Here is a 50,519-nt window from a genome sequence, read left to right as displayed (position 1 = left end):
CTGCCGAAAGCGCAGTGGCTGCTAGGCGATCGCGGCTATGACGCCGACTGGTTCAGGGATGCTTTAAACGCCAAGGGCATTGAACCCTGCATCCCGGGTCGAAGGTCCCGCAACGAGCCGGTCAGATACGACAAGCGCCGCTATCGACGCCGCAGCCGCATCGAGATCATGTTCGGCCGCCTGAAAGACTGGCGCCGCGTCGCCACCCGCTACGATCGGTGCCCAACCGCCTTCTTCTCCGCCGTCGCCCTCGCTGCCACCATCATCTTCTGGCTTTGATCAACGAGTCCTGACCCTAGCTCAAGTTTGCGCCGATCATAAAATAAAAATTTCCAAGAAACATCCGGGAATAGGCGACCTTAATGAGGCACTTAAAGCAGCTAGCACGATCGACGTCCCGCAATGGCGTCATATATCCATGCTAGCTGACATCCGCAATATTTGCGACCACAACAAGCAGAAAGAGCCAACTGAATTGCAGGTGTCCGATCTGATTGATGGAACGGATAAGGTTATGAAGACCATTGCATAGCTTCATACATAGCGGTTCAGGATCAATACTTTTACCGGCTATGGTAAAAGTCGTACACCTGCTGCGCGACCGCCTGGCTGACCCCCGGCGCCTTGCGCAAGTCCTCCAGACTCGCGTTGCGCACCGCCCGGCCGGTGCCGAAGTGCATCAGCAACGCCTTCTTCCGCGCCGGGCCGATGCCGGGCACTTCGTCCAGCGGGCTCGCCCCCATGGCCTTGGCGCGTTTGTCGCGGTGCGCGCCGATCACGAAGCGGTGGACCTCGTCGCGTAACCGCTGGAGGTAGAAGAGCAGCGGCGCGTTGACCGGCAGCATCCGTTCGCTGCCGTCCATCATGTGAAAGACCTCGCGCCCCTCGCGGCCATGATGCGGCCCCTTGGCGACGCCAACCAGGCAGACATCCTCGATCCCCAGATCCTCCAGCACCGCCTTGGCCGCGTTCAACTGGCCGCGCCCGCCGTCGATCAGGACCAGGTCGGGCCAGGTCGCGTCGTCGCGATCCGGGTTCTCCTCCAGTTGGCGGGCGAAGCGGCGGCGGAAGACTTCGCGCATCATGCCGAAATCGTCGTTGGTCGCCGCCTCGTTCCCCTTGATGTTGAACTTGCGATACTGACCCTTCTGGAAACCCTCCGGCCCCGCCACGACCATCGCGCCCAGCGCATTGGTGCCCTGGATATGACTGTTGTCGTAGACCTCGATCCGCTGCGGCGGTTCGGACAGGTCGAAAAAGTCGGCGACCTCACGCAGCAGCTTGGCCTGGGTGGTCGACTCGGCCAGCCGCCGGTCGAGCGCCTCGACCGCGTTGCGCTTGGCCTGGTCGAGCAGGCGGCGGCGGTCGCCGCGCTGCGGCACGCTCAGCTGGACCTTGTACCCGGCCCGCTCGCCCAACGCCTCGGTCAGCAATTCACCTTCGGGCAGGTCGCGGTCGAGCAGGATCGTCTTGGCGGGCGGCACTTCCTCGTAAAATTGGGTGAGGAAGCTGGTCAGCACCTCCTCTTCGGGCACATCGGCGGTGTGCGCGGGGAAGAAGCTGCGATGCCCCCAATTCTGGCCGCCGCGGATGAAGAAGGCCTGGATGCCCATCACGCCCTCACGACACGCCAGCGCGAAGATGTCGGCGTCGCCCACACCCTCGGCGTTGATCGCCTGCGTGCCCTGGATGAAGGTCAACGCCTTCAGCCGGTCGCGCAGAATCGCGGCCAGCTCGAAGTCCATCGCTTCGGCCGCCGCCTGCATCTGCGCACCGAGCTTGGCCTGGACCTGGGTCGATTTGCCGCCGAGGAAGTTCTTGGCGTCGGCGACCAGCTCGGCATAGGCGGCCTCGTCGATCCGGCCGACGCAGGGCGCCGAGCAACGCTTGATCTGGTAGAGCAGGCACGGTCGGTCGCGCCCCTTGAAGAAGCTGTCGGTGCAGGAGCGGAGCAGGAACAGCTTTTGCAGCGCGTTCAGCGTGTTGTTGACGCTGCCCGCGCTGGCGAAGGGGCCGTAATAATTGCCGACCGCACGCCGCGCGCCGCGATGCTTCTGGATGCGCGGAAAGTCATGGTCGTTGCGCAACAGGATGAAGGGGAAACTCTTGTCGTCGCGCAGCAGGACGTTGAAGGCGGGGCGATAGCGCTTGATGAGTTGCGCCTCGAGCAGCAGCGCCTCGGCCTCGTTATTGGTCGTGACGATGGTCATCGACCGGGTCTGCGACACCATGCGTTGGAGGCGCTTCGGGAGGCGATCGACCTGGGTATAATTGGCGACGCGGTTCTTCAGCGCGCGCGCCTTGCCGATGTAGAGCACATCACCGCGCGCATCCTGCATCCGGTACACGCCGGGGCGCAGCGGCAAAGTCGCCAGCACGTTGCGGATCGCCGCCACCCCTGCCTTGAGATCGGGCGCATCGGCCCCTCGCAGCGTGAAGGTGGATTTCTCTTCGTTGAAGCGATCGACGGGAGGCTCGGACATCGCCGCCGATTTAGGAGCGCGGGGAGCGGATCGCTACCCTTTGAGCCTGTCTGGTTCACGCGAAGACGCGAAGGCGCGAAGGTTTTTGTTCGCGCAGAGGCGCGGAGGACGCAGAGGCGTTCCAAACGTGGCGATCGGGAGACCTTCTTCCTCTGCGCTCTCTGCGCCTCTGCGCCTCTGCGCGAACTACCTTCTTCGCGGCTTCGCGGCTTCGCGCGATCCTGATTTCAGCCCTGCGCGAAGAGTTTGGTCCCCATCACGCCGATAACGGTCAGGACCATGAAGCCCGCCTGGATCGGCGCGATCTTGTCGCCGAACACGATGGCCCCGCCAATCACGACGCCGACCGCGCCCAGTCCGGTCCACACCGCATAGGCCGTACCCGCCGGAAGCCCGCGCATGGCGAGCGCGAGCAGGCCCATATTCACGAAGCTGAGGATGATCGGCACGCTCGACGCCTGCCAGGTGGCGACGGTCGCCGCCCATTTCAGGCTGAGCGCCCAGCAAATCTCGGTAATCACGGCAATGCCCAGAATGACCCATGCCATCGGAGCGTCTCCTTGGTCACGGGCTCGGAGATATGGGCATCGTCGCCGGAAACCCGAAAGAGACGGCGATGCGGCCCCGCTCGGCCGAGCGGGGCTATGGATATGGCGGCCAGCGCGATGTGCCCCTTCATCACCGGGGCTGGCCCGGCGCTCTCCCTATGGAATGGGATGAAGGTATGCGGTGGCGGCGGAAGGCGTCCCGTACCCCCCTGAGGGTCTGGAGCCCGATAGGGCACGAGGGTCGCTTCCGCGCGAGTGAACGGCCTGAACTGTCGTGGCGAACTACCGATCTCGTACGACATGCACAAGAGCCATACCCAGGCCACAAGCGTCATCATGCCCCTATCGTCGTCGGGGCGGCCGGCGGGGGCAGCGCGGGCGGGCCGCCCCCTTGCACTCCCCTGCATGGCCCTTTCCGCGAAAACCCCGGCCTTTGCCGAGGCGGACAGAATCTATCGGCTCTCCAGCCAGTCGCGTCCCCCCACGCCGAAGTGCATGTCCACCACCCGTTGCGCCGCCACCGCAAACCTGCTTCCTTCGGCACCATGAGATATCCGACCCTGCTGGCAGCCGTCGCGCTGCTCGCCCCTGCCCCGCTTCTTGCCCAGGCCCTGACCCCGGCGGAAAATCAGAAGATCGATGCGCTGGTCACGAAGACGCTGGCCGATACCGGCGTCCCCTCTGCCTCGATCGCCGTCGTGCGTGGGGGCAAGATCGTCCTCGCCAAGGCTTATGGCAAACAGTTCGAAGGTCAGAAGGCGCCCGCCGACCCGAAGCTCCCCTACCAGATCGCGTCGGTCTCGAAGCAATTCACGGCCGCTGCCATTCAGCTGCTGGCCGATCAGGGCAAGCTTTCGCTCGACGACACTGTGTCCAAATACGTCCCCGGCATCACCGATGGCGACCAGATCACCCTTCGCCAGTTGCTGAGCCATACCTCGGGCCTGCGCGACTATTGGCCGCAGGATTACAGCTTCAAGGCCATGGCGACTCCGACCACCCCGCAGGGCATCGTCGACCGCTGGGCCAAGGCGCCGCTCGATTTCAAACCCGGCACGCAATGGCAATATTCCAACACCGGCTATGTCGTGGCGGGCATGATCGTCGAGAAGGTATCGGGTCAGCCGCTGCTCCAATTCCTCCAGACCCATGTCTTCCGCCCCTTGGGCATGCGCGCGCTGAATCAAGACAAGGCGGTCGGCCCCGGCTTCCCGCAGGGCTATTTGCGCCATGCGCTCGGCCCCGTTCGGGTCGAGACGCCGGCCGCCCCCGGCTGGCTCTATGCGGCTGGCGAGCTTTCCATGTCGCCGGAAGACCTTGCAAAATGGGACGTGGCGCGAATGAACCGCACGCTGCTGCCCCCCAAGGACTGGGACGAGCAGGAAACGCCGGTCAAGCTGACCGATGGCTCGAACACCAATTACGGGCTGGGCGTCGGCGTCGGCACCGCCGATGGCCGCCGCGTCGTCGAACATAGCGGCGAGGCGGTCGGCTTTCTGACCGAGAATATCGTCTATCCGGACGACAAGGCCGCCGTGGTCGTTGCGGTCAATGCCTGGTTCGCCGACGCGCAGAGCCGCATCGCCAAGGGAATTTCCGACATCGTCCTGCCCGCGCCCGAGGCCAGTGCCGAGGACGCCGCCGCGCTAGACCGGACCAAGCGAGTTTATGCGCAGCTTCAGACGGGCAATCTCGATCGGTCGTTGCTGACCGAAGATGCGGCCTATTATTTCACCCCGACGACGCTGGCCGATTACCGCACCAGCCTGTCGCCGCTGGGCGCACCGACCAAGATCGAGCAATCGGGCCGCACGCGTCTGCGCGGCGGGTTCGTCAACCGCTCCTACCGCGTGACCTATCCCGGCCGCATGCTGCGGATCAGCACCTATGCCGAGCCCGGCCCGAACGGCAGAATCGAACAATTTCTAGTGAGCCCCGCCGAATGATGGACTTTGCCCCCCTGCTCCAGCCCGATCGCGGCCAGCCCGCACGGTCAATCACCCTGCTGACGCCTGAGGGTTTCGGCGACTGGCTCGCGCGCCAGCCCGCCTCCACGCGCGCGCTGGCGACGGCGCAGCGTTTCGTGGCCAAGCCCGACACCCATCTGGTCCTGCCGCAGGACGACGAGGTCACAGTCGTCGCGGGCGTCGCGAACGCGGCCAAGCCCTGGGCGCTGGCCAAGCTGGCCGAGGCCCTGCCCGAAGGTCAGTATCGGCTCGACGGCGCGGAGGTGGGCGCCAACGCGCTGGGGTGGCTGCTCGGCCAGTATCGCTTCACCCGCTATCGCAAGGGGGACGACAATGGCCCCCGCGTGCTGCTGACCCGCGACGTCGCGCACCGGGACGAGGTGATCCGCATCGCCGCCGCAACCGCGCAGGTCCGTGACCTCGTCAATACCGGCGCGAGCGATCTCGGTCCGGCCGAGCTGGAGACCGAAGCGGCAGCGCTGGCCCGGGCCTATCATGCCCAGATTTCGGTGACGAGCGGCGAGACGCTGGCGCGCGACTATCCGATGATCCATGCGGTCGGCCAGGCCGCGACGCGCGAGCGCGCGCCCCGACTGATCGAGCTGCACTGGGGCGATCCCGCCCATCCTCGTATCGCGATCGTCGGCAAGGGCGTTTGCTTCGACACCGGCGGGCTGGACATCAAGCCCTCGGCCGGAATGCGCCTGATGAAGAAGGACATGGGCGGCGCGGCCCATGCGCTGGCGCTGGCTGGCCTCGTCATGGCGGCCCAGCTGCCGGTGCGGCTTCACCTGCTGATCCCCGCGGTCGAGAATGCGGTGTCGGCCGCGTCCTTCCGCCCCGGCGACATATTGCGGACCCGCAAGGGCCTGACGGTCGAGAATACCAACACCGATGCCGAAGGTCGCCTGATCCTGGGTGACGCGCTGACCCGCGCGGGGGAGGAGAAACCCGAACTGATCCTCGACTTCGCGACGCTGACCGGCGCGGCGCGGGTGGCGCTCGGCCCCGACCTGCCACCGCTGTTCACCGATGACGAGGCGCTGGCAGCGGACCTGATCGCGGCGGCGGGCGCGGAAGACGACCCGGTGTGGCGGATGCCGCTCTGGGACGGGTATGACGATATGCTCAAGTCCGACATCGCCGACATGGTCAATGCGCCGGACGGCGGCCTTGCGGGGGCGATCACGGCGGCGCTGTTCCTGCGGCGCTTCGTGCCAAAGGATACGGCCTGGGCGCATCTGGACGTGTTCGCGTGGCGCCCTTCGGGGAAAGCTGGGCGGCCCAAGGGGGGTGATGCCTATGCCCTGCGCGCGGCCTATGCGATGTTGAAGGGGCGGTATTCGGGGGCTTGAGGTTTCGGCGTGGCCTTCGACTACGCTCAGGCTAAACGGGGGGGTGAAATGATACCCAATACCCGTTCACGCTGAGCGACGTCGAAGCGCACGCCCCGAACCGCCGTTACAATCCCGACGCCGCCTCGATAATCGGCACGAACTTCGCCGCGGTCAGGCTCGCGCCGCCGACGAGCGCGCCGTCGACATTCTCGACCGCCAGCAGCGTGGCGGCATTCTCACCCGTCACCGAACCGCCATAGAGGATACGCACCCCGTCGGCGGCATCGCCGATCAGCATCCGCAACTTGGCGCGCGCGATGGCATGGATGCTGGCGATCTCGTCCACCGTCGGCGTCCGCCCGGTCCCGATCGCCCAGCGCGGCTCGTAAGCCAGCGTGAACCAGCTGCCATCCGCATTGTCGGGCACCGACTTCTCGATCTGCGCCTGCACGACACGCTCGGCGCGACCCGCATTGCGCTCCGCCTCGGTCTCGCCGCAGCACAGGATGACGTTCAGCCCCTGGCGATGCGCCGCCGCGGCCTTGGCCCAGGCGTCCTGGCTGGTTTCGCCCTGGTCAGCGCGCCGCTCCGAATGGCCGACGATGGTGAAGCTGGCCCCCGCTTCCTTCACCATGCCCGCCGAGACACAGCCGGTATGCGCCCCCGAGTCGCGTTCGTGGACATCCTCGGCCCCGATGGCGAGCGCAGGCGCGCGGTCGGCGGCGGGCGCGATCAGGGTGAACGGCACCGCGACCGCGACGTCGACGCCCGGTGCCGCCGCTGCGGCCTGCGCGATGGCGTCCAGCTCGGCAAGCGCCGCGCGCGAGCCGTTCATCTTCCAGTTGCCCGCCACCAATTTGCGCCGTGCCATATGAAGCTCCCCAACTGAGTCGCGTGTTATACGTGTTCAACACCGATAGCGTATCGTGGGCTTCGCACAAGCTTGATGCCGAGCCGCCTCGCCCCTAAAGCGGGCAGGTTTTTATTTCTTGCCGATCGGTCGTCCATGCTCAGCTTCTTCCGCCGGATCATCAATTCCAAGGCCGGCGTCGTCGTGACCTTCATCGTGCTTGGCGTGATCGCGATCGCGTTCGCCGCCGGTGACGTGTCCAATATCGCGGGGATGGCGGGCGGCCTGACCGGCTCCGAAGTCGCCAAGGTCGGCAGCGCGAAGGTGACCGCCAACGACCTGCGCACCGCCGCGCAGAACGAGGTTGCGGCCTATCGCCAGGAACAGCCGACGCTCGACATGGCGCAGTTCGTCGCGGCGGGCGGGTTCGAGGGCGTGCTCCAGCGCGAGGTCACGGGCCTGGCGCTCGAACAGTTCGGCAAGCAGCAGGGCATGGTCGTGTCGCGCCGCCTGGTCGATGGCCAGATCGCATCGATCCCGGCATTTCGCGGCCCCAATGGTCAGTTCGATCCGGCGCTCTACCAGCAGCTTCTGGCCCAGCGGAAGATGACCGACGCACAGGTCCGCACCGATATCGAGCGGTCTACCTTCGCGCAGCAACTGACCATCCCGACCATCGGTGCGACGCAGTTCGCGACGCAGATGGCACTGCCCTATGCCTCGCTGCTGCTCGAAAAGCGGCAGGGCGAGGTCGGCTATATCCCGACCCGTCTGGTGCCCGCAGGTCCGGCACCGAGCGATGCCGACATCCAGACCTTCTACACCCGCAACGTCCAGCGCTACACGCTGCCCGAGCGCCGTGTGGTCCGCTATGCCGTCGTCAATCCCGCCGCTGTCGCCGCCCAGTCGGTGCCGAGCGATGCGGAGATCGCACGTTATTATCAGAGCAATCAGTCGCGCTATGCCGCCACCCAGAAGCGCGACGTGACCCAGGTCATCGTCGCCGATCAGGCGGGTGCCAATGCGCTGGCCGCCAAGGCCAAGGGCGGCACCTCGCTGGCCGACGCCGCGCGCGCCGCCGGACTGGAGGCGTCGGTGCAGAAGGGCGTCGAAAAGGCCGCCTATGCCACGTCGAACTCGGCCGCCGTTGCCGACGCCGTGTTCGGCGCAGCCCCGGGCGCGGTTGTCGGTCCGGTTCGCGGGACGCTCGGCTTCGTCGTCGCCAAGGTCGATGCGATCACCCAGGTTCCCGGCAAGACGCTGGCCCAGGCCCGCCCGGAAATCGTCACCCAGCTGACCAAGCAGAAGCAGGCCGCGGCGTTGGGCGAGATGCGCAACGCGATCGAGGACGCCCTGTCGGGCAATGCCACGTTCGACGAGGTGGTCGCCGACCGCAAGCTCCAGGCACAGACCAGCCCGGCCGTGACCGCGCAAGGTGCGGCGCCCGAGGCCCCCACCTTCCAGCCGACGCCCGAACAGCGCGCGATGATCACCGCAGCCTTCACCGCCGAGGAAGGCGATGCCCCGCAGATCGTGCCGATCGGCCAGGATGGCGGCTTCGCAGTCGTTGGTGTCGGCCAGATCCAGCGCTCCGCTCCGCGTCCGCTGGCGCAGGTCCGTCAGCAGGTGATCGCCGACCTGACCGCCGATCGCGAACGCGCCGCCGCGCGCAAGCTGGCCAATGCCGTGCTCGCCAAGGTGAACAAGGGTATGCCGATGGCGCAGGCGCTGAAGGAAACCGGGCTGGCGGTGCCGCCGGTTCGCCCGATCGCCGCCTCGCGCCGCGATCTGGCCGCTGCGCAAAACTCGCCCGCCGCCGCGCCGCTCGCGCTGCTGTTCTCGATGCCGCAGAACAAGGCCCGGACGCTGGCCGCGCCGCAGAACGAGGGCTGGTACATCATCCGCGTGACCAAGATCGAACCGGGCAACGCGACCGGCAACGACGCCGCGATCCGCGCCGCGCGTGGTGATATCGGCCGCCTGATCGGCCGCGAATATGTCTCGCAGTTCGCGCGTGCGGTTCGCGACACGGTCGTCGTCAAGACCGATCCCAAGGCGATCGCCAAGGTCCGCTCTGAGCTGCTGAACAATGGGAGCAACTGAGCGCAGCGTCGCTGAGCGGCTGGCGGACGGCCAGCCGCAGCTGATCTGGCGTCGGCAGATCGCCGATACCGAAACGCCGGTCGCCGCCGCTTTGAAGCTGATCGAGCCGGGTCGCGGCGACTTCCTGCTCGAATCGGTCGAGGGCGGCGCGACGCGCGGGCGCTACAGCCTGATCGGCCTCGCCCCCGACCTCGTCTTCCGCGCCGAGGGTCATGCCGCCGCGATCAATCGCCACTGGGCGACCGACCGCGAGGCGTTCGAGCCGTGCGACGCGCCGACGCTGGCGGCTTTGCGCGCCCTGGTCGCCGAATGCCGCGCGGACGTGCCCGAAGGCCTGCCTTCGGCGCTCGCCTGTCTGGTCGGCTATTTCGGTTACGAGACGGTGGGACTGGTCGAGACGTTGCCCCAGCCCGAAGTCGATCCGCTTGGCCTGCCCGACATGATCTTCGTGCGGCCGACGGTCATTCTGGTCTTCGACCGGTTGGCCGATGCGCTCTACCTCGTCGCGCCGGTCTGGCCGGATGCGTCGCGCGATGCCACCCGGATGATCGCCGAGGCGGAAGAGCGGTTGCACGGCACCGCCGCGCGCCTCGCCACCTCGACCCTGCCCGCACCCGTGCGCGCGGAACTGCCCGAACCCGCTTACGAGCCCGCGCTCGCGCCGGGTCGCTATGCGGAAATGGTGGCGCGCGCGAAGGACTATATCCTCGCGGGCGATATCTTTCAGGTGGTGCTGGCGCAGCGCTTCTCTGCGCCCTTCACCCTGCCCCCGTTCGAGCTGTACCGCAGCCTGCGGCGGATCAACCCCTCGCCCTTCCTCTATCATCTCGACCTGCCGGGCTTTTCACTGATCGGATCGAGCCCTGAAATCCTGGTCCGTGTCCGCAATGACGAGGTGACGATCCGCCCGATCGCGGGCACCCGTCCTCGCGGCAAGACGCGGGCCGAGGATGCCGCCAACCGCGACAGCCTGCTCGCCGATCCCAAGGAACGCGCCGAGCATCTGATGCTGCTGGACCTAGGCCGCAACGATGTCGGCCGCGCCTCCACCGCAGGCAGCGTGCGCGTGACCGATAGCTATACGGTCGAATTCTACAGCCACGTCATGCACATCGTCTCCAACGTCGTCGGGCGGCTGGACGAAGACAAGGACGCGCTCGACGCGCTGTTCGCAGGGTTCCCGGCGGGCACGGTCAGCGGCGCGCCCAAGGTCCGCGCCTGCCAGATCATCGCCGAACTGGAGCCCGAGCGGCGCGGTCCTTACGCGGGCGGTGTGGGCTATTTTTCACCCGACGGCTCGATGGATTCGTGCATCGTGCTGCGGACCGCGGTGGTCAAGGACGGCACCATCCATGTTCAGGCGGGCGCGGGGATCGTCGCCGACAGCGACCCGGCCTATGAGCAGCGCGAATGCGAGGCCAAGGCCGGCGCGATGCTCGCAGCCGCCCGCGATGCGGTCGCGCGTGCGGGCGAAGGACGTTTCGGTCAGTAAAGGGGGACGGCGATCCGCTGCGACCTGCCCGTGTCATGGCAGTCGCGGCGAAGAGCGGGATCGGTGGGCGTTTGAAGCCCTATGGCCAGCCAGCCTCTCCATCGGCGAAACGCCGCATAATCTCCGCAATCGCTCAGGCCATGATGACACGAAGCGGATCCGGCAAGCCCGTCCTCAGGGACGGGTCAATTGCCAGGAATCGCCATGTTATAGGAACTTCGGCCTCGATCGATCTGCCTGACCGGCCGATCGCCGACCTCGTCTGACGATGGGGCCGTGTCTGAATAGGCCGGGGCAATGGGCGAAAGCTCTGCCAACCGCTTCATAGCGTGACCTTCGCCATTTCCCGATGCATCCCCCGCCCTGACGGCCATGCACGACGGAATGGACAGGGAAGGCGGTTTAAACGACAGAACCGCGCCTCGGCTTCCCGAAGCGCGGTCCTGTATCCGGCCCTGAAGCCGATCAGTTCGGGCGACCGAGCCCCGCGATCGTGCGGTCGATCATGATCCGATCGGCGTCGGCCGAGTGGTGCTCGGCGATCAGCAGACCGGCGGCCTTGGCGGCGGCTTCGGCAGCGCGGGCGCGGACCTCGGCCAGGGCGGCGCGCTCGGCCGCGGCGATCTTGTCCTCGGCCATCTTGGCGCGACGCTCCATCAGCGCCTCGGCATCGGCCTTCGCCTTGCTGAGCAACTGCCCCGCCTCATGCTGGGCCTGAACGCGCATCGCTTCGGCATCGGCATGGGCCGCCTTCGCCTTGGCCTCATACTCGGCCTTCAGCGCTTCGGCTTCCTGGCGCAGCTTGGTCGCTTCGTCGAGCTGGGCGCGGATACCGGCGATCTTCTGGTCGAGCGAACGCCCGATCATCGCGGGCACCTTCTTGACCAGCATCCCGATCAGCACGACCAAGGCGGCAAGCGCCACCCAGCCGGTCGAATCGAAACCCAGCGCGGTCGGGCTGGCATGATGCTCGGCCTCGGCAGGGGCGATCGTGTTACCGGTAAGCCCATCGGCTTCGCGGATCGGCGTCTGCGTCATGCCCTCGGCCGACGCGGCGTCGGCCAGGTTCTGCGCGACCAGCGCATCGGCATTGGCCGCTGCGCCGCTTGCGGAATGATTAGCCATGCGCGCTCACCTTTCGCACCGCCTCGGCCGCCGCATCCTCGCCCACATGGACGCCGGACAGCTTGGCGACGAGATCGCGCGCGGCTTCCGCCGCCACGGACTGAAGATTGGCCATCGCCGCCACCTTGGCATTGGCGATCGCCAGGTCGTGATGACCCAGACGCTCGGACAGGTCGGCATCCGCCGCCTTGACCTGCGCCTCGAAGGCTTGCGTGGCGCGCGCCTTGGCAGCGTTGGTCTCCGCGATCGCGGCGACACGGGCGGCGTCCATCTCGGCCCGCCATGCCGCCTCGACCCGGTCGGCCTCGGCCCGCGCGGCCTCCGCCGCCGCCAGATCGCCGGCGATACGGCCTTCGCGAGCGTCGACGGTCGCCTGAATCTTGGGCACCATCCCACGACCGACCACGAAATACAGCAGGCCGAAGGTGATCAGGAGCCAGAAGATCTGCGACGCATAGGTCGCACTGATCTGTGCTATCTGGGGCATGGAGTCCTCGTTGCCATATCAACCGGGCGACACAAGCGCCGCCCGGCCGATCCGAATGATTAGGCGACGAACACCAGGATGATCATCGTCACGAAGGCGAGCAGGCCCAGAAGCTCGGCACCGGCGAAACCGATGAACAGGCGGCCCTGCTGGCTGTCCGCCGCACCCGGATTGCGCAGCGCGCCTTCGAGGAACTTGGCGAACACGTTGCCCACGCCGAGCGAGGCGATGCCCATGCCGATAGCGGCCAGACCGGCACCGATCAGCTTCGCGGCTTCTGCGTCCATTTCAATCACTCCAGTTCAAAAGGGTCGTTTGGGTATTCAAAATCAGCGTCGAGGCCATCCGCCCGATCCGGCTCCCCGGATCAGTGCAAATTGACCGCGTCGTTCAGATAGACCGAGGTCAGCAGCGCGAAGACATAGGCCTGGATCGCGGCGACCAGCAGTTCGAGAAGCGTGATGCCGATCATCAGCAGGAAGCTCGGCAGGGTGATGAGCACGGCGTAACCGGGACCCATGTTGATGCCGTTGATGACGAAGGCGGCGAGAACCTTCAGCAGGATGTGCCCCGCGGTCATCGCGACGAACAGTCGCAGACCCAGCGAGAAGGGGCGCACCAAGAAGCTCATCAGCTCGACCACGAAGATCAGCGGGATCATGAGCTTGGGCGTACCGTGCGGCACGAACAGCGCGAAGAAGTGGAAGCCGTGACGACCGAAGCCGACGATCAGCACGATCGCGAACGAGATCAGCGCAAGCACGCCGGTCACGGTCACGTGGCTGGTCACGGTGAAGGGATGGACACCCGGCACGACGCCGAAGGGCAGCAGGCCCAGCACGTTGGCGAACAGGATGAACATGAACAGCGAGAAGACGTAGGGCAGGAAGCGCTTGCCCTCGGGGCCGATGTTCGACGTCAGCATCGAATTGACGAAGCCCGTGAAGCCCTCGACCGCCGCCTGCCAGCGACCGGGGACCAGATCGCGCTTCATGCCGCCGATCATGAAGATCCACAGCGCGGCCAGCGTCACCACCATCCACAGAGCGGAATTGGTGAAGGAAAGGTCGTAGCCGCCGACCACCCAATGCCGACCGAGCACCGGCTCGATCAGGAACTGGTGCATCGGATCAATCTTGCCGCCCGATTCTGCCGCCACGCTGCTTCGTTCCCACATATGACGAACGCCCGGTTACTCCGGGCGTTCGCCAGAAATCCGAATGATCTGCCTGAACGCCACGCCGATTCCAAGGAACAGCATGACGATCAAGGCCCAGGGTGCGGTGCCGAACCAGCGGTCGAAAAGCCAGCCGATCAACGCACTGCCGACAAGACTTCCGATCAGCGCGGAGATGACGCGGCTGCCCTGGGAATAACCCCTGTCGGCGTCCACCTTCACCCCCTGCCGCGCTGCGCCTTCCGCTTTCGCCTTAGCCAGTCGCTGATCCAGCGCGGCCAGACGCGGATCGTCCGCATCGCCAAAGTCCTGTCCGGGTTCCTTCTCCGCCACGCCGCCACCCTCACCTGTTTTCGTCACCGAAGGGAGAATGCGCGCGAACGGCGAGCGACCCCGCCAAGGCGAGGTCCGTTTAGAAAGCCCCTCCCCCCAAGTCAACCGCCTGGGGGTGGGCTTGTGACAGATGCGTTAAGCATTGTTGCTGGGGAGTGACAGAGGGACGCCATTGCCCTTTCCACTTCCCTTCTCCCATAGGCCCCCTTCTTCTCCCCTCCCGCAAGCGGGAGGGGTCGGGGGAGGGCTGGCGCTATCCGCGAGGCAAAAGGTCTCGGTTAGAGGGCTAGGCGCGTCTCAAAACCGCTCGTCCTGTCGCCGTCGGAGTCCCCTCCCCCAGCCCCTCCCGCCTGCGGGAGGGGAGGAAGAAGAAGTTACACGCAGGCCGGGGCGCGCTCGGGTGCTGCGGCCGTGCGGGTCTTCCACACGCCCTCGGGGGTCTTGTACTTCTCGCCGCTCGCGGTCTGCGCGATCAGGTTGCAGCCGCTGGTAAAGGCCATCTGCTCGACGGTCGCGCCGCTGGCCTGCGCCTTTTGGGTATAGGCGGCCTTGCGCTGGATGTTGATGCTGTTGACCAGGGTGCGCAGCGCAGGCGTCGCCGCGCCGACGATGCCCAGATAACCGTCGGGCTGTTCGCCGACCAACCCCTCGGCGCGCGCGGCGGCATAGGCCGGGTCTCGCTGCGCCATCGCCATGCCCGACACGCCCAGCAGCGCCACCGCACCGAGCGCCAGGATCACCGTCTTTACCTTCATGATTAGAATATCCCCGGATTCTGCTGGATCAGCGATTTGGCCTCGCCATCCAGGCGATATACCACTTCCTGCGTCACATTGATGTTCAGATTGATCTCGATCGGCTTGTCGGGCGCGGAGATGTTGACGCATCCTCCGCTCAGCAAGGTCAGCGCGACCGGCATCCATCGTGTCATCGTCAAGATCGGCATTCTGTCCTGCATTTTCAATCCTGTTACGGTCATGGCACGGTCTCGCTTGCCGAAGGCTGAATGGGGGCCGGAGTGGTCGTTGCGGGCGGCGCGGCCCGCTTGTTCTGCTCTTCCAGAAGTGCTGGCAGGTTGCGCTGGATCAGGCGGCGCGGGTCGTAGAAGGACTGCGCCGAATCGAGCAGCCCGCGGAAGGGCGCCTTGATCCGCACGTTGAACACGAAGGGCAGGCGTTGCAGCCGCCGGATGATGAAGTTGGACTTGGCCCCTTTGCCCTGGCTGATCCCGGCGAAGCGGACATCGGTCACCATCTCGCCCGCCAGCGGTCCGTTCATGTCGATCCGAAGCGAACGATAGTTGAGCGAGCGCAGCGCCCCGAACGCCAGATTGCCCCAGAAGCCCAGATCTTTCTGACTGATCTCACCCAGATAGGCGATGCTGCCGCCACCGGGTCGCACGATCAAGCGACCACCCTCGATCCGCCCGCCACGCTCGTCGAAGATCATCGGCAGGGTGCCGTCGAAGACGCCGGTGGCGTTCAGATTCTGGAAGTCGAACTGAAGCAGGAACTGGTCGGCGGCGGCCCCCTCGACATGGAAGGTCATACGCCGTTCGACCGGCTGCGAGAAGTCGAGCAAGGTCGGATCGAGGGTCAGCGTGCCGCCAGCAAAGGGCCAGCTGCCGCTCTCGACCTTCACCCGCGCGCCCGACAAAGTCTGATAGCGGATGACGCCGTTGGTCACCTGGATGCCCGGATTGATCGTCTTGACCGTCGCCACCTGCCCCGGCGCACTCTCCAGCGCGAGCAGATCGGTAAAGTCGATCGTCCCCGCAATGCCGCTGACCGGGCCGAGCGCGGCGGCCAGATCGATCCCGTCGGTGCCGAATCGCCCGGTCGAACGCACGCCGTTGGCGTCCCAGGCGATATGACCACTCCCGTTGATCGGCCCGCGCACATCCTCGATCACGCCCTTCGTCACCGGGGTCAGCAATTCGGGCTGGAATTCCTTGGTGAAGGTGATGCCAGGCACGCTCAGATCGGCCTCTCCCGCGCCCCGGTCGAGCGCATGGGTGATGGTGACGTCGGCGACCTTCACATTCTTCGTCGGCTCGAACAGCACGCCCTTGGCGTCGATGCGGCTGCCCGCCAGCGTCAGCACGACGTCGCGCGCCGCCATGGGCAGGAAGCGCGGCGAGTCGGCGCGCGCGTCGCGCACCTGAAGCGCGCCGTTCAGGGTCAGGACGCCGCCCGCCAGCCGCCAGTCGCCGCCCGCCTCGCCGAGCAGCAGCGGCACCTGCCCGACCTGCCCCGCACCACCGGTGAACTGGCCGACGATATCGTCCGGCGTGATCCGGCCGTTCACCTCGGTGGCGTCGATCCGGGTGGGCGCTTCGGGGCGGCCGATGCTGGTCTGCACGCCGGTCAGGATGAAGCTGCGGTCGGCCAGCGCGAAGCGGGTGGTGCCCGCCGCCAGCGTCAGCGGGCTGCCACCGATCTGCCCGACCAGCTTCGTCGCCCCCAATGATGCGCCGCCGCTCACCTGCGCGCCGTCCAGCCGGGCCAGCGCGCCGTCCAGCGGACAGAGCCGCGTGGCCACCCGCGCCAGCCTCAAGCCCGACAGCGCGAACCGGTCGATCGCCAGCGGCTGGCATGTGGGATTGACCAGCAAGCGCCGTCCGCCATCCCAGCGCGCCGCGATCGGCAGGACCAGTCCGTCGATCCGCCCGCCGCTGATCGGCCCCGACAGCGCGACGCGGGTCGTCACCTGGGTTTCGCCATTGGCGGCGGAGCGGAACACCAGCCGGTCGAAGGCCAAAGCCGCGCCGCCCGCCTGATAGCGCGCCAACTCGGCCGTCCCGCGTATCGGCTGTTTCGGCCCATCCTGTTGCAGCGTCGCGCGCAGACCGGGCAGGCCGCCGCCGCTCATCGCGGCCTGCGTATCGATGCGCAGCCCGCGTGCATCATAGGCCAGCCCGGAACCACCGGCGAAGGCCAGCCGCCCGCCGCTGGCCGAGGCGATGGTCAGGCGCGGCACCCGTACCGCAAAGCCGGGACCATGCGGCCCGCGATCGCTATCGATCGCCAGCGCCATGTCGGCGGCGAAGCGGCGACCGGCCCGAACCGCCGCCTGGCTCATGGCGCGCAGCACCGGCCCGACCGGCGTGCCCGCCGCCGCCTCGCCCGCCTTCAAGATGGGGGCCAGCGTGGCAGACGATGCCTGCGCCCCGCTCACCTGCGCCTGCCCGTCGAAGCGGGTGGAGGGGCCGACCAGATAGCGGCCCGCGACCATCGCCCGTTCGGCCCTACCAAAGCGTGCCGCCACGTTGCGCGCCGCCACCTGTATCCGGCCTTGCGTGCCCTTGGCCGTGCCCGAAAAGTCAATCTTTCCGTCGATCGCGGCGGCGGCCATGACCGGGTGACGGATCACGCCGCTACCCACCGAAGCGCGCCCCTGCCAGCGGTCGAGCGCCGCGCCGAAGGTCACGTCGACCCGCGCCGCCAGATCGGCGACCGCCACCTCGCCACAGCGCAGATGGCCCAGCCGCAGCGGTCCGGTCAGCGTCGGCTGCTCGTGCACCACCCGCACGCGCAAGGGCGCGGCCAGCCCGGCCGCGACGCAATCGCCCATCACCAGCCGCGGCGCCACCGCCGCCATGCGCCCGGTAAAACCGTCGCTGAGCATCCCCTGCCCCGACAGGCTAAGTCCGACAACGCCGTGAGGCGTATCGAGCCGGATGCCGCCATCCTGCACCACCACGTCCAGCGCGGGCAACTGGAACGGCTTGCCCGATGCGCCGGTCGAACCCATCAGCTTGTCGAGCGTCCCCAGGCTGATCTTCCCGTCGACCAGCCGGCCGTGCAGCCGGACGCGTCCGGCGCGCACCCCCGTCACGACCGGCCCCGACAGGGTCATGCGGGTCCGCGCCTCCAGCCAGTCGGCGACGAGGTCGGGATGGCGTGGATCGCCCATCACCACATCGATCAGGCGCTGCCGCCCCAAACCCAGATCGGAAATCTTGTAGCGCGCGGGAACGCCGCGCTTCGCCAGTTCGCGGTCGAGCACATGCCCGGCCAGCGGCTTGCGCTCGATCCACAGCGCGATCAACGCGATGAGGATGACGAGAGCGATGCCGATCAGGACATATTGCAGACGGCGGAATCGTCGTGCGGGGCTCACAACCATGGCCGCGGGCGTTTCGATCTCCTCGCTCGCGCCCTCCACCCGATGCCACTCCCTCACTCTTGACCTGCGTCATAGCCGCCGGTTCCCGCGCCACGCAATCGCGCGAAGCCCGGCGACAGTTCCCCCCGGCCGCTTTATGCTGGCCAGCGACGGGGGGCGGGACATGCGCCAAGACAGCGACCTTCATGCCAGTGACCATGCCGGACATCGCGCGCGACTTCGCGACCGATTGCTGGGGGGCGGCGGATTGCTCGATCATGAACTGATCGAATATCTGCTGATGACCGCCATTCCGCGCCGCGACACCAAGCCGATCGCCAAGGCGCTGCTGCGCGAGTTTCACGACATCGGCGGCGTCCTGACCGCCGATCCGATCGCGCTCCAGCGGGTCGACGGGGTGGGCGAGACGGCGGCAGCGACGATCAAGATCGCCCAGGCCTGCGCGTTGCGGCTGGTTCAGGCGGAGGCGACGAAGCGCCCGGTCCTGTCCAACTGGCAAGCGCTGCTCGACTATCTCCATGCTGACATGGCGCATCATGGGGTGGAGCGGGTACGGGTGCTGCACCTCAACACCCGCAACATGCTGATCCGCGACGAACTGATGGGACAGGGCTCGGTCGACCAGGCGCCCGTCTATGTCCGCGAGGTGATCCGGCGCGCGATCGATTTCGGCTCGGCCGCGCTGATTCTGGTCCACAACCACCCGAGCGGCGATCCCTCGCCCAGCCGCGCCGATATCGACGTGACCCGCGCCATCGCCGAGGCGGGCAAGCGGCTGGGCATCACGGTGCATGACCATATCATCATCGGCACCTCCGGTCATGTCAGCCTGCGCGCGCAAGGGCTGATCTAGGGCCGGCGTCCGGCTTCCGGCACGTATCATTATGAACAGGCGGGTGTCGTCACTCGCTTGTCATCGCCGACGCGCTGCCGCATCCCGGCGTGATGACGTCCCCCGCCCGCCCCCGCCGCCTAGTGTGCGAGGTATTCGACCGCGCCATGCGCCGGGCGCGGAAATATGCGCACTGGCATGTGGCGCGGCGGGTTCTGGCGACGCCGCCCGTCATCCCCCGCAACGATGGGGTGATCGTCCTGTCGATGATCGGCACCCGCACGCTGATCCCCTATCTGGTGGCGATCAAATCCTTTCACCATCGCCTCGCCATGGGCCGGATCGTCCTGATCGACGACGGGAGCCTGACCGACAACGACCGGCGCATCCTGACGCAGCATTGCGGCGCGCCGCACATCATCCCGATCGCGACGATCGACACCGGCGATTGCCCGCGCGGGGGAACCTGGGAACGTTTGCTCACACTGCTCGACCTGCGCGCCGACCATTATGTCGTGCAGCTCGATTCAGACACCGTGACGCTGGGCGACATCGCCGAGGTCCGCGCGGCGATCGCCGACAATCACAACTTCATGCTGCTGGGCGGCCCCGACAGCCAGGCCGTCGGCATCCAGAGGCTGCCCGACTTCGTTCGGTGGAAATATCCCGGCGGCCCGGTGGCGCCACCCGCGCACATGCAGGCGCTGATAGAATCGCGCTATGCCGCCTATCCCGACGCGGATCGCCACTGCTACGTTCGTGCTTCGTCGGGATTCGCCGGGTTCGCGCGCGACGGCGCCAGCGGCCGCCGCGAGGCGACGACCTTCTCGCGCCATGCCGAACGGTTGGTCGGCATGGCGACCTGGTCTAAATGGGGCAGCGAGCAGGTGACGTCCAACTTCCTGCTGGCCAACGAACCGGACACCCGCATCCTGCCCTATTCCGGCTATTACAATTACTGGCGCACGCCCGTCACCGGCGATGAGCGACTGGTTCATTTCGTCGGCACCCATCGCTATTCCGATGGCGTCTATCGCCGCATGACCGCGCACGCGATCGACCGGCTGAAGCAGCCCCGCGCCGATTAGCGGCTTTGGCGTCCCGCCCGCCCGATGCTAGGGGCCTCCTTCGTAACGCGAATGAGGAACACCATATGCAGGTCTGGACCGGGCTGGGTAATCCGGGGCCGCAATATGCGATGCACCGCCACAATGTCGGCTTCATGGCGATGGACGCCATTGCCGAGGTGCACGATTTCGGCCCCGTGAAGAAGCAATTCCAGGGCTGGACCCAGGAAGGCCGGATCGGTGGGCAGAAAATCCTGCTGCTCAAACCCGCCACCTTCATGAACGAAAGCGGTCGCAGCGTCGGCGAGGCGCTACGCTTCTACAAACTCGGTATCGAGGCGCTGACCGTGTTCCACGACGAACTCGACATCGCCCCCTTTCGCGTCAAGGTGAAGACCGGCGGCGGCACCGCCGGGCATAACGGCCTGCGCTCGATCGACCAGCATCTGGGGCCGGACTTTCGCCGCGTGCGGCTGGGCATCGGCCATCCGGGGCACAAGGACCGCGTGACCGGCTATGTGCTGGGCAATTACGCCAAGGCGGAGATCGAACCGCTGTCCGACCTGCTGGGCGCGGTATCGGCGGAGGCGCACTGGCTGGCGGAGGGCGATGATGTGCGCTTCGTCAACGACGTCGCGCTGCGCATGGGGGATGCGGCATGAGTGTGCGGCGCCTGTTCGCCTCGCTGCTGTATGAGGATCAGTTGGACGACGCCGACCTGCTCGCCGAGATCGAACAAAGCTGCTGGGCATTGGCCGAGGATGACCGGGCCGGGCGGCGCTGGAGCAAGGAGCATGGCTATCGTGGCTATACTAGCTATGCCTCGCTGAACGACCTGCCGATCCGCGATCCCGTCTTCGCCGACCTGAAGAAGAAGCTCGACCGCCATGTCGCGCGCTTCGCCGAGGAATGCGCCTTCGACCTGGGCGGGCGCAAGCTGAAGCTCGACAGCCTATGGGTCAATGTCCTGAAGCCCGGTGGGCATCACTCGGCGCATATCCACCCGCATTCGGTCGTCTCCGGCACGCTCTATGTCGCCATGCCCAAGGGCTCGGGCGCGCTGAAGTTGGAGGACCCGCGCCTGCCGATGCTGATGGCCGCCCCGCCCCGCCGTCCCGACGCGCCCGACGATCTGGCGACTTTCGCCACCGCCGCGCCTGAGCCTGGCACCATATTGCTGTGGGAAAGCTGGTTACGGCACGAAGTCGTTCCTAACGCGGCCAAGGGCGAGCGGATCAGCGTCAGCTTCAACTATCGCTGATCCGCCCAAGGGGCGACGATATGCGCCGCACCCGCGACCAATTGAAAAGTTCCCTCGGCTGGTCGCAGCTGGAGGGCGCTTTGTCTCCGTGATATCGTGCCGTTAACCTGTATTGGGTAAGGCGAAAATCAGTCGCCTCTCATCCCGGACGTTAACCCGATGCTCGAATTCGCTGTCTTTACCTTTGGCATGTTGGCGAGCTTCGTGCTGTCGGGTCTGGGTCGGAACAAGAAGGCACGACGCGCCAATCCGCCGATGCTGCACTATATGGGCCTGGTGCTGATGGGCTTTTCGGGCGCGCTGGGCGTCATGCTGCTTGGCTATGCCGCCGCGCTGGCGGTGGGTGCCTGACACGCGGGCAACCCCTGCTCCTCTCCCCGCACCGCCATCGGTTGAGAAATATCCCCATCGTCGCTAGAGGGGCGCTTTCCCCTTGATCCACAGGATAAGCGACGCATGGGTTTCCGCTGCGGCATCGTCGGCCTGCCGAATGTCGGCAAGTCCACCCTTTTCAACGCGCTGACCGAAACGGCGGCGGCGCAGGCCGCCAATTATCCGTTCTGCACGATCGAGCCGAATGTCGGCAATGTCGCGGTTCCGGATCCGCGCCTGTACCAGCTCGCAGAAGTGGCGGGTTCGGCCAAGATCATCGAGACGCAGCTCGCGTTCGTCGACATCGCAGGGCTGGTGCGTGGTGCGTCCAAGGGCGAGGGCCTCGGTAACCAGTTCTTGGGCAATATCCGTGAGGTGGATGCCATCGTCCACGTCCTGCGCTGCTTCGAGGACGGCGACGTCACCCATGTCGAGGGCAAGGTCGACCCGATTGCCGACGCCGAGACGGTCGAGACCGAGCTGATGCTATCCGACCTGGAAAGCCTGGAAAAGCGCGTTCCTGCCTTCATCAAGAAGGGCCAGCAGGGCGACAAGGAGGCCAAGATTGCCGCCTCGGTCCTTGGCCAGACGCTGGAGCTGCTGCGCGAGGGCAAGCCTGCCCGCCTGACCGTGCCCAAGGATGAAGAAGAAGCCCGCGTGTTTTCGCAGGCCCAGCTGCTGACCGCCAAGCCCGTCCTCTATGTCTGCAATGTCGAGGAATCGAACGCGGCGGCCGGCAATGCCCATTCGCAGCGCGTCTTCGAAAAGGCCGCCGCCGAGGGCGCACAGGCCGTCGTCGTCTCGGCCGCCATCGAGGCCGAGATCGCGACCATGCCGCCCGAGGACCGCGGCGAATTCCTGTCGGAACTGGGTCTGTCGGAAACCGGCCTGGCCCGCGTGATCCGCGCCGGTTACGCGCTGCTCGACCTGCTGACCTTCTTCACCGTCGGCCCGAAGGAAGCGCGCGCCTGGACCGTCCATCGCGGTGCCAAGGCGCCGAACGCAGCGGGTGAGATCCACAGCGATTTCGAGCGGGGTTTCATCCGTGCCGAAACGATCGCCTTTCCCGACTATATCGCGTTCAAGGGCGAAGCCGGCGCACGCGATGCGGGCAAGCTGCGTGCCGAAGGCAAGGAATATGTCGTCCAGGACGGCGACGTGATGCTGTTCCGCTTCAACGTGTGACCCCCCTTGCGCCGGTCGGGTCCGCGACCGGCGCATTTGACACTTTTCAGACGAAGCGGCGCAGGTTAGGCGCCCGACATGATCCATGTTAGTACGTTCCGCCGCGTCATCTACACCAGCCGTGCGGTCGGCGACGACCAACGCGCCGATCATCGTGCAATCCTGGCCAGTTCGCGCCGCAACAACGGCATGGACGGGATCTCCGGCATCTTGTGGATCGGCCAGGCCGAGTATCGCCAGTTGCTCGAAGGCCCGGTGGACAGCGTGCGCGATACGCTTTCGCGCATCATGGGCGACCCCCGCCACACGGATATTCGCATCCTCGACGATCGGATGACCGACGGCCCCGCATTCGGCGAATGGGCGATGGCCGGGCTGCCCGGCGATCAGCCTGAGGACGCCGCCGAACGCCTGCGCCTGCTGCTCCGCAACGCCGATCCCGCTGTCCGTCAGTTCTTTCCGGTCGACTGACGGCTTTTGGGAGCGGATGCACCCCCTCGCCAGTGTCACAATCCAGCGTTATCCGGCCGGTCCGAAAGGATGGTTTTCCCGTGATCCGACTCCCCCTTGCCGCACTCGCGCTCGCCCTGCTTGGGGGCTGCGCCTATCCCTATAGCCCGCCCGCGCTGCCGACGGTGACGAGCGCTGCGCCCGCGACCGCGATGGCCGCGCCCATGGCCCCCCTGCGCGAGGAACGTGCGCCGGTCACGATCCTGGTATCGATCGACGGATTCCGAGCCGACTATCTGAACCGGGGCATCACCCCGAACCTGTCGCGGCTGGCCGCCGACGGGGCAAGCGCCGCGATGCGGCCATCCTTTCCGTCCAAGACCTTCCCCAATCACTGGACACTGGTGACGGGCCTGGTTCCCGATCGTCACGGCATCGTCGCCAACAGCTTTACCGACCCCACCCATCCCGGCGAGCGCTTCACCATGGCGTCGGACCAGCCCTATTGGTGGAACGCGGCCGAGCCGCTCTGGGTAACCGCCGAAAAGGCAGGCATTCCCACCGCCACCATGTTCTGGCCGGGCTCCAACGTGGCCTGGGGTGGCACGCTTCAGGCCGACGCGCATCGCAGCGTCACCGGCGGCACGCGACCGCACGATTGGCAGCAGTTCAATTCCGCCGTGTCCGACCGGCAGCGGGTCGACGCGATCATCGACTGGCTGCGTCGCCCGGCCGCCACACGCCCGCGCTTCCTGACGCTGTACATTGACGAAGTGGATATCGCCGGACATGACGTCGGCCCCGATGCCCCGGGTGTGAATGCCGCGATCGCCAAGGCCGATCAGGCGATCGGGCAGTTGCTGGCCGGACTGGCCGAACTGCGCCAGCCCGCCAATCTGGTGATCGTCGCCGATCATGGCATGGCCGCTACGTCGAGCGACCGGGTGATCGCGCTCGATCAGCTGTCAGACCCGGGCGATTATGAGCTGACTGATGACGGCCCCTTTGCGTCGTTGCGCGCGAAGCCGGGACGCGAGGCCGCCCTGGAAGCGCATCTGCTGGGTCGGCGCGGCCATATGACGTGCTGGCGCAAAAGTGAGATTCCGGCGCGCCTGCGCTACGGCCGCAATCCGCGCATTGCCCCCTATTTCTGTCTGGCCGATGCTGGGTGGATGATCGAGGCGAAGCCGCCCGAAAAGCCCTTTGCCGGGGGGATGCATGGCTATGACAATGCGGATCCGACCATGGCAGCGCTGTTCATCGCCAATGGTCCGGCCTTCCGACCGGGCGTCCGGCTGGCACCCTTTGACAATGTTGACGTTGCACCGTTGCTGCGCGATCTGATCGGCCTGCCGCCGGGTCAGGGGCTGGATGGCAGCGACGCGCCGTTCCGCCGCGCATTCCAACGATAAGGAGACGGACAAGGATGATCTGGCTGGAGGATGTCGCGGTCGGCGACGTGGCGCGCTTCGGCGCCTATAAAGTGGAGCGGGAAGAGGTCATCGCCTTTGCCGAGCGCTATGACCCACAGCCGTTCCACCTGTCCGATGAGGCGGCCGCCGCTACCCATTTCGGGCGGCTATCGGCCAGCGGATGGCATACCGCATCAATGGCGATGGCGATGGTCGTCCAGCATTTCCGCGACACCGGCTTTCAAAGCATCGGGTCGCCGGGCGTCGACGAGCTTCGCTGGACGAAGCCCGTCTTTCCCGGTGACACGCTGCACTGCCAGACCGAAGTGCTGGAGACACGGCGCTCGACCAGTCGCCCGGAAATGGGCTTCGTCATCAGCCGGTGGAGCGTTTTCAATCAGGACGATGTGGCGGTGATGACCATGCGTCCGACCGTCATGATCCGCACGCGCCCCAAAGCCGGTTAACGCGGGCCACGTCCGCCCGGTCGGCCACCGCGCCAGCCGCCGGGACGCGGCGCGGAGGGAGTCGGGCGAACGCCCTGCTGCCCGCGCCACCGGCCGGGATTGCCCCGCCAGCCACCAGGCGCGGGGGCTGCGCCGGGCACCTGCCCGCGCCAGCCGCCCCGGCCCCATCCGCGCCACTGATCGCGGATCGCTCCGCCGCGCCACGCGTCGCGCCGCCCTTCCCAATAGGCACGCTGGCCATCGTTCCAGCGATAGGGGCGCCGATACCGGTCATAGACATAGACGCCGGTGCCCGGATAATAGAAATCGTTGTACCAGCCGAAATAGGACGGCGCGTAACCATAGCCGCCATATCCACCGTAATAACCCGGCGCATAACCGCCGCCATAACCCGCCCCCACCGACACGCCGCTATAGCCATAGCCATCGGTGCACCCACCGAGCGCCAACAACCCGGCCGCGATCGCGGCGGCCCAGCCTGTTCTGGCGCCCATCTTTCCCAGGGTCATCATCCTCTCCATGCCCCTGGTGCAGCCGGAGCGGGTGCGGCAGGGGTCCGTCATCCGCGTCGAGTCAGCGGTCAACCCCGCAGCGCGAACGCTGGTTCCTACGCCCAAGCGCCTGCACCGGTGCTGAACGGTGAGAAGCGCCGATCCCAAAGGGGATTGGCAAACCCGATCAAGCAAGGCTAACCTGACGCACCGTTCATCAGGGACGGGTTGTGAGAGGGCGGCGCATGACCGGGGGCAATCCGGCACGACCGTCAGAGCGTAGCGTGTCGAACGCGAGCGAAGGTGGAGGGACAGGACGAATGGCGATGACGGAGAACACCGTACCCCCCGGCGAGGCGCCGGAGCCATTCCATGAAGAGGTCCATGATCCCCGCCGCCGCGACTTCATCAATATCGCAGCGGTATCCTTTGCCGGGGTCGGCGCGCTGGCGATCGTGCTGCCGCTGATAAACCAGATGAACCCGTCGGCCGATGTGCTTGCCCAGTCCACCACCGAGATCGACCTGTCCAAGATCGCACCGGGCCAAGCAATCAAGGCCAGCTTCCGCAAGCAGCCTTTGTTCGTCCGCAATCTGACGCCCAAGGAGATCGCCGAGGCCGACGCGGTGCCGCTCTCCGAGCTGCGCGATCCCCAGACGCTGGAGCAGCGGACCAAGCCGGGCAAGAAGAACTGGCTCATCACGCTCGGCGTCTGCACGCACCTTGGCTGCGTGCCGCTGGGTGCCGGCGAGGGCGAAAATAAAGGCCCCTATGGCGGCTATTTCTGCCCCTGCCACGGCTCGGCCTATGATACGGCCGCGCGCATCCGCAAGGGTCCGGCGCCGCTGAACCTGCTCGTCCCCGACTATAAATTCGATAGCGACACGACCGTCACGGTCGGCGCGGCCGCTTAAGGGAGACCCGAGACATGAGCTTTCCCTGGGCCAAGCATTACGAACCCAAGCAGCCGGTCATGCGCTGGCTGGACGAGAAGCTGCCGCTGCCGCGCCTCGTCTATAATGCGGTGGGTGCCGGCTATCCGGTGCCGCGCAACCTGAATTATTTCTGGAATTTCGGCGTGCTGGCGGGCGCCGCGCTCGCCATCCAGATCATCACCGGCGTCGTGCTGGCGATGCACTATGCCGCCAATGCGGGCGTCGCCTTCGACTCGGTCGAAAGCATCATGCGTGACGTGAACGCGGGCTGGTTCCTGCGCTATGCCCACGCCAACGGCGCGTCGATGTTCTTCATCGTCGTCTACACCCATATCTTCCGTGGCCTCTATTACGGGTCCTACAAGGCCCCGCGCGAGATGGTGTGGCTGCTCGGCGTGGTGATCTTCCTCCTGATGATGGCGACCGCCTTCATGGGCTATGTGCTCCCCTGGGGGCAGATGAGCTTCTGGGGCGCGCAGGTCATCACCGGTTTCTTCTCGGCGATCCCGCTGGTCGGCGACACGATCCGCATCTGGCTGCTCGGCGGTTTCGCGCCGGACAATGCAGCGCTCAACCGCTTCTTCTCGCTCCACTATCTGCTGCCCTTCGTGATCGCAGGCGTCATCATCCTGCACATCTGGGCGCTGCACATTCCCGGCTCGAACAACCCGACCGGCGTGGACGTGAAGGGCGAACAGGATACCGTGCCCTTCCACCCCTATTACACCGCCAAGGATGCGGTGGGGCTGGGCGTGTTCCTGCTGGTGTTCGCCAGCCTGCTGTTCTTCTTCCCCAACTATCTGGGCCATCCGGACAATTACATCCCGGCCAACCCGCTTTCGACGCCCGCGCATATCGTGCCCGAATGGTATTTCTGGCCCTTCTACGCGATCCTGCGCGCCTTCACCGCCGACTTCATCCTGCCGGCCAAGCTGTGGGGCGTGCTGGCGATGTTCGGGTCGATCCTGCTGCTGTTCTTCCTCCCCTGGCTGGACAGCTCGCCGGTACGGTCGAACAATTTCCGGCCCAAGGCGCGGGTGGCCTTCTGGGTGCTGGTGGTCGACGTGCTGCTGCTCGGCTGGTGCGGGGGCTCGCCCGCGACGCCCTTCTTCATCATCCTCAGCCAGGTGACGGCGGCCTATTACTTCCTCCACTTCCTCGTGATCCTGCCCTGGATCGCGCGGACCGAGCGGCCGGCTCCCCTGCCCAACTCGATCACCGAGGCGGTGCTGGCCAAGCATGGCGGCACGGCTCCCACCAAGTCGGCCCTGGCCTGACGCGAACCGAGAGAGGATAAAAGAACATGGTTCGTGGCATCGCATTCCTGGTCGGGGCGGCCTTCACCCTCGTCCTCGCCATCGCGCTGTGGGGCAGCGTGTCGGGGCTCGTCACCGACCCGCCCGCGCCAACCGCGGAGGAGGAATTCCATCTCCATCCCAAGGAGGCGCATCTGGCGTCGGACGGCATTTTCGGCCGCTTCGACCGCCGCCAGCTCCAGCGCGGTTTCCAGGTCTATAAGGAGGTCTGCGCGGCCTGCCACTCGCTGCGGCTGGTGGCGTTCCGCGACCTGAAGGACCTCGGCTATAACGAGGCCGAGGTGAAGGCGATCGCCAACCAGTGGGCGATCGAGCAGCCGTCGATCAATCCGGAGACGGGCGAAGCGACGACGCGCAAGAACGTCCCATCGGACCGCTTCCCCTCGCCTTTTGCCAACGAGGTCGCGGCGCGCGCGGCGAACAATAACGCGCTGCCGCCCGATCTGTCGCTGATGACCAAGGCGCGGCATGAGGGCACCAATTACGTCTATTCGCTGATCGGCCCGGATGCCTATCGCAACCAGCCCGCCGAGTTGCTGCGCAAATTCCCCGACGCCAAGACGCCGACGGGGCTGCACTACAATCCCTATTTCGCGAATCTCAACATCGCGATGCCGCCGCCCATCACCCAGGACGGGCAGGTGCAATATGCCGACGGCACGCTCGCGAGCCGCGACCAGATGGCCAAGGACGTCGCCGCCTTCCTGACCTGGACCGCCGAGCCCAAGCTGGAATCGCGTCATGCGGCAGGGATCGGGGCGTTCGTCTTCATCCTGATCTTCTGTTTCCTGGCCTGGGGTGCGTATCAGAATGTCTGGCGCGACGTGAAACACTGAGATCGGGCTGGCCCGATGTGAGAGAACTGGGGCGGTTTCCGACAAGGGAGCCGCCCTTTTTCTTGTCCCTCCGTGCGCTCGGCCCACCCCCGTTCAGGCGGAGCGATATCGAAGCCCATGCCCTACCGTCTCCGTTTATTTGGCGGCGGAATGCCCTTGGCCTTCGACTTTTGCCCAGGCTGAAGGGAACGGGGAAGTTCGGGAGCCTTCCCCCTTTACCCCCGCCCCTCTCCGGCCCATGACAATTCGCATGAGCGCCCATGACGATCTGAAAGCCCTGATCCGCACCATCCCGGACTTCCCCAAGCCCGGCATCCAGTTCCGCGACATCACGACCCTGCTGCTCGACCCCAGGGGTTTCGCGCAGACGATCGAGCGGATGGCCGCCGCGACGCGCGGGAAAGTCGATCTGGTCGCAGGGATCGAAGCGCGCGGCTTCCTGTTCGCGGCCGCGCTCGCGGTGCCGCTGAACGCGGGGGTGCTGCTGATCCGCAAGGACGGCAAGCTGCCCGGCGCGACCATCGCCGAGGATTATGCGCTGGAATATGGCCAGGACCGGATCGCCATCCATGAGGATGCGCTGGTTCCCGGCGCCCGCGTCCTGCTGGTCGACGATCTGATCGCCACCGGCGGCACCGCGCGCGCCGCGGTCCGGCTAATCCGCAAGGCGGGCGGGATCGTGAGCCAAGCCCAATTCCTGGTCGACCTGCCCGATCTGGGCGGTGCCGACGCACTGCGCAGGGAGGAGATCGCGGTGGATGCGCTGGTGTCCTTCCCCGGCCACTGATGCGGCTCGCGCTTCATGAGCCCGATATTGCGGGCAATGTCGGCACGCTGATCCGCACCGCGACCTGTTTCGGCGTCGCGGTCGACCTGATCGAGCCGATGGGTTTTCCCTATTCCGACCGCGCACTTGCCCGATCCGCGATGGACTATGCCGCCATGGCCGAGGTCGTGCGGCACGCCGACTGGGATGCCTTTCGCGCCGCAACGCGCGGGCGGATCGTGCTGGCAACGACGCTGGGCGCGATACCGCTGCCCGAGATGGCGTTCCGGCCCGACGACGTGATCCTGCTCGGCTCCGAAGGGGCGGGCGTGCCGGAGGCGGTCCACGACGCGGCAGACATCCGGGTGCGGGTACCGATGCGCGAAGGCGTCCGCTCGCTCAACGTGGCGATCACCGGTGGTATTTTGCTGGCCGAAGCGCGCCGCCAGACCGGCTGGGCCGCAATCACGGCTTGACCCCCCGGCCCGGCCCCGCCCAGAACGCCGCGCCATGAACAGCCGCACCCCCGACATCGCGCTCGACGCCGAGCAGGACGCCGCCCGCCTCTGGTTCGAATCCCTGCGCGACCGGATCTGTGCCGAATTCGAGGCGATCGAGCGTGAGGCGGGTTCGGACGCGGCCTTCCAATACACCGCCTGGGACCGTACCGACCCCAGTGGCGAGCCCGGCGGCGGCGGCGTGCGCGGGGTGATGAAGGGGAGTGTCTTCGAGAAGGTCGGCGTCAACGTCTCGACGGTCGGCGGCACCTTTGAGGGGCCGTTCGCCAAGACGATTCACGGCGCGGGCGACGATCCGCGCTTCGTGGCGACGGGGATCAGCCTGGTCGCGCATATGGCCAATCCGCATGTGCCCGCCGTGCACATGAACACCCGCTTCCTGACCACGACCAAGCGCTGGTTCGGCGGCGGCGCGGACCTCAATCCGCCGCTGCCCATCGAAGAGGACACGGCGGATTTCCATGCCCGGCTGAAGGTGGCCTGCGATGCCCACGACCCGGAGCATTATCCCCGGTTCAAGACGTGGGCTGACGAATATTTCTACATCCCCCACCGCCAGGTGCATCGCGGGGTAGGCGGCATCTTCTACGACCATCTGGAGGGCGACTTCGACGGCTATTTCGCCTTCACCCGCGATGTCGGCGAGGCGTTTCTCGACATCTTCCCGCGTATCGTCCGGCGGCGCATGGGCTTGCCCTTTACCGAGGCGGACCGTGCGGCGATGCTGGCATGGCGTGGGCGCTATGCCGAGTTCAACCTGGTCTATGATCGGGGCACGCTGTTCGGGTTGAAGACCGGCGGCAATATCGATGCGATCCTGATGAGCCTGCCGCCGCTGGCGACCTGGGAATAATCCGGATGGCGCTGATCCCCGTCGATCCCGCCGAGATCGCCACCATCGTCACCACGCTGGAAATGCGCGAACGGCCGCGCCCGCGCCCCATGCCCGCCTCGCCGCTGCAACTGGTCGCCTGGGGCAAACCCGATCCGGCCAAGTACCGCACGCTGTTCGCGCGGGTCGGCGCGCCCTGGCTGTGGTTCTCGCGGCTGGTGATGGACGATGCGACGCTGACCGTGATCATCCATGACCCGGCCGTGTCGGTCTTTGCGGTCGTCGACCGGGCGGGGATCGAGGTCGGGCTGCTCGAACTCGACCATCGCACGGCGGGGGAGTGCGAGATCGGTTATTTCGGGCTGATCCCCGAACTGGCGGGGCACGGCCATGGTCGTTGGCTGATGGCGCAAGCGCTGATGCGCGCCTGGACCGCCAAGGTCGAGCGGGTCTGGCTGCATAGCTGCACGCTCGATCACCCGTCCGCGCTCAACTTTTATCGCAAACAGGGCTTCGTGGCCGTATCGCGCGCGATCGAGACGTTTCTCGATCCCCGCGCGCTTGGCGTGTTGCCCGAGGATGCCGCGCCGCAGATTCCCCGGCTTACGCCGCGCGATTGACCAGGCGGCGATAGGCCGCGACCGCGACCAGCGCCTGGGCCAGCCCCGCCGCCATCGCCACCGCCGCCGCCCCCGCCTGGAGCAGCGCGACGGCGACCGGATTGCCTGCACCGTCGGCCTGCACCACGTCGATCAGCGCGATGAAGGGCTGAGCCGCGATCATCCCGCCCAGCGTGGTGCACGACGCCAGCGCCGCCATGGGCAGCCCCGCCCCGCGCGTCAGCCCGACCGAGCGGGCAAGCGCGGCCATCGCGGGCATACGCCGCTCGGCGAACAGCACCGGCCCGACCAGCAGCAGCCGGCCGGAGACATAAAGCCCCGGCAATATGTACAGCAGCATCCCCGCCCCCACCGGCAATGCGACCAGGATCATCGCCAGCAGGAAGCGCGGCGCCATCCGCATCGCGCGGCCCAGCGCTTCGCCCACCGTCACCGGACCGGTGAGCTGCAGCGCCAATATGGCTGCCGTTCCGATCATGCCGACCGCGTAGCTGGCGAAATACCAGCCGCCATAATGGCCCGCCCAGGCCCCGACCGAATCGACCCAGGCCATGGCGCGCGCCGTCGCTTCGCCGCCGTCGGTCTCCGGCAGCGGCGGTGCAGGGACCAGCAGCCCCAATGCGAAGGCAGGCCAGAACAGGAATGGCGCGGCCAGCCGGATCAGCAGCGAACGGTCGCGGCGGAACAGGCCCCAGGCGTCCCGCAGGGTGGCAACGACATCCAATCCCATCACAGCGACCGCGAACCGACCTCTTCGTGATGCGCCTGGTCGCCCGCCGTGGCGACGTAGAGCCGCGCGATGAAGACATAACCAAGGGTCAGGAACCCCGCGCTGACGATCGAGCCCAGCAGCGCCGCGAGCCGGGCCGCCGTCACGGCGTGATCGGCCCCGAGTGCCAGCCGGAACGCCGCGCCGGTGACGCTCTGCGCCGCCAGCGTCGCGACCAGCATGACGATCCCGAACAGCAGGAAGGTGCCGATGAGCCGCCAGGTCAGCCCACGGGTCAGCGCGATCGATCTGCGGATCGCGCCCAGTCCGCGCCGCTCGTTCAGCACGACCGCGTAGGTCAGCATCAGCCGCGCGACCAGCCATAGCGACCCCGCCAGGATCGCCAGGCCATAAAGGAGCAGGAACAAGGAAGCGCCACCGCTGATCGGCGGCATTTTGGACGGATCGCCATTGGCGGCCACGGCCGCGGCAAAGTCGAAATGAGAAAGCCCGAGTACGACGATCATCACCAGCGCGACCAGCGCGAACCCCATGCCGATCGCCAGCGCGACGCCCAGCACCGGCCCCAACCGGCGGAGGCCCGCGCGTGAGGCGTCAGCACTGGTGGTCGCCGGATGGGTCGCCAGCGCCATGATCGCCAGTTGAGCCCAGATGCCGAGCAGTGCGGACAGGACCGTCAGACCCAGCGCCATCATCCCGATCTGGGGCTGGGTGGGTGTGGGGGGCGCCAGGACGAGCTGCAGCACGCTGGGCAGGACGAAGCCGATCGCGGCAAAGGGGGCGATCATCCCGGCCCTTCCCGCCAGCACCTGCTGCGTGCTGTCCCACACCGTTCCGATCCTGACGGTCATGCTACCTCCCTTGGCGGCCACCCCGTCCGCCTGTCCGCGTCTGCCTAGCCGATTGCCGGATGCAAAGCCATCGGGCGCGGTCGCCCGACTGCGCCGCTTGCATCGGCGTCGCACCGGGCGCAAGGACGGGTGATCGTGACCCATATTCCCGACATGCCCGATATCGAATGGCGGATCAGTCCGGGCCTGACCCCCTATGACCAGTCGCTGGCCGAGATGGAGACGCGCGCCGCCGCCGTCGCGGCGGGCGAGGCGCGTGAGCTCGTCTGGCTGCTCGAACATCCGCCCGTCTATACCGCCGGGACCAGCGCCGATCCGGTCGAACTGGTCGATCCGCGCTTCCCCGTGTTCCAGACCGGGCGCGGCGGCAAATATACCTATCATGGTCCCGGCCAGCGGACGGGCTATCTGATCCTCGACCTCAATAAGCGCGGGCGAGATGTGCGACATTTCGTTCATACGCTGGAGGACTGGCTGATCGCGGCGCTGGGGCAGTTGGGCGTGAACGCCTTCCGTGCCGAGGGCCGCGTCGGCATCTGGACCCGCGACGGGGGCACGGAAGCGAAAGTCGGCGCGATCGGGGTTCGCGTGCGCCGCTGGGTGACGCTGCACGGCTTTGCGGTCAACGTCGCGCCGGATCTTTCGCATTTCGGCGGAATCGTCCCGTGCGGCCTGCCCGAGTTCCCGGTAACCAGTCTTTTTGCGCTAAATGGCGTCAAGTCGTTGGAAACCTTTGACGAGGCGCTAGCGTTCAGCTTTCCGGCGTTCCTCAAGACCCTCGCATCGGACCGATAAAACGAGGCTTGAGGACCGGACGGTATCCGATTAATGTCCACCCCGATTTGGGTAATAGGGCCAGCAAGCCGTTCCAAATCCATAATATCAAGGGAGCTTCCAATGCGTGCAATCATCTCCAAGGTCCTGACGGGCTCGATCATCGCCGGCGCGGCGCTCGCGGTTTCGGCTTGCGGCTCGAAGACCGAGAACACCACCGACGCGAACATGACCACCGAAATGAACGCTTCGGAAGGCATGGACACCGCCACCGACAACATGACCGCCGTCGACGGCACCATGAACGGTGGCATGATGGCCAACGACACCATGTCGAACGACATGATGATGGCCAACGACACGATGACCACCAACGCGACCAACGCGATGTAATCATCGTTGGGGTCATCCCCGACGAGAGGGGCCGTCCGGGCGACCGGGCGGCCCCTTTTTCATGGGCGAGCCCGGACCGTCGCCCGGCCGTGGTCGTCCCCGAAAGGTTCGAATTTCACTTCCCCTCCGAAACGACCGACGCGATTGTTCGGATCGCTGTCGCCGCGTGAATCCGTTTGGGAAAAAAGCTGAAAAGCGTTATGTTTCGGGACGCTCGAAGGCCCTACGGGGGAAGGATCGGAACACAATGAAAGTGGTGCGTACCGCGCTGGTTGCTGGCGTGGCGTTTTGGGGGATGGGTGCCGCGGCGCCCGCATCGGCGCAATTCTTCCTGCAGCCCTATAATTTTCAGGGAAAGCCCGTTCAAGGCGATGAACCCGGCATCGCTCAGCCGCTGCCCGGCGCCACTCCCGCGGAATTGCGCGCGGGCTTGCTGTGGAACATGCGCGCCGCGCTGAATGTCGCCGCGTTGCAATGCCAATTCGAGCCGATGCTCACGACCGTGGCCAACTATAATGCGACACTGAAGGATCACGAAGCCGAACTGAAGGGCGCGTTCGATACGCTCGGGGCCTATTTCAAACGGCAGAACAAGACGGCGAAGGCCGGGCAGGACGCGCTCGACCAATATGGCACGCGCACCTATGCCAGCTTCTCGTCGGTGTCGGGGCAGCTTGGTTTCTGCACCACCGCGGCGTCGATCCTGCATCAGGCGGTCTTCACGCCCCGCGGCCATCTGGGCGAGTTGGCGGTCGACCGGATGCGCGAGCTGCGCAATAGCCTGGTCCCTTACGGCGAGCAGCGTTTCCCGCGCTATATCGGCCGCGAGCATGTCGTCGCGACCATGCCGCGCCTGGATGCCCTGTGCTGGAACAAGCGGGCGGAATGGGTCGTGAAGAAATGCGGGGCGCAGAACTGGCCACCCGCCGGCGCGACCAGCCTGGCCGCGCGCTGATCCCAACCCCTCCCCGGCGGGGAGGCGGCAGCGAGAATGCGCTGACGGAGGGGGGCTTCCCATAGGACACCCCGTGTGGGACGCCCCCTCTACCATCCTTCGGATGTATGCGAGCGAGATGGTACCCCGGTACCATCTTGACGTGCCAGGGGCACGTCAAAGCCCTGACACCCTCTCCGTGCCGGGGAGGATAATGCGCCCCTCCCCTTTCGCGCCGGAATTTGCTAGGCGCGCGCCATGCTTAATCTGAATGGCATCACCGTGCGCCTGGGCGGCCGCACGATCCTCGACGGCGCATCCGCGGCGCTCCCCCCCGGCAGCCGAGTCGGTCTGATCGGTCGCAACGGGGCTGGCAAGTCGACTCTGGTCCGTGTGATCGCGGGCCAGTTGGAGGCCGATGACGGCGCCTGCGAGATGCCCAAGGGCGCGCGCTTGGGCTATATCGCGCAGGAGGCCCCCGACGGCACCGCCACCCCGTTCGAGACGGTGCTCGCGGCCGATATCGAGCGCGCCGAACTGATGGAGCGCAGCGAGACCGAAAGCGACCCGGAAAAGCTGGGCGACATCTATGAGCGGCTGATCGCGATCGACGCCTATACCGCGCCCGCGCGTGCCTCCAGCATCCTGCAGGGCCTGGGCTTTGACGAGGCGATGCAGGCCCGCCCGCTGTCCAGCTATTCGGGCGGCTGGAAGATGCGCGTGGCGCTCGCCGCCCTCCTGTTCTCCGCGCCCGACGTGTTGCTGCTCGACGAACCGTCGAACCACCTCGACCTCGAAGCGGTGATGTGGCTGGAGGATTTCCTCAAATCCTATCGCGCGACGATCCTGCTGGTCAGCCATGAACGTGACTTCCTAAACAATGTCGTCGACCATATCCTGCACCTGCAGGGCGGCAAGGTGACGCTTTATCCCGGCGGCTATGATTCGTTCGAGCGCCAGCGTGCCGAGCGCATGGCACAGCTCGCCGCCGCCAAGGCGAATCAGGATGCGCAGCGCGCCAAGTTGCAGGACTATATCGCCCGCAACTCGGCCCGCGCGTCGACCGCCAAGCAGGCGCAGAGCCGCGCCAAGATGCTGTCCAAGATGCAGCCGATCGCCGAGATGGCGAACGACCCGTCGCTATCCTTCGACTTCCCCGATCCCGATCAGCTGCGCCCGCCGCTCATCACGCTGGACCTGGCGAGCGTGGGCTATGCCGAGACGCCGATCCTGAAGCGGCTGAACCTGCGCATAGACCCGGACGACCGGATCGCGCTGCTGGGTCGCAACGGTAACGGTAAGACGACGCTCGCCCGCCTGCTCGCCGCGCAGCTGACGCCGATGGAAGGCGACATGAACTCGAGCGGCAAGATGCGGGTGGGCTATTTCACCCAGTATCAGGTCGAGGAACTCGACACCGACGATACGCCGCTGGAACATATGACGCGCATCATGCGCGGCGCGACTCCGGCGGCGGTGCGCGCGCAGCTGGGCCGGTTCGGCTTTTCGGGCGACAAGGCGACGACCAAGGTCGGCAAGCTGTCGGGCGGCGAGCGTGCCCGCCTGGCGCTGGCGCTCATCACCCGCGACGCGCCGCACATGCTGATCCTCGACGAGCCGACCAACCACCTCGACGTCGACGCGCGCGAGGCGCTGGTCCAGGCGCTCAACATGTACAAGGGCACGGTCGTGCTGGTCAGCCATGATCGCCACATGCTGGAGATGACGGCGGACCGGCTGGTGCTGGTCGACAATGGCACGGCGAAGGAGTTCGACGGGTCGCTCGACGATTACATCGCCTTCGTTCTGAAGGGCGATGCGGGCCAGGGCGATGCCGCATCCAAGGCGGACCGGGCGGCGAGCAAGAAGGCCTCCGCCGAGCAACGCGAACGCTTCAACGCGATGAAGAAGACGCTGCGCGGCATCGAGGACGAGATGGCCAAGCTGACCCGCGAGCGCGATGCGCTGGACAAGGCGATGAACGATCCCGCAGCGGCCGAACCGCGCCATGCCAAACTGTCGATGGGCGAGTTGAACAAGCGCCGCGCCGAAGTGGTCGACAAGCTGGCCGAGGCGGAAGTGCGCTGGATGGAAGCGGGCGAGGCGATGGAGGCGGCTTGAGCGACCTGAGCGACGTCGGTGCGGGGTGAGGGTATCCCTTGGGCTTCAACTTCCCTCAGCCTGAACGGGGGGTGACGAGTTCACTTGCCCTCATTATACCAGCCCCTGCGAATGCCAGGCCGTACCCCGGCGAAGGCCGGGGTCCAGTTTCTCTAACGCCGGTGGCGCGTCAATCGGCGCGCGGGATACAGTCGCCCGCACATAGTAACTGGACCCCGGCCTTCGCCGGGGTGGTCCAGAATCTTAACCGCGCGCTTCTTCCGAACCTTCTTCGGCGTCATCGGCCGGATTTTCGATCCACGCCTCGACCTCGCCGTTCAGCTTCAGGGTCAGCGGGCGGCCGTGACGGTCGACCTTCTTGCCCAGCGCGACGCGAATCCAGCCTTCGGAAATGCAATATTCCTCGACGTCGCGGCGCTCATTGCCCTTGAAGCGGATGCCGACCCCACGCTGGAGGAGGTCCTGGTCGAAATAGGGGCTGTCCGGGTTGGTGGACAAGCGATCGGGAACGGTATCGGTCATGCCTGCGCCTTAACGCCGACTCGAGGGCGCTGCCAAGCAAAAGCGGCGTCGGGATGGTCCCGACGCCGCCGTCATGCTCAGTTACAGACCCGGACGGGCACGCTACGCCCCCAATAAGGGTCCCACCGCCAGTCGTTCCAGCAGCGCGGCGCATAGCTGCGATATTCATAGACCACCGGCGGCGGGGGCGGCGGCGCATAATAGGGGTCGTAGCCGCGATTATAATAATAGCCGCGATCGACATAGCGCGGCCGGTTGCTGCTCGCGATCGCAGCCCCGACGCCCAGGCCGACGATGCCGCCCAGCAGCGCGCCCGCGACGGCGTCGCCGCCGCGATCGCGGTGGTAATAGCCGCCCCAGCCCCGGCCCCAACGCTGCGCCTCGGCTGGAGCCGCCGCCGTGAGCGCGGTAGCCCCCAAGGCCAGGCCCAACCCCAGCTTCTTCAACACTCCGTTCATACCGAACCTCCGATACTGATACGCCCGGTCCGCTGATGGCAAAACGCGCCCATGGCGTCCGTGTTGCCTTCCCTGCCATGATAGGGCTGAATGGATACGGAATGTAGCGTTTAGTTGCGGTTCAGGAGGAGCGCGCGGCCATGGCCTATTGGCTGTTGAAGTCGGAAGCGGACAGCAATGGCTGGGCCGATCTGGTCCGCGACGGGCGGACCGAATGGGACGGCGTTCGCAACGCAGCCGCCGCCGGGCATCTGCGTGGCATGAAGCCGGGCGATTCGGCGATCTTCTATCACAGCGGCAAGGACAAGGCGGCGGTGGGGATCGCGACCATCACCCGCGCCGCGAAAGCCGATGGCGATGACGGGCGCTGGGTCTCGGTCGAGATCGCGCCCGACCGGCCATTGCCCTGCTCCGTCACGCTGACAGCGATGAAGGCAGAGGCCAAGCTCGCTGACCTGCCGATGCTGCGCCAGTCCCGCCTGTCGGTGTCGCCGGTCGGCGAAGCCGAGTGGACCGTTCTGATGACGATGGCGGGGCTTTGACCGTCACCCCAGGCAATAGGCATAGTCCGCCGCCTCCCGCACCTGCTCGGGCGTCGGGCGGACGCCGGTGTAGAGGACGAATTGTTCGAGCGCCTGGATGGTTGCGACCTGGGTGCCGGTAATCACCCGCTTGCCCATGTCTCGCGCGACGGTCAGGAAGCGCGTTTCCGGGGGATATTGCACCACGTCGAAGGCGATTTCCGCCCGCGCGATCATCGCCTCGGGGAAAGCGAGCTGCTGCTCATTTCCCCCGGTCATGCCGATCGGCGTGACGTTGATGAGCAACGGCGCGCCCTCGCCCAGTTCCGAAGCCCAGCCGAATCCGTAAAGCTCCGCCAGTGCACGTCCAAGCGCCTCGTTACGCGCGACGATGCGACCGTTCGTGAAGCCAGAATCGCGCAAGGCCGCCGCTACCGCCTTCGCCATCCCGCCCGATCCGCGCAGGACAAAGGGCGTGTTGCGGTCGATATCAGCAATCAGTTCGACGACCGCGGCATAATCGGTGTTGTAACCGGTCAGCCGCCCGTCATCGTTGACGATGGTATTGACGCTGTCGATCGCCGCTGCCGATCCGGCCAGCCCGTCGAGCAACGGAATGACCGCCTCCTTGAACGGCATGGAGATGGCACAGCCGCGAATGTTCAGCGCCCGTATGCCGCCCACCGCCGCCGCCAGATCGGTCGTGCTGAACGACTTGTAGACATAGTCGAGTCCAGTCAGCTCATAGAGCCGGTTGTGGAAGCGCGACCCGAAATTGCCGGGCCTGGCCGACAGCGACATGCACAGCCGCGTATCGCGACCGATGGGGGGCTTGGTGATCATGTCACAGGTCTAGCGGAGTGGTGGTTCGGGTGCATCCCCCCTGGTTTCCTTGGCCTTCGGCTTCGCTCAGGCTGAGTGAAGTCGAAGCCCCCGCCCCCACCTACCCCCGCATCTCGCCCGCAATCGTCCGAACCAGCGCTGCAGCAGGCATGGCGCGGGCCAGCGGCGCCCCCTGCCCCGCCCATTGCGCCCCGTAACCGTCTTCGCCCCGCGCCTTGGCAACGGCATTCAGCGCCTTCCCCGCGTCATAGGCAATCGGATAATCGGGCACTGCCGCCGTCAAGGTCTCGTCCAGCGCGGTGAAACGATTGGCCAGGCACCGCGCCGGCCGCCCCGAAATCGCGCGGGTCATCACCGTATGCGCGGCTCCTTCCCCCATCAGCGCCGCGCGGTAGGAAGCGTCCGCCGCGCTTTCGGGACAGGCGATGAAGGCCGTCCCCAGCTGCGCCGCGACCACACCCAGCGCTAGAACCGCCGACACGCCCGCACCGTCCATGATCCCGCCGGCCGCGATTACCGGCAGCCGCGTCCGCATCACCAGCAACCGGGCCAGCGCCAGCGTGCCCAGCCGATCGTCCGCTGCATCGGGATCGAAGACACCACGATGGCCGCCCGCCTCATATCCTTGCGCGACCAGCACATCGATCCCGGCACGCTCGGCCGCCTGCGCCTCGGCTAGCGAGGTCACGCTGGCCAGCAACCGGCATCCCGCCTGTTTCAACGCGGCGATGCGGGGACCATCTGGCAGGTCGAAGTGAAAGCTGACCACCGCCGGTTTCGCTTCGACCAGCAGCGCCAGCATTGCATCGTCCTGCGCAAAGCTGGGGTAGATTGCGCGCAACGCGGCTGGCGGCTTGGCGTCGAACCGGGCGAAGGCGGGGCGAAGCGCGTCGCACCACGCCGCCTCGCGCGCCGGATCGGGCATGGGCGGGGCATGGACGAAGAGGTTGACGTTGAACGGCCGATCGGTCCGCTCGCGCGTCTCGGCGAGCATCCGCGCCGCAGCCGCCGTATCGCTCGCCCCGATCGCGATCGCGCCCAGCCCGCCGCCCGCATTCACCGCCGCTGCCATGGCGGGCGTCGACACTCCCGCCATGGGCGCTTGCAGGATCGGCAGGTCAAGGCTCAAATCGCCCGGAACCCCCATTAACGGGGCGCCTTGGCTCCCTCCACGGCGGCCTGGGGATCGACCGAGGGCGCGCCCTTGGCGGGCGTACCGGTATTGGCGATCGATCCAGTGTCGCCGCGCACATCCTCCTCGACCTTGTTGACCGCCGCATCCGCGCCATTGGCCGGGGCGTCACCCGCCGCTGGTTCGGCCTTGGCCGCCGGAGCGGCCGGGAGCGGCAGGTTCGATCCCTGCTGGTTGAGGTACAGGATGACGTTCGCACGGTCCTGCGGGTTGGAAAGCCCGGCAAAGGTCATCTTGGTGCCGGGTGCGAATTTGCGCGGAGAGGTCAGCCACGCATTCATCTTGTCCCAGTCCCATTTGCCGCCGACCGCCTTCAGCGCGTCGGAGAAGGCGAAGCCCGCTTTCCCTTGCGCGATCGCCTCGCCCATCGTGGCATAGAGATTGGGGCCGATGCCGTTCGCGCCACCCTGGTTGATGGTGTGGCACGCGGCGCATTTCTTAAACACTTCCGCGCCCTTGGCCGCGTCGGCGGTCGGCAGCAGCGAGGCGATCGGCACTTCGGCGGCACCACCGCCCGCGCCCTCTGCCTCTACGCCCTCAATCGCATAGCCCATTTTTTCGGGGCGTTCTTCGTGGAAGATCATGCCGCCGACGATCGAAAGGCCTAATGCGGTGCCTGCCGCACCCAGCACCCATCCCGCGATCGTATTGGTCTTTAGGTCCATCGCGTTTCGCTGCCCCGCCAATATCTCTCCTGAACGCGAACCTTAGGTGCGGCTTTCGCGAACGGCAAGTTCTGCTTCCCTTGATCGTGTGACGCGCGCGCTTTACGCCGCTGACCCATGGACAATTACGCCGCCCCCGCCCGTCCGATCGTCGAGGCGATGACCGCCGCCGCCTTGGCTGAACCGGCCCGTGCCGTCGCCTTTCAGGGCGCGCCCGGCGCCAACAGCCATGTCGCGGCGACCGAGGTGTTTCCGGACGGCCTGCCCCTGCCCTGTTTCGATTTCGCCGACGCGCTGGAGGCGGTGAAGACCGGCAAGGCCGACCGCGCGATCATTCCGATCGAAAATTCGCTGCACGGGCGCGTCGCCGACATCCATTTCCTGCTCCCCGAATCCGGGCTCGTCATCACCGGCGAGCATTTCCTGTCGATCCGCCACGCGCTGATGGCCACCGGCGGGCGCGACGGGCTGGTCGAGGCGATGAGTCATCCGCAGGCGCTGGGCCAGTGTCGCCACTGGCTGCGCGCGCACGGCATTCGCCCGATCGCCTATGCCGACACCGCGGGCGCTGCAGCGCGGGTCGCGGAGATGAACGATCCGCGCGTCGCCGCGCTCGCCCCGCCGCGTGCCGCCGAGCTGTACGGCCTGAACCTGCTGGCCGAGGATATTTCGGACGGCGAGCGTAACATGACCCGCTTCGTCGTGTTGGCGCGGGGTGGCCAGCCGCCGGTGGGCGACGGCCCCTGGATGACCAGCCTGATCTTCGAAGTGAAGAATATTCCCGCCGCACTCTACAAGGCGATGGGCGGATTCGCGACCAACGGCGTCAACATGACCAAGCTGGAAAGTTATCAGCGCGGCAGCAGCTTCGCGGCGACGGAGTTTTATTGCGACGTGGTCGGACGCCCCGGCGAAGCGGCCTTCGACCGCGCGATCGAGGAACTCGGCTTCCACAGCAAATGGGTGCGGGTGCTGGGCACCTATGCCCAGGCGCGACAGCGGGGGTAATCTATTCCTCCCTTCGCAGGGAAGGGGAACCGCCAGGAATCGATGGTGGCGGGGGGCTTCCACGTAGGACGTCCATGAAGGCACGCCCCGCCGTCAGGCCTTCGGCCTGCCACCTCCCCGTACCGGGGAGGATTATTCGGCCCACGCCTCCAGCAATGTATGCGCAATGGCATAGGACGGCGGCACGCCGAATCGCGACGCATTCCCCGCCAGCGCCGCGCGCACCTCGTCGCGCGACACCCACATCGCGTCTTCCAGCTCGGTTCTGTCGATGGTCAGCCGGTCGTCGATCGCCGTGGCGACGCATGCGATCATCAGCGAGGACGGAAACGGCCAGGGCTGGCTGGCGATATAGCGCACGTCACGCACGCGGATGCCCGCTTCCTCGAACAACTCGCGTGCCACCGCTTCCTCGATCGATTCGCCGGGCTCCAGAAATCCCGCCAGCGCCGAGTAACGCCCCGGCGGAAAGGCAGGCTGGCGGCCCAGCAGCGCGCGGCCGTCATGTTCGGCGATCATGATGACGACCGGGTCGACGCGGGGGAAATGCTCGGTGCCGCACGCCGGGCAGCGCCGTGCCCAGCCCGCACGGAACGGCTCGGTCGCATGGCCGCACTTCGCGCAAAAGCCGTGCCGCGCATGCCAGTCGATCACCGACCGCGCCGCCGCATAGGTCGCCGCCTCCCCCGCCTCCAGGGCATGGAGTGCGGCGATCATCTCGAACGACCGGCCCATCGCGGGTTCCGGGACCAGCCGTGCGAAATACGGCGTCGCATCCTCGATGCCCAGCAGCACATGGTCTTCCGGAGACGCCGCCGGATCGATCGCGGTCCAGCCCAGCCGCCCGTCCTGCATGAGGGGCTGATAGGCGTCGAGGATCAGCAGCCTCGCCGCCGGATCGGCCAGCGCCGCCGCAAACGCCGCAGGATCATGTCGCAGCTGGTCGGCGCGGTCGAGCCGCCCGCCGGTAAAGCCGAGTTCCTTCACTTCGCGCTATGCCCAAGGTCTTGATGGAGCGTCGCCGCCAGATCGCGGCGTAGCGGATAGCGGTCGGCGGGGAAGTAATTGACCATGACGACCCCGCGCATTTGCCGGGCCGGATCGACATAGGCGATCGTGCCCGCCGCCCCGCCCCACCCATAGGTGCCCTTGCCCGGACCGCCCGGCGTATCGGCCAGCGTCACCGATCCCCCCGCGCCGAAGCCGGTCGGCACCTCGCCTGCGCTGCCTCCGGTCGCCCCCGAGACGGAGCCATAGGTGACACCGGCGGGCAGCAGGTTGGACATGGCGAGCCTGACGGTCTCCGGCTTCATCACGCGCACGCCGTCCACCTGGCCGCCATTTTGCAGCATCTGGAGGAAGCGGTCATAATCGCGCGCCGACATCACCAGCCCCGCGCCGCCATAGGGAAAGCTGGGCCGCTGGCGAAAGACCGAATTCGCCGCCGGGTCGATCGGCACCATCCGGTCGCCCAGGAACGTGTAATTGCTGACCAACCGGTTCGCGGCCGAGGCGGGCACCTGCCAATAGCTGGAATTCATCTTCAGCGGCGTGAACAGCCGCGTCTGGACGAACCGCTCGAACGGCATCCCCGCGACCTTTTCCACCACCGCCGCCATCACGTCGAGGCCGATCGAATAGCTCCACTTCGTCCCCGGCTCGGCGATCAGCGGCAGCGCAGCGACGCGCTCGGCGAATTGCTGGAGGCTGACGGGGCGGGTTGGCCGAACCTTGGCCTCGACCTGCGCATTGGCGGCGAAGGGCACGATCCCCAGCCGCTCATATTCCTTCAGCAGCGGCCCCTTGGTCGTGATGCTGTACCCCAACCCGGCCGTATGGGTCAGCAAGTTGCGAATGGTGATCGGACGCGTCGCGGGCCGCGTCTGCAACGAAGCATCGGGGTTGGTCAGCACCCGCATCTGCTGGTACGCCGGATAGATGTCGGACACCGGCTGATCGAGTTTCAGCTTGCCGTCCTCGATCAGGATCATCGCGGCCATGGCGGTGATCGGCTTGGTCATCGAATAGACCCGCCACAGCGTATCGGGGCCGACGGCTGGCGCGTCCGGCTCCAATCCGGTGCGCCCCGCCGAGACGAAGACCGCCGGCTGGCCCGGCGTGCCAATCGCAGCGACAATTCCCGGCATCTTGCCGGTACGGACATAGCTGTCGAACAGCGCCTGGGTCGCGGGTAGCCCGGCGACGCTGGCGTGAGCGCGGGGTTGCGCGATCTGTGCCGGGGCAGCGGCACTCAACAGCGCCAGCATCGCCCCGCCCGTCATCATCACTCGACGCATCATCGGCATCAGGCCCTTTTAAAATGATCGGCTGCCCGCGCGAACAAGGTGGGCAGCCCTGCGGTTCCCAGATCCGCGATGGGCCACCATTCGCCCACCGCCGAATCATCGAGCCCGCCCTCGGATCTGGCAAGCGCCAATTCCAGTTCGAAATGCGTGAAGCCGTGAACGACCGTTTCGTTCAGCATCGTCCACGGCCCCCTGCCCGGCGCGCCGGCCAGGCCCGGCCGATCATCCGCCCATGGTCCGGTCGGCAGCGCGCGCATACCGCCCAGCATCCCCTTGTCCGGGCGACGGACCAGCCAGACCCGCCCCTCGCGCTCGATCCAGAATACGGTGCCGTGGCGATAGGGCCGCTTCTTTTTCGGTGCCTTGGCCGGAAGCGTCTCGGCGATCCCCTCTGCTCGTGCCCGACAGTCGAGTGCGAGCGGGCAGAGCAGGCATTGCGGCTTCCTCACGGTACAGATCGACGAGCCCAGATCCATCATCGCCTGCGCGAAATCCCCCGATCGCGCGTTCGGGGTGATGCGGTCGGTCGCCTCACGGATGGCGGGCCGGGCTGAGGGGAGCGGCACCTGAATCGCAAACAGCCGGGCGACGACACGCTCGACATTGGCATCGACGACCACCGCGCGCTCGCCGAACGCGATCGCCGCGACCGCCGCCGCCGTATAGGCTCCCAGCCCCGGCAAGGCGCGAAGCCCCGCCTCGGTCGACGGGAAATGCCCGCCATGCTCGGCGACCACCGCCCGCGCCGCCTTCACCAGATTGCGCGCGCGGGCATAATAGCCCAGCCCCGCCCAGGCGGCCATGATGTCCTCGTCCGAGGCGGCGGCCAGACTGGCTACATCGGGCCAGCGCGCCACCCAGGCGGTGAAGCGCGGGGTCACCGCCGCCACCGTCGTCTGTTGCAGCATCACCTCGGACAGCCAGACTCGGTACGGATCGGCCACCTCCCCCGGCTTGGAGCGCCAGGGCAGGTCGCGTGCGTGCCGGTCATACCAGGCGAGCAGCCGGGCGGCAGGATTGTCGGGCGATGATGAATGCTTGGCGTCCACCGGCCCGCTATGGCATGGAGCCCGATATGAGCAAGCGCGTCCGCGCCCCCCAGGAGCCGCCCCCCCGATCGAATCGCCCTCGCGCGGTATCCGAACTGCTGCCCGCGATCGGCGGCGCGGCCTTTCGCCGTTTCGGCTTTGTGCAGAGCGCCATCGTCAGCCGCTGGCCGGATATCGTCGGCCCGCGCCTTTCGACCGCCAGCGCGCCCGAATCGATCCGCTTTCCGCAGGGCGAGAAGCAGAATGGCGTGCTGACGCTGGTCGTGCGCGGGGCGCACGCGCCGATGATGCAGCATATCGCGCCCGAGATCATCGAGCGGGTAAATCGCTTTTTCGGCTATCCGGCGGTCGCGCGGTTGCAGATCCGCCAGGGCGAATTGCCGATGGCCGCGCCCAAGCGGGCCGCACCGCCCAAGCCCCAGCCGGTGCCGCCCGAAATGGGCGACGGTCTGCGCCAGATCGCCGATCCGGAGCTTCGCGCCGTCCTCGAATCGCTTGCCGCGGGCGTCGCAGCGACGCGCGGCCTTCCCAAGGTGTCGTGATGCGTCTTTTCCTGTCGCTGGCCGCGATCGGCCTCGCCCTGTCCGCCGGTTCGGCCCAAGCCGCCCAAGCTCAGCGCAAAGCCGCCAATTGGGCGACCCATATCAGCCAGACGCCCACCGGTGCCTATGTCATCGGCAATCCGGCGGCGCGGGTGAAGCTGGTCGAATATGTCAGCTATACCTGCCCGCACTGCGCCGATTTCACCACCCAGTCGGCGGCGGTTCTGAAGGGGCAGATGGTGCGATCGGGCTCGACCAGTATCGAGATTCGCCATTTCATCCGCGACCGGCTGGACCTGGCCGCCGCGCTGATCGCCCGTTGCGGCGGAGCGGCGCGGTTCGCCAGCCTGCACGATACGATCTTCGCGCAGCAGCGCGACTGGCTGACGCGCGGGATGGAGTTCGATCAGGCCAATGCCCAGCGGATCAGCGCCTATCCGCCCGCCGCCCAGATGCGGGCCGAGGCCGATGGCGCAGGCCTGACCGCGATCGGCAAGAGCGCCGGGCTGACCGATGCACAGATCACCGCTTGTCTTTCGGACCGTGCCGCCACCGACCGGGTGGTCGCGATGACCACCGCGGCCCCCGATACGATCGAGGGGACGCCCGGCTTCTTCATCAACGGCAAGCAGGCGATGGGCGTGTTCACCTGGGACAAGCTGCAGCCGCTGTTGCGCGCAGGCGGCGCCCGCTAAATTCTTCTTTTTTCTTCGGAGCATATGTCGATGAAGTCTCGCCTTCTCCTCCTCGCCCTTCCGCTCGCGCTGGCCGCCTGCGGCGGCGGCAATGGCGACGCCAACAGCAGCGCCCCCGCCGCCTCGCCGGTCGCTGCGGTGCCCGCGCCTGCGGGCAAGGACTGGACCCAGGTCGTCAGCAAGACCGCCGAAGGCTATGTGATGGGCAACCCCGACGCGCCCATCAAGCTGGTCGAATATGGCTCGCGTCTATGCCCGGCCTGTGGCGCCTTCGCGCGGGAGGGTTATGAGCCGCTGACCAACAACTACGTCAAATCGGGCAAGGTCAGCTGGGAATTCCGCGAATTCCTGATCCACGGCGCGCCCGACCTTCCCCCCGCGCTGCTTGGCATCTGCGCCGGCGAGGCGACCTTCTTCCCGGTGCTGGAACAGATGTACCAGTCGCAGCAGGGCTTCAACGACAAGCTTCAGGCGATGCCGCCTGCGATGCAGCAGCAGCTCCAGAACGCCAAGCCGGTCGACGTCATCAAGGCGCTGGCCGATCAGATGGACCTCATCAACTTCGTCAAGCAGCGCGGCATTCCCGAGGCCAAGGCGCGCCAGTGCCTGAGCGACATGACGCAGATCGACCGCCTGACCAAGCAGACTCAAGATCGCGGCGCCGACGGCACGGTGACGGGTACGCCGACCTTCATCCTGAACGGCAAGCCGCTCAAGGGCGCGGTCAGCTGGTCCGACGTCCAGGCGGCGTTGAAGAACGCGGGCGCGTAAGCTCGGCTTTCCGGATTACGGGAAAGGCGGTCGGGCGATGGTCCGGCCGCCTTTTTCCATGCCCGTTGCCGCGGGTCGCAACGCCGCCCATGGTGTGCAAAGCGATGCGGGGAAGGCCATAGCGAGGCGGATGGACCGGCCCCTCCCCGCCCGCACCCCGAGCGAATTCCGTGGCCTTCGACTTCGCTCCGGCTGAACGAACGTCGGGATAATGGAACAGACACAAAAAAGGCCCGGGGATCGCTCCCCAGGCCTTTCTTTGGCTGTGTCGCAACGACAGGCCGGTCCGGTTCCCGGCGGAGGATATCCCCCACCGGTTCCCGATCCGGCTTAGAAGTCCATGCCGCCCATGCCGCCCATGCCGCCGCCGGCGGGCATGGCGGGCGACTTGTCTTCGGGCAGCTCGGCCACGGTGGCTTCCGTGGTGATGAGCAGGCCCGCGACCGACGCCGCGTTCTGGAGCGCGGTGCGGACGACCTTGGTCGGGTCGATCACGCCAGCGGCGACCAGGTTCTCATAGGTGTCGGTCGACGCGTTGAAGCCGAACGAGGTGTCGTTCTGGTCGAGCAGCTTGCCCGACACGACCGCACCGTCATGGCCGGCGTTCTGAGCGATCTGGCGAACCAGCGCGGTCAGCGACTTGCGAACGATGTCGATGCCACGGGTCTGGTCGTCATTGACGCCCTTCAGGCCGTCCAGCGCCTTGGTCGCGTACAGCAGCGCCGTACCACCACCGGGGACAATGCCTTCTTCGACCGCCGCGCGGGTCGCGTGCAGCGCGTCGTCGACGCGGTCCTTGCGCTCCTTGACCTCGACCTCGGTCGCACCGCCGACCTTGATGACGGCCACGCCGCCAGCGAGCTTGGCGAGACGCTCCTGGAGCTTTTCGCGGTCGTAATCGCTGGTGGTGTTCTCGATCTGAGCACGGATCGCCTCGGTGCGGCCCTTGATCGCGTCGGCATCACCCGCACCATCGACGATGGTGGTGTTGTCCTTGTCGATCGTGACGCGCTTGGCGGTGCCCAGCATGCCGACGGTGACGGTCTCGAGCTTGATGCCCAGGTCTTCCGAGATCAGCTCGCCCGCGGTCAGGATGGCGATGTCTTCCAGCATCGCCTTGCGACGATCGCCGAAGCCCGGAGCCTTGACCGCTGCGACCTTCAGGCCGCCGCGCAGCTTGTTGACGACCAGGGTCGCCAGCGCTTCGCCTTCGATGTCCTCGGCGATGATCAGGAGCGGACGGCCCGACTGGACGACGGCTTCCAGGATCGGGAGCATCGCCTGCAGGTTCGACAGCTTCTTCTCGTGGATCAGGATGTACGGGTCGTTCAGTTCGACCGTCATCTTTTCCGGGTTGGTGATGAAGTAGGGCGACAGGTAACCACGGTCGAACTGCATACCCTCGACGACGTCGAGCTCGAACTCGAGGCCCTTGGCCTCTTCGACGGTGATGACGCCTTCCTTGCCGACCTTTTCCATGGCTTCGGCGATCTTCTCGCCGACTTCACGGTCGCCATTGGCCGAGATGATGCCGACCTGGGCGACTTCGTTCGAGCCCGAAACGGGCTTCGAGCGGGCCTTGATGTCCTCGACGACCTTGGTGACAGCGATGTCGATGCCGCGCTTCAGATCCATCGGGTTCATGCCGGCCGCGACCGACTTCATGCCCTCGCGGACGATCGCCTGGGCCAGGACGGTCGCGGTGGTGGTGCCGTCACCGGCGATGTCGTTGGTCTTCGACGCCACTTCGCGCACCATCTGCGCGCCCATGTTCTCGAACTTGTCCTTGAGTTCGATTTCCTTGGCGACCGAAACGCCGTCCTTGGTGATGCGCGGGGCACCGAACGACTTGTCGATCACGACGTTGCGGCCCTTCGGACCCAGCGTGACCTTGACGGCATCGGCGAGGATGTCGACGCCCTTCATGATGCGCTCACGCGCGTCGCGCGAAAACTTGACTTCCTTGGCTGCCATGGTGGCTACCCTTTCAATCTGGAATTGTCGTAAAAAACGGGAGAAGGATCAGTCTCAGCCGATGATGCCGAGAATGTCCGATTCCTTCATGATGAGCAGGTCTTCACCGTTCACCTTGACCTCGGTGCCCGACCACTTGCCGAACAGAATGCGGTCGCCCGCCTTCACGTCCAGCGGCGTGACCTTGCCGTCTTCGGCCTTGGCGCCCGAACCGGCGGCGACGACCTCGCCCTCCTGGGGCTTTTCCTTGGCGGTATCCGGGATGATGATCCCGCCAGCCGTCTTTTCCTCGGCCTCGACGCGACGGACGAGAACGCGGTCGTGCAACGGACGAAAGTTCATTGCCATATCCCTTTAATCTGGCGTGTTACACTTTTCTGGCACTCAAGCCATGCGAGTGCCAACGCCACCGGATATGTGAACGGCCATTCAGGCCGTCAACGCCCCGGCCAAAAAAATTTTCGCGGGATTGCGGCCGGGCCGGAACAAAAAAAATGACAACATGGACTGCGTGTTGATCTCATAACACGGGGCATTGCCGCGCTTTCGCTGCTGGGCTAGCGATACCGCATGACCGACGCCCGCGCCGACGCCCTTCCGCCCGCCTCCCCGCTCGATCAGGATTTCAGCCGACCGGGGCGCAAGCCCGGCGGGCGCAGCGGCTGGCGGCTGGTACGCGGCGCCTGGCGTCTGCTGGTCGGCATCAAGGATTTCCTGGTGCTGGCCGCGATGCTGCTCTTCTTCGGCCTGATCTTTGCCGCGCTCAACGCCCGGCCGGGG

Annotated in this window: 55 protein-coding genes (1 of these 55 running past the window's edge); 31 read left to right on the top strand and 24 right to left on the bottom strand. The window is 66.6% G+C overall.

Going from position 1 to position 50,519, the window contains the following annotated elements:
• A partial coding sequence (locus tag GGR45_RS08660; RefSeq protein ID WP_183988967.1) for a transposase occupies positions 1–279 on the top strand: 279 nt, incomplete at its 5' end.
• Between the two features lie 284 nt (positions 280–563).
• On the opposite strand, the gene uvrC is transcribed toward GGR45_RS08660, so the two are convergent.
• Positions 564–2,483, bottom strand: coding sequence for an excinuclease ABC subunit UvrC (gene uvrC / locus GGR45_RS08655; RefSeq protein ID WP_175311509.1), 1,920 nt, complete (start codon positions 2,481–2,483; stop codon positions 564–566).
• A gap of 227 nt (positions 2,484–2,710) precedes the next feature.
• Positions 2,711–3,031: a DMT family transporter gene (locus GGR45_RS08650; protein WP_042484285.1), complete on the bottom strand. Its 321-nt coding sequence runs from the start codon at positions 3,029–3,031 to the stop codon at positions 2,711–2,713.
• A 545-nt stretch (positions 3,032–3,576) separates the two neighbouring features.
• On the opposite strand from GGR45_RS08650, the gene GGR45_RS08645 reads away from it, so the two are divergent.
• Complete coding sequence (locus GGR45_RS08645) at positions 3,577–4,977, top strand: serine hydrolase domain-containing protein (RefSeq protein ID WP_175311510.1); 1,401 nt, start codon at positions 3,577–3,579, stop codon at positions 4,975–4,977.
• Positions 4,974–6,353 carry a leucyl aminopeptidase family protein gene (locus GGR45_RS08640; protein WP_175311511.1) on the top strand — a complete coding sequence of 460 codons (1,380 nt, stop codon included), beginning with the start codon at positions 4,974–4,976 and terminating at the stop codon, positions 6,351–6,353. Before GGR45_RS08645 ends, GGR45_RS08640 begins: the two co-directional genes overlap by 4 nt.
• A gap of 106 nt (positions 6,354–6,459) precedes the next feature.
• Here the strand turns inward: GGR45_RS08640 and tpiA are convergent, their stop codons facing one another.
• Positions 6,460–7,206: a triose-phosphate isomerase gene (tpiA, locus tag GGR45_RS08635; RefSeq protein ID WP_175311512.1), complete on the bottom strand. Its 747-nt coding sequence runs from the start codon at positions 7,204–7,206 to the stop codon at positions 6,460–6,462.
• A gap of 135 nt (positions 7,207–7,341) precedes the next feature.
• Here tpiA and GGR45_RS08630 point away from each other — a divergent pair, with 135 nt between their 5' ends.
• Together GGR45_RS08630 and trpE are read left to right on the top strand one after the other, a co-directional pair.
• Positions 7,342–9,288, top strand: coding sequence for a peptidylprolyl isomerase (locus GGR45_RS08630; RefSeq protein ID WP_175311513.1), 1,947 nt, complete (start codon positions 7,342–7,344; stop codon positions 9,286–9,288).
• On the top strand, positions 9,275–10,780 hold the full coding sequence (gene trpE / locus GGR45_RS08625; RefSeq protein ID WP_175311514.1) for an anthranilate synthase component I: 1,506 nt from the start codon (positions 9,275–9,277) through the stop codon (positions 10,778–10,780). Before GGR45_RS08630 ends, trpE begins: the two co-directional genes overlap by 14 nt.
• A gap of 465 nt (positions 10,781–11,245) precedes the next feature.
• Here the strand turns inward: trpE and GGR45_RS08620 are convergent, their stop codons facing one another.
• From GGR45_RS08620 to GGR45_RS08585, 8 genes are all read right to left on the bottom strand, one after another.
• Complete coding sequence (locus GGR45_RS08620; RefSeq protein WP_175311515.1) at positions 11,246–11,905, bottom strand: F0F1 ATP synthase subunit B family protein; 660 nt, start codon at positions 11,903–11,905, stop codon at positions 11,246–11,248.
• Positions 11,898–12,392 (bottom strand): F0F1 ATP synthase subunit B family protein, encoded by a 495-nt coding sequence (locus GGR45_RS08615; RefSeq protein WP_175311516.1) that lies wholly within the window; start codon positions 12,390–12,392, stop codon positions 11,898–11,900. Before GGR45_RS08615 ends, GGR45_RS08620 begins: the two co-directional genes overlap by 8 nt.
• A 59-nt stretch (positions 12,393–12,451) precedes the next feature.
• Positions 12,452–12,679, bottom strand: a complete 228-nt coding sequence (locus GGR45_RS08610) for a F0F1 ATP synthase subunit C (protein WP_007406947.1) — start codon at positions 12,677–12,679, stop codon at positions 12,452–12,454.
• Positions 12,680–12,759: 80 nt separating this feature from the next.
• Positions 12,760–13,551, bottom strand: coding sequence for a F0F1 ATP synthase subunit A (locus GGR45_RS08605; RefSeq protein WP_175311517.1), 792 nt, complete (start codon positions 13,549–13,551; stop codon positions 12,760–12,762).
• A gap of 33 nt (positions 13,552–13,584) precedes the next feature.
• On the bottom strand, positions 13,585–13,902 hold the full coding sequence (locus GGR45_RS08600; RefSeq protein ID WP_175311518.1) for an AtpZ/AtpI family protein: 318 nt from the start codon (positions 13,900–13,902) through the stop codon (positions 13,585–13,587).
• A 374-nt stretch (positions 13,903–14,276) separates the two neighbouring features.
• Complete coding sequence (locus tag GGR45_RS08595) at positions 14,277–14,657, bottom strand: YdbL family probable chaperone protein (protein WP_175311519.1); 381 nt, start codon at positions 14,655–14,657, stop codon at positions 14,277–14,279.
• A 2-nt stretch (positions 14,658–14,659) separates the two neighbouring features.
• Complete coding sequence (locus tag GGR45_RS08590; protein ID WP_246358127.1) at positions 14,660–14,833, bottom strand: YnbE family lipoprotein; 174 nt, start codon at positions 14,831–14,833, stop codon at positions 14,660–14,662.
• A 44-nt stretch (positions 14,834–14,877) separates the two neighbouring features.
• Entirely contained in the window at positions 14,878–18,087 is a 3,210-nt protein-coding gene (locus GGR45_RS08585; RefSeq protein ID WP_285161276.1) for an intermembrane phospholipid transport YdbH family protein, read from the bottom strand.
• A gap of 106 nt (positions 18,088–18,193) precedes the next feature.
• Here GGR45_RS08585 and radC point away from each other — a divergent pair, with 106 nt between their 5' ends.
• From radC to GGR45_RS08540, 9 genes are all read left to right on the top strand, one after another.
• Positions 18,194–18,883 (top strand): RadC family protein, encoded by a 690-nt coding sequence (gene radC, locus GGR45_RS08580; protein WP_175311520.1) that lies wholly within the window; start codon positions 18,194–18,196, stop codon positions 18,881–18,883.
• 92 nt (positions 18,884–18,975) lie between these two features.
• Positions 18,976–19,950, top strand: coding sequence for a hypothetical protein (locus GGR45_RS08575; protein WP_183988966.1), 975 nt, complete (start codon positions 18,976–18,978; stop codon positions 19,948–19,950).
• Between the two features lie 65 nt (positions 19,951–20,015).
• The gene (pth, locus tag GGR45_RS08570; protein ID WP_175311522.1) at positions 20,016–20,591 is read left to right on the top strand and encodes an aminoacyl-tRNA hydrolase; all 576 of its coding nucleotides are present in this window, start codon (positions 20,016–20,018) and stop codon (positions 20,589–20,591) included.
• On the top strand, positions 20,588–21,190 hold the full coding sequence (locus GGR45_RS08565) for a TIGR02466 family protein (RefSeq protein WP_175311523.1): 603 nt from the start codon (positions 20,588–20,590) through the stop codon (positions 21,188–21,190). Before pth ends, GGR45_RS08565 begins: the two co-directional genes overlap by 4 nt.
• A gap of 159 nt (positions 21,191–21,349) precedes the next feature.
• Positions 21,350–21,541: a hypothetical protein gene (locus GGR45_RS08560; RefSeq protein WP_175311524.1), complete on the top strand. Its 192-nt coding sequence runs from the start codon at positions 21,350–21,352 to the stop codon at positions 21,539–21,541.
• A gap of 105 nt (positions 21,542–21,646) precedes the next feature.
• The gene (ychF, locus tag GGR45_RS08555; protein ID WP_175311525.1) at positions 21,647–22,747 is read left to right on the top strand and encodes a redox-regulated ATPase YchF; all 1,101 of its coding nucleotides are present in this window, start codon (positions 21,647–21,649) and stop codon (positions 22,745–22,747) included.
• 78 nt (positions 22,748–22,825) lie between these two features.
• Positions 22,826–23,218 (top strand): BLUF domain-containing protein, encoded by a 393-nt coding sequence (locus GGR45_RS08550; protein WP_175311526.1) that lies wholly within the window; start codon positions 22,826–22,828, stop codon positions 23,216–23,218.
• 80 nt (positions 23,219–23,298) lie between these two features.
• Positions 23,299–24,609, top strand: a complete 1,311-nt coding sequence (locus tag GGR45_RS08545) for an alkaline phosphatase family protein (RefSeq protein ID WP_285138723.1) — start codon at positions 23,299–23,301, stop codon at positions 24,607–24,609.
• Between the two features lie 14 nt (positions 24,610–24,623).
• A complete protein-coding gene (locus tag GGR45_RS08540) occupies positions 24,624–25,076 on the top strand; it encodes a MaoC family dehydratase (RefSeq protein WP_175311527.1) in 453 nt (150 codons plus the stop codon).
• Here GGR45_RS08540 and GGR45_RS08535 read toward each other — a convergent pair.
• The gene (locus GGR45_RS08535) at positions 25,073–25,585 is read right to left on the bottom strand and encodes a hypothetical protein (protein ID WP_246358115.1); all 513 of its coding nucleotides are present in this window, start codon (positions 25,583–25,585) and stop codon (positions 25,073–25,075) included. The two genes, GGR45_RS08540 and GGR45_RS08535, sit on opposite strands and share 4 nt — an antisense overlap.
• A 302-nt stretch (positions 25,586–25,887) precedes the next feature.
• Between GGR45_RS08535 and petA the strand changes: the two genes are divergently transcribed.
• From petA to GGR45_RS08500, 7 genes are all read left to right on the top strand, one after another.
• Complete coding sequence (gene petA / locus GGR45_RS08530) at positions 25,888–26,481, top strand: ubiquinol-cytochrome c reductase iron-sulfur subunit (protein WP_175311528.1); 594 nt, start codon at positions 25,888–25,890, stop codon at positions 26,479–26,481.
• A gap of 14 nt (positions 26,482–26,495) precedes the next feature.
• Positions 26,496–27,779 (top strand): cytochrome b, encoded by a 1,284-nt coding sequence (locus GGR45_RS08525; protein WP_175311529.1) that lies wholly within the window; start codon positions 26,496–26,498, stop codon positions 27,777–27,779.
• 26 nt (positions 27,780–27,805) lie between these two features.
• Positions 27,806–28,654 carry a cytochrome c1 gene (locus GGR45_RS08520; RefSeq protein WP_175311530.1) on the top strand — a complete coding sequence of 283 codons (849 nt, stop codon included), beginning with the start codon at positions 27,806–27,808 and terminating at the stop codon, positions 28,652–28,654.
• Between the two features lie 250 nt (positions 28,655–28,904).
• On the top strand, positions 28,905–29,441 hold the full coding sequence (locus tag GGR45_RS08515; RefSeq protein ID WP_175311531.1) for an adenine phosphoribosyltransferase: 537 nt from the start codon (positions 28,905–28,907) through the stop codon (positions 29,439–29,441).
• Positions 29,441–29,896 carry a tRNA (cytidine(34)-2'-O)-methyltransferase gene (locus tag GGR45_RS08510; protein WP_175311532.1) on the top strand — a complete coding sequence of 152 codons (456 nt, stop codon included), beginning with the start codon at positions 29,441–29,443 and terminating at the stop codon, positions 29,894–29,896. The genes GGR45_RS08515 and GGR45_RS08510 overlap by 1 nt, the downstream gene beginning before the upstream one ends.
• 34 nt (positions 29,897–29,930) lie before the next feature.
• Positions 29,931–30,791, top strand: coding sequence for an oxygen-dependent coproporphyrinogen oxidase (gene hemF / locus GGR45_RS08505; protein ID WP_175311533.1), 861 nt, complete (start codon positions 29,931–29,933; stop codon positions 30,789–30,791).
• Between the two features lie 5 nt (positions 30,792–30,796).
• A complete protein-coding gene (locus GGR45_RS08500) occupies positions 30,797–31,390 on the top strand; it encodes a GNAT family N-acetyltransferase (protein WP_175311534.1) in 594 nt (197 codons plus the stop codon).
• Here GGR45_RS08500 and GGR45_RS08495 read toward each other — a convergent pair.
• Both GGR45_RS08495 and GGR45_RS08490 read right to left on the bottom strand, forming a co-directional pair.
• Positions 31,374–32,120, bottom strand: a complete 747-nt coding sequence (locus tag GGR45_RS08495) for a hypothetical protein (RefSeq protein ID WP_175311535.1) — start codon at positions 32,118–32,120, stop codon at positions 31,374–31,376. The two genes, GGR45_RS08500 and GGR45_RS08495, sit on opposite strands and share 17 nt — an antisense overlap.
• A complete protein-coding gene (locus tag GGR45_RS08490; RefSeq protein ID WP_175311536.1) occupies positions 32,120–32,971 on the bottom strand; it encodes a DUF7847 domain-containing protein in 852 nt (283 codons plus the stop codon). The genes GGR45_RS08495 and GGR45_RS08490 overlap by 1 nt, the downstream gene beginning before the upstream one ends.
• A 153-nt stretch (positions 32,972–33,124) precedes the next feature.
• Between GGR45_RS08490 and lipB the strand changes: the two genes are divergently transcribed.
• From lipB to GGR45_RS08470, 4 genes are all read left to right on the top strand, one after another.
• The gene (gene lipB / locus GGR45_RS08485) at positions 33,125–33,766 is read left to right on the top strand and encodes a lipoyl(octanoyl) transferase LipB (protein WP_217497976.1); all 642 of its coding nucleotides are present in this window, start codon (positions 33,125–33,127) and stop codon (positions 33,764–33,766) included.
• A 102-nt stretch (positions 33,767–33,868) separates the two neighbouring features.
• Entirely contained in the window at positions 33,869–34,138 is a 270-nt protein-coding gene (locus GGR45_RS08480; RefSeq protein ID WP_175311538.1) for a hypothetical protein, read from the top strand.
• 247 nt (positions 34,139–34,385) lie between these two features.
• Positions 34,386–35,093, top strand: a complete 708-nt coding sequence (locus tag GGR45_RS08475) for a hypothetical protein (RefSeq protein ID WP_175311539.1) — start codon at positions 34,386–34,388, stop codon at positions 35,091–35,093.
• A 237-nt stretch (positions 35,094–35,330) separates the two neighbouring features.
• A complete protein-coding gene (locus GGR45_RS08470; protein ID WP_175311540.1) occupies positions 35,331–37,193 on the top strand; it encodes an ABC-F family ATP-binding cassette domain-containing protein in 1,863 nt (620 codons plus the stop codon).
• A 243-nt stretch (positions 37,194–37,436) separates the two neighbouring features.
• Here the strand turns inward: GGR45_RS08470 and GGR45_RS08465 are convergent, their stop codons facing one another.
• Both GGR45_RS08465 and GGR45_RS08460 read right to left on the bottom strand, forming a co-directional pair.
• Positions 37,437–37,715 carry a DUF3297 family protein gene (locus GGR45_RS08465; RefSeq protein WP_175311541.1) on the bottom strand — a complete coding sequence of 93 codons (279 nt, stop codon included), beginning with the start codon at positions 37,713–37,715 and terminating at the stop codon, positions 37,437–37,439.
• Positions 37,716–37,792: 77 nt separating this feature from the next.
• The gene (locus GGR45_RS08460; protein ID WP_175311542.1) at positions 37,793–38,173 is read right to left on the bottom strand and encodes a hypothetical protein; all 381 of its coding nucleotides are present in this window, start codon (positions 38,171–38,173) and stop codon (positions 37,793–37,795) included.
• A gap of 140 nt (positions 38,174–38,313) precedes the next feature.
• Between GGR45_RS08460 and GGR45_RS08455 the strand changes: the two genes are divergently transcribed.
• Positions 38,314–38,715, top strand: coding sequence for an EVE domain-containing protein (locus GGR45_RS08455; RefSeq protein WP_175311543.1), 402 nt, complete (start codon positions 38,314–38,316; stop codon positions 38,713–38,715).
• 3 nt (positions 38,716–38,718) lie between these two features.
• On the opposite strand, the gene GGR45_RS08450 is transcribed toward GGR45_RS08455, so the two are convergent.
• The 3 genes from GGR45_RS08450 to GGR45_RS08440 form a co-directional block, all read right to left on the bottom strand.
• Positions 38,719–39,537 (bottom strand): shikimate 5-dehydrogenase, encoded by an 819-nt coding sequence (locus tag GGR45_RS08450; RefSeq protein WP_175311544.1) that lies wholly within the window; start codon positions 39,535–39,537, stop codon positions 38,719–38,721.
• A 100-nt stretch (positions 39,538–39,637) separates the two neighbouring features.
• Positions 39,638–40,684 carry an NAD(P)H-dependent flavin oxidoreductase gene (locus GGR45_RS08445; RefSeq protein ID WP_175311545.1) on the bottom strand — a complete coding sequence of 349 codons (1,047 nt, stop codon included), beginning with the start codon at positions 40,682–40,684 and terminating at the stop codon, positions 39,638–39,640.
• Positions 40,684–41,394 carry a c-type cytochrome gene (locus GGR45_RS08440; protein ID WP_175311546.1) on the bottom strand — a complete coding sequence of 237 codons (711 nt, stop codon included), beginning with the start codon at positions 41,392–41,394 and terminating at the stop codon, positions 40,684–40,686. The genes GGR45_RS08445 and GGR45_RS08440 overlap by 1 nt, the downstream gene beginning before the upstream one ends.
• Positions 41,395–41,511: 117 nt before the next feature.
• Here GGR45_RS08440 and GGR45_RS08435 point away from each other — a divergent pair, with 117 nt between their 5' ends.
• The gene (locus GGR45_RS08435; protein WP_175311547.1) at positions 41,512–42,402 is read left to right on the top strand and encodes a prephenate dehydratase; all 891 of its coding nucleotides are present in this window, start codon (positions 41,512–41,514) and stop codon (positions 42,400–42,402) included.
• Positions 42,403–42,534: 132 nt separating this feature from the next.
• Here the strand turns inward: GGR45_RS08435 and nudC are convergent, their stop codons facing one another.
• Genes nudC through GGR45_RS08420 form a run of 3 tightly spaced genes read right to left on the bottom strand, consistent with a single transcriptional unit; the run spans position 42,535 to position 45,757 of the window.
• Positions 42,535–43,389 carry an NAD(+) diphosphatase gene (gene nudC, locus GGR45_RS08430; RefSeq protein WP_175311548.1) on the bottom strand — a complete coding sequence of 285 codons (855 nt, stop codon included), beginning with the start codon at positions 43,387–43,389 and terminating at the stop codon, positions 42,535–42,537.
• The gene (locus tag GGR45_RS08425) at positions 43,386–44,699 is read right to left on the bottom strand and encodes a serine hydrolase domain-containing protein (RefSeq protein WP_175311783.1); all 1,314 of its coding nucleotides are present in this window, start codon (positions 44,697–44,699) and stop codon (positions 43,386–43,388) included. The genes nudC and GGR45_RS08425 overlap by 4 nt, the downstream gene beginning before the upstream one ends.
• Positions 44,700–44,707: 8 nt before the next feature.
• A complete protein-coding gene (locus tag GGR45_RS08420) occupies positions 44,708–45,757 on the bottom strand; it encodes an A/G-specific adenine glycosylase (protein WP_285138725.1) in 1,050 nt (349 codons plus the stop codon).
• Between the two features lie 26 nt (positions 45,758–45,783).
• Here GGR45_RS08420 and GGR45_RS08415 point away from each other — a divergent pair, with 26 nt between their 5' ends.
• The 3 genes from GGR45_RS08415 to GGR45_RS08405 are packed head-to-tail and all read left to right on the top strand — an operon-like array spanning position 45,784 to position 47,765.
• Positions 45,784–46,299, top strand: coding sequence for a DUF721 domain-containing protein (locus tag GGR45_RS08415; RefSeq protein ID WP_175311549.1), 516 nt, complete (start codon positions 45,784–45,786; stop codon positions 46,297–46,299).
• The gene (locus tag GGR45_RS08410) at positions 46,299–46,994 is read left to right on the top strand and encodes a thioredoxin domain-containing protein (protein WP_175311550.1); all 696 of its coding nucleotides are present in this window, start codon (positions 46,299–46,301) and stop codon (positions 46,992–46,994) included. The genes GGR45_RS08415 and GGR45_RS08410 overlap by 1 nt, the downstream gene beginning before the upstream one ends.
• Positions 46,995–47,024: 30 nt before the next feature.
• A complete protein-coding gene (locus GGR45_RS08405) occupies positions 47,025–47,765 on the top strand; it encodes a DsbA family protein (RefSeq protein WP_175311551.1) in 741 nt (246 codons plus the stop codon).
• A 330-nt stretch (positions 47,766–48,095) separates the two neighbouring features.
• Here the strand turns inward: GGR45_RS08405 and groL are convergent, their stop codons facing one another.
• Together groL and groES are read right to left on the bottom strand one after the other, a co-directional pair.
• Positions 48,096–49,739 (bottom strand): chaperonin GroEL, encoded by a 1,644-nt coding sequence (groL, locus tag GGR45_RS08400; protein WP_175311552.1) that lies wholly within the window; start codon positions 49,737–49,739, stop codon positions 48,096–48,098.
• A gap of 54 nt (positions 49,740–49,793) precedes the next feature.
• Positions 49,794–50,081 carry a co-chaperone GroES gene (groES, locus tag GGR45_RS08395; protein WP_042484184.1) on the bottom strand — a complete coding sequence of 96 codons (288 nt, stop codon included), beginning with the start codon at positions 50,079–50,081 and terminating at the stop codon, positions 49,794–49,796.
• 228 nt (positions 50,082–50,309) lie between these two features.
• On the opposite strand from groES, the gene sppA reads away from it, so the two are divergent.
• Positions 50,310–50,519, top strand: partial view of a signal peptide peptidase SppA gene (gene sppA, locus GGR45_RS08390; protein WP_175311553.1) — the start only. Its footprint extends 1,752 nt past the window's final position; the window shows 210 of its 1,962 coding nt (coding positions 1–210); the start codon lies at positions 50,310–50,312; its stop codon lies beyond the right edge, outside the window.

Source organism: Sphingomonas zeae, assembly GCF_014197135.1.
Lineage (GTDB): Bacteria > Pseudomonadota > Alphaproteobacteria > Sphingomonadales > Sphingomonadaceae > Sphingomonas > Sphingomonas zeae.
The sequence above is the reverse complement of the archived record's forward strand: the minus strand, read 5'-3'. Positions and strand labels throughout refer to the sequence as shown.

Excerpts from the sequence above, each read along its gene's own strand:
- GGR45_RS08645 (WP_175311510.1), top strand. The coding sequence starts at position 3,577 with ATGAGATATCCGACCCTGCTGGCAGCCGTCGCGCTGCTCGCCCCTGCC.
- GGR45_RS08470 (WP_175311540.1), top strand. The coding sequence starts at position 35,331 with ATGCTTAATCTGAATGGCATCACCGTGCGCCTGGGCGGCCGCACGATC.
- GGR45_RS08525 (WP_175311529.1), top strand. The coding sequence starts at position 26,496 with ATGAGCTTTCCCTGGGCCAAGCATTACGAACCCAAGCAGCCGGTCATG.
- GGR45_RS08500 (WP_175311534.1), top strand. The coding sequence starts at position 30,797 with ATGGCGCTGATCCCCGTCGATCCCGCCGAGATCGCCACCATCGTCACC.
- tpiA (WP_175311512.1), bottom strand. The coding sequence starts at position 7,206 with ATGGCACGGCGCAAATTGGTGGCGGGCAACTGGAAGATGAACGGCTCG.
- trpE (WP_175311514.1), top strand. The coding sequence starts at position 9,275 with ATGGGAGCAACTGAGCGCAGCGTCGCTGAGCGGCTGGCGGACGGCCAG.
- ychF (WP_175311525.1), top strand. The coding sequence starts at position 21,647 with ATGGGTTTCCGCTGCGGCATCGTCGGCCTGCCGAATGTCGGCAAGTCC.
- GGR45_RS08465 (WP_175311541.1), bottom strand. The coding sequence starts at position 37,715 with ATGACCGATACCGTTCCCGATCGCTTGTCCACCAACCCGGACAGCCCC.
- GGR45_RS08435 (WP_175311547.1), top strand. The coding sequence starts at position 41,512 with ATGGACAATTACGCCGCCCCCGCCCGTCCGATCGTCGAGGCGATGACC.
- petA (WP_175311528.1), top strand. The coding sequence starts at position 25,888 with ATGGCGATGACGGAGAACACCGTACCCCCCGGCGAGGCGCCGGAGCCA.
- GGR45_RS08610 (WP_007406947.1), bottom strand. The coding sequence starts at position 12,679 with ATGGACGCAGAAGCCGCGAAGCTGATCGGTGCCGGTCTGGCCGCTATC.
- GGR45_RS08540 (WP_175311527.1), top strand. The coding sequence starts at position 24,624 with ATGATCTGGCTGGAGGATGTCGCGGTCGGCGACGTGGCGCGCTTCGGC.
- GGR45_RS08595 (WP_175311519.1), bottom strand. The coding sequence starts at position 14,657 with ATGAAGGTAAAGACGGTGATCCTGGCGCTCGGTGCGGTGGCGCTGCTG.
- GGR45_RS08475 (WP_175311539.1), top strand. The coding sequence starts at position 34,386 with ATGAAAGTGGTGCGTACCGCGCTGGTTGCTGGCGTGGCGTTTTGGGGG.
- GGR45_RS08490 (WP_175311536.1), bottom strand. The coding sequence starts at position 32,971 with ATGACCGTCAGGATCGGAACGGTGTGGGACAGCACGCAGCAGGTGCTG.
- pth (WP_175311522.1), top strand. The coding sequence starts at position 20,016 with ATGCAGGTCTGGACCGGGCTGGGTAATCCGGGGCCGCAATATGCGATG.
- GGR45_RS08560 (WP_175311524.1), top strand. The coding sequence starts at position 21,350 with ATGCTCGAATTCGCTGTCTTTACCTTTGGCATGTTGGCGAGCTTCGTG.
- hemF (WP_175311533.1), top strand. The coding sequence starts at position 29,931 with ATGAACAGCCGCACCCCCGACATCGCGCTCGACGCCGAGCAGGACGCC.
- GGR45_RS08440 (WP_175311546.1), bottom strand. The coding sequence starts at position 41,394 with ATGGACCTAAAGACCAATACGATCGCGGGATGGGTGCTGGGTGCGGCA.
- GGR45_RS08650 (WP_042484285.1), bottom strand. The coding sequence starts at position 3,031 with ATGGCATGGGTCATTCTGGGCATTGCCGTGATTACCGAGATTTGCTGG.
- uvrC (WP_175311509.1), bottom strand. The coding sequence starts at position 2,483 with ATGTCCGAGCCTCCCGTCGATCGCTTCAACGAAGAGAAATCCACCTTC.
- lipB (WP_217497976.1), top strand. The coding sequence starts at position 33,125 with ATGCCCGATATCGAATGGCGGATCAGTCCGGGCCTGACCCCCTATGAC.
- GGR45_RS08445 (WP_175311545.1), bottom strand. The coding sequence starts at position 40,684 with ATGGGGGTTCCGGGCGATTTGAGCCTTGACCTGCCGATCCTGCAAGCG.
- GGR45_RS08520 (WP_175311530.1), top strand. The coding sequence starts at position 27,806 with ATGGTTCGTGGCATCGCATTCCTGGTCGGGGCGGCCTTCACCCTCGTC.
- GGR45_RS08495 (WP_175311535.1), bottom strand. The coding sequence starts at position 32,120 with ATGGGATTGGATGTCGTTGCCACCCTGCGGGACGCCTGGGGCCTGTTC.
- GGR45_RS08620 (WP_175311515.1), bottom strand. The coding sequence starts at position 11,905 with ATGGCTAATCATTCCGCAAGCGGCGCAGCGGCCAATGCCGATGCGCTG.
- GGR45_RS08405 (WP_175311551.1), top strand. The coding sequence starts at position 47,025 with ATGAAGTCTCGCCTTCTCCTCCTCGCCCTTCCGCTCGCGCTGGCCGCC.
- GGR45_RS08415 (WP_175311549.1), top strand. The coding sequence starts at position 45,784 with ATGAGCAAGCGCGTCCGCGCCCCCCAGGAGCCGCCCCCCCGATCGAAT.
- GGR45_RS08575 (WP_183988966.1), top strand. The coding sequence starts at position 18,976 with ATGACGTCCCCCGCCCGCCCCCGCCGCCTAGTGTGCGAGGTATTCGAC.
- GGR45_RS08515 (WP_175311531.1), top strand. The coding sequence starts at position 28,905 with ATGAGCGCCCATGACGATCTGAAAGCCCTGATCCGCACCATCCCGGAC.
- GGR45_RS08425 (WP_175311783.1), bottom strand. The coding sequence starts at position 44,699 with ATGCGTCGAGTGATGATGACGGGCGGGGCGATGCTGGCGCTGTTGAGT.
- GGR45_RS08510 (WP_175311532.1), top strand. The coding sequence starts at position 29,441 with ATGCGGCTCGCGCTTCATGAGCCCGATATTGCGGGCAATGTCGGCACG.
- GGR45_RS08565 (WP_175311523.1), top strand. The coding sequence starts at position 20,588 with ATGAGTGTGCGGCGCCTGTTCGCCTCGCTGCTGTATGAGGATCAGTTG.
- GGR45_RS08590 (WP_246358127.1), bottom strand. The coding sequence starts at position 14,833 with ATGACACGATGGATGCCGGTCGCGCTGACCTTGCTGAGCGGAGGATGC.
- GGR45_RS08615 (WP_175311516.1), bottom strand. The coding sequence starts at position 12,392 with ATGCCCCAGATAGCACAGATCAGTGCGACCTATGCGTCGCAGATCTTC.
- GGR45_RS08460 (WP_175311542.1), bottom strand. The coding sequence starts at position 38,173 with ATGAACGGAGTGTTGAAGAAGCTGGGGTTGGGCCTGGCCTTGGGGGCT.
- GGR45_RS08630 (WP_175311513.1), top strand. The coding sequence starts at position 7,342 with ATGCTCAGCTTCTTCCGCCGGATCATCAATTCCAAGGCCGGCGTCGTC.
- GGR45_RS08640 (WP_175311511.1), top strand. The coding sequence starts at position 4,974 with ATGATGGACTTTGCCCCCCTGCTCCAGCCCGATCGCGGCCAGCCCGCA.
- GGR45_RS08450 (WP_175311544.1), bottom strand. The coding sequence starts at position 39,537 with ATGATCACCAAGCCCCCCATCGGTCGCGATACGCGGCTGTGCATGTCG.
- GGR45_RS08550 (WP_175311526.1), top strand. The coding sequence starts at position 22,826 with ATGATCCATGTTAGTACGTTCCGCCGCGTCATCTACACCAGCCGTGCG.
- GGR45_RS08535 (WP_246358115.1), bottom strand. The coding sequence starts at position 25,585 with ATGACCCTGGGAAAGATGGGCGCCAGAACAGGCTGGGCCGCCGCGATC.
- groES (WP_042484184.1), bottom strand. The coding sequence starts at position 50,081 with ATGAACTTTCGTCCGTTGCACGACCGCGTTCTCGTCCGTCGCGTCGAG.
- GGR45_RS08480 (WP_175311538.1), top strand. The coding sequence starts at position 33,869 with ATGCGTGCAATCATCTCCAAGGTCCTGACGGGCTCGATCATCGCCGGC.
- GGR45_RS08410 (WP_175311550.1), top strand. The coding sequence starts at position 46,299 with ATGCGTCTTTTCCTGTCGCTGGCCGCGATCGGCCTCGCCCTGTCCGCC.
- GGR45_RS08455 (WP_175311543.1), top strand. The coding sequence starts at position 38,314 with ATGGCCTATTGGCTGTTGAAGTCGGAAGCGGACAGCAATGGCTGGGCC.
- groL (WP_175311552.1), bottom strand. The coding sequence starts at position 49,739 with ATGGCAGCCAAGGAAGTCAAGTTTTCGCGCGACGCGCGTGAGCGCATC.
- radC (WP_175311520.1), top strand. The coding sequence starts at position 18,194 with ATGCGCCAAGACAGCGACCTTCATGCCAGTGACCATGCCGGACATCGC.